45 protein-coding genes, 4 tRNA genes and 1 pseudogene (1 of these 50 running past the window's edge) are annotated in these 57,671 nt (G+C 68.5%); 26 read left to right on the forward strand and 24 right to left on the reverse strand.

Annotated elements, in window-relative coordinates; translation table 11 throughout:
• Nucleotides 1-192: 192 nt before the first annotated feature.
• Nucleotides 193-1,475 (forward strand): annotated as a pseudogene (locus ACZ6S0_RS46480) (IS701 family transposase).
• A gap of 646 nt (nucleotides 1,476-2,121) precedes the next feature.
• Here the strand turns inward: ACZ6S0_RS46480 and ACZ6S0_RS46485 are convergent.
• From ACZ6S0_RS46485 to ACZ6S0_RS46510, 6 genes are all read right to left on the reverse strand, one after another.
• Entirely contained in the window at nucleotides 2,122-2,454 is a 333-nt protein-coding gene (locus ACZ6S0_RS46485; RefSeq protein WP_465926342.1) for a hypothetical protein, read from the reverse strand.
• Nucleotides 2,455-2,508: 54 nt separating this feature from the next.
• On the reverse strand, nucleotides 2,509-2,745 hold the full coding sequence (locus ACZ6S0_RS46490; protein WP_465926344.1) for a hypothetical protein: 237 nt from the start codon (nucleotides 2,743-2,745) through the stop codon (nucleotides 2,509-2,511).
• Between the two features lie 304 nt (nucleotides 2,746-3,049).
• On the reverse strand, nucleotides 3,050-3,553 hold the full coding sequence (locus ACZ6S0_RS46495) for an ATP-binding protein (RefSeq protein ID WP_465926346.1): 504 nt from the start codon (nucleotides 3,551-3,553) through the stop codon (nucleotides 3,050-3,052).
• An 82-nt stretch (nucleotides 3,554-3,635) separates the two neighbouring features.
• Nucleotides 3,636-3,950 carry a hypothetical protein gene (locus ACZ6S0_RS46500; RefSeq protein ID WP_465926348.1) on the reverse strand — a complete coding sequence of 105 codons (315 nt, stop codon included), beginning with the start codon at nucleotides 3,948-3,950 and terminating at the stop codon, nucleotides 3,636-3,638.
• Nucleotides 3,951-4,129: 179 nt separating this feature from the next.
• A complete protein-coding gene (locus ACZ6S0_RS46505) occupies nucleotides 4,130-4,528 on the reverse strand; it encodes a hypothetical protein (protein ID WP_465926350.1) in 399 nt (132 codons plus the stop codon).
• A gap of 99 nt (nucleotides 4,529-4,627) precedes the next feature.
• Nucleotides 4,628-4,948, reverse strand: a complete 321-nt coding sequence (locus ACZ6S0_RS46510; RefSeq protein WP_465926352.1) for a hypothetical protein — start codon at nucleotides 4,946-4,948, stop codon at nucleotides 4,628-4,630.
• 193 nt (nucleotides 4,949-5,141) lie between these two features.
• Between ACZ6S0_RS46510 and ACZ6S0_RS46515 the strand changes: the two genes are divergently transcribed.
• On the forward strand, nucleotides 5,142-6,419 hold the full coding sequence (locus ACZ6S0_RS46515) for a helix-turn-helix domain-containing protein (RefSeq protein ID WP_465926354.1): 1,278 nt from the start codon (nucleotides 5,142-5,144) through the stop codon (nucleotides 6,417-6,419).
• A gap of 770 nt (nucleotides 6,420-7,189) precedes the next feature.
• Here the strand turns inward: ACZ6S0_RS46515 and ACZ6S0_RS46520 are convergent.
• Nucleotides 7,190-7,594, reverse strand: coding sequence for a ketosteroid isomerase family protein (locus tag ACZ6S0_RS46520; protein ID WP_465926356.1), 405 nt, complete (start codon nucleotides 7,592-7,594; stop codon nucleotides 7,190-7,192).
• Nucleotides 7,595-7,896: 302 nt separating this feature from the next.
• On the opposite strand from ACZ6S0_RS46520, the gene ACZ6S0_RS46525 reads away from it, so the two are divergent.
• From ACZ6S0_RS46525 to ACZ6S0_RS46535, 3 genes are all read left to right on the forward strand, one after another.
• Complete coding sequence (locus ACZ6S0_RS46525; protein WP_465926358.1) at nucleotides 7,897-8,151, forward strand: hypothetical protein; 255 nt, start codon at nucleotides 7,897-7,899, stop codon at nucleotides 8,149-8,151.
• Between the two features lie 1,248 nt (nucleotides 8,152-9,399).
• A complete protein-coding gene (locus tag ACZ6S0_RS46530; RefSeq protein ID WP_465926360.1) occupies nucleotides 9,400-17,478 on the forward strand; it encodes an RHS repeat-associated core domain-containing protein in 8,079 nt (2,692 codons plus the stop codon).
• The gene (locus ACZ6S0_RS46535; RefSeq protein ID WP_465926493.1) at nucleotides 17,478-18,305 is read left to right on the forward strand and encodes a colicin immunity domain-containing protein; all 828 of its coding nucleotides are present in this window, start codon (nucleotides 17,478-17,480) and stop codon (nucleotides 18,303-18,305) included. Before ACZ6S0_RS46530 ends, ACZ6S0_RS46535 begins: the two co-directional genes overlap by 1 nt.
• Nucleotides 18,306-18,374: 69 nt before the next feature.
• Here the strand turns inward: ACZ6S0_RS46535 and ACZ6S0_RS46540 are convergent, their stop codons facing one another.
• From ACZ6S0_RS46540 to ACZ6S0_RS46550, 3 genes are all read right to left on the reverse strand, one after another.
• Nucleotides 18,375-19,439 (reverse strand): integrase core domain-containing protein, encoded by a 1,065-nt coding sequence (locus ACZ6S0_RS46540; RefSeq protein WP_465926362.1) that lies wholly within the window; start codon nucleotides 19,437-19,439, stop codon nucleotides 18,375-18,377.
• Nucleotides 19,440-19,681: 242 nt separating this feature from the next.
• Nucleotides 19,682-19,757, reverse strand: a tRNA-Lys gene (locus ACZ6S0_RS46545).
• A 49-nt stretch (nucleotides 19,758-19,806) separates the two neighbouring features.
• A complete protein-coding gene (locus ACZ6S0_RS46550) occupies nucleotides 19,807-20,961 on the reverse strand; it encodes an acyl-CoA dehydrogenase family protein (RefSeq protein ID WP_465926364.1) in 1,155 nt (384 codons plus the stop codon).
• A gap of 434 nt (nucleotides 20,962-21,395) precedes the next feature.
• Here ACZ6S0_RS46550 and ACZ6S0_RS46555 point away from each other — a divergent pair, with 434 nt between their 5' ends.
• Nucleotides 21,396-21,689, forward strand: a complete 294-nt coding sequence (locus ACZ6S0_RS46555) for a PspC domain-containing protein (protein ID WP_465926366.1) — start codon at nucleotides 21,396-21,398, stop codon at nucleotides 21,687-21,689.
• A 53-nt stretch (nucleotides 21,690-21,742) separates the two neighbouring features.
• Here the strand turns inward: ACZ6S0_RS46555 and ACZ6S0_RS46560 are convergent, their stop codons facing one another.
• On the reverse strand, nucleotides 21,743-23,026 hold the full coding sequence (locus ACZ6S0_RS46560; RefSeq protein WP_465926368.1) for an MFS transporter: 1,284 nt from the start codon (nucleotides 23,024-23,026) through the stop codon (nucleotides 21,743-21,745).
• A 109-nt stretch (nucleotides 23,027-23,135) separates the two neighbouring features.
• On the reverse strand, nucleotides 23,136-23,486 hold the full coding sequence (locus tag ACZ6S0_RS46565; protein ID WP_425568524.1) for a metallopeptidase family protein: 351 nt from the start codon (nucleotides 23,484-23,486) through the stop codon (nucleotides 23,136-23,138).
• 180 nt (nucleotides 23,487-23,666) lie between these two features.
• Between ACZ6S0_RS46565 and ACZ6S0_RS46570 the strand changes: the two genes are divergently transcribed.
• The 11 genes from ACZ6S0_RS46570 to ACZ6S0_RS46620 all read left to right on the forward strand — a co-directional run bounded on the left by ACZ6S0_RS46570 (nucleotide 23,667) and on the right by ACZ6S0_RS46620 (nucleotide 33,900).
• The gene (locus tag ACZ6S0_RS46570; RefSeq protein WP_465926371.1) at nucleotides 23,667-25,079 is read left to right on the forward strand and encodes a metallophosphoesterase family protein; all 1,413 of its coding nucleotides are present in this window, start codon (nucleotides 23,667-23,669) and stop codon (nucleotides 25,077-25,079) included.
• A tRNA-Glu gene (locus ACZ6S0_RS46575) sits at nucleotides 25,080-25,152 on the forward strand. It begins immediately after the preceding gene.
• Nucleotides 25,153-25,250: 98 nt separating this feature from the next.
• A tRNA-Asp gene (locus ACZ6S0_RS46580) sits at nucleotides 25,251-25,325 on the forward strand.
• Nucleotides 25,326-25,330: 5 nt separating this feature from the next.
• Nucleotides 25,331-25,404, forward strand: a tRNA-Phe gene (locus ACZ6S0_RS46585).
• 224 nt (nucleotides 25,405-25,628) lie between these two features.
• Entirely contained in the window at nucleotides 25,629-26,423 is a 795-nt protein-coding gene (locus ACZ6S0_RS46590) for a hypothetical protein (RefSeq protein WP_465926373.1), read from the forward strand.
• Nucleotides 26,424-26,732: 309 nt separating this feature from the next.
• On the forward strand, nucleotides 26,733-28,541 hold the full coding sequence (locus tag ACZ6S0_RS46595) for an AfsR/SARP family transcriptional regulator (protein WP_465926375.1): 1,809 nt from the start codon (nucleotides 26,733-26,735) through the stop codon (nucleotides 28,539-28,541).
• Between the two features lie 142 nt (nucleotides 28,542-28,683).
• Nucleotides 28,684-29,223, forward strand: a complete 540-nt coding sequence (locus ACZ6S0_RS46600; RefSeq protein ID WP_465926378.1) for a MauE/DoxX family redox-associated membrane protein — start codon at nucleotides 28,684-28,686, stop codon at nucleotides 29,221-29,223.
• A gap of 19 nt (nucleotides 29,224-29,242) precedes the next feature.
• Complete coding sequence (locus ACZ6S0_RS46605; RefSeq protein WP_465926380.1) at nucleotides 29,243-29,752, forward strand: hypothetical protein; 510 nt, start codon at nucleotides 29,243-29,245, stop codon at nucleotides 29,750-29,752.
• On the forward strand, nucleotides 29,749-31,623 hold the full coding sequence (locus ACZ6S0_RS46610; protein WP_465926382.1) for an ABC transporter ATP-binding protein: 1,875 nt from the start codon (nucleotides 29,749-29,751) through the stop codon (nucleotides 31,621-31,623). Before ACZ6S0_RS46605 ends, ACZ6S0_RS46610 begins: the two co-directional genes overlap by 4 nt.
• A gap of 102 nt (nucleotides 31,624-31,725) precedes the next feature.
• The gene (locus tag ACZ6S0_RS46615; RefSeq protein ID WP_465926384.1) at nucleotides 31,726-33,627 is read left to right on the forward strand and encodes an AfsR/SARP family transcriptional regulator; all 1,902 of its coding nucleotides are present in this window, start codon (nucleotides 31,726-31,728) and stop codon (nucleotides 33,625-33,627) included.
• 78 nt (nucleotides 33,628-33,705) lie between these two features.
• Entirely contained in the window at nucleotides 33,706-33,900 is a 195-nt protein-coding gene (locus tag ACZ6S0_RS46620; protein WP_465926386.1) for a hypothetical protein, read from the forward strand.
• A gap of 166 nt (nucleotides 33,901-34,066) precedes the next feature.
• Here the strand turns inward: ACZ6S0_RS46620 and ACZ6S0_RS46625 are convergent, their stop codons facing one another.
• Nucleotides 34,067-34,588 carry an RICIN domain-containing protein gene (locus ACZ6S0_RS46625; protein WP_465926388.1) on the reverse strand — a complete coding sequence of 174 codons (522 nt, stop codon included), beginning with the start codon at nucleotides 34,586-34,588 and terminating at the stop codon, nucleotides 34,067-34,069.
• Between the two features lie 723 nt (nucleotides 34,589-35,311).
• Between ACZ6S0_RS46625 and ACZ6S0_RS46630 the strand changes: the two genes are divergently transcribed.
• The gene (locus ACZ6S0_RS46630) at nucleotides 35,312-35,851 is read left to right on the forward strand and encodes an RICIN domain-containing protein (RefSeq protein WP_465926390.1); all 540 of its coding nucleotides are present in this window, start codon (nucleotides 35,312-35,314) and stop codon (nucleotides 35,849-35,851) included.
• Between the two features lie 31 nt (nucleotides 35,852-35,882).
• Here ACZ6S0_RS46630 and ACZ6S0_RS46635 read toward each other — a convergent pair whose 3' ends face one another.
• From ACZ6S0_RS46635 to ACZ6S0_RS46645, 3 genes are all read right to left on the reverse strand, one after another.
• Nucleotides 35,883-37,685: an ABC transporter ATP-binding protein/permease gene (locus ACZ6S0_RS46635; RefSeq protein ID WP_465926392.1), complete on the reverse strand. Its 1,803-nt coding sequence runs from the start codon at nucleotides 37,683-37,685 to the stop codon at nucleotides 35,883-35,885.
• Nucleotides 37,686-37,809: 124 nt separating this feature from the next.
• On the reverse strand, nucleotides 37,810-40,395 hold the full coding sequence (locus tag ACZ6S0_RS46640; protein ID WP_465926394.1) for an FtsX-like permease family protein: 2,586 nt from the start codon (nucleotides 40,393-40,395) through the stop codon (nucleotides 37,810-37,812).
• Nucleotides 40,392-43,433 carry an ABC transporter permease gene (locus ACZ6S0_RS46645; protein WP_465926396.1) on the reverse strand — a complete coding sequence of 1,014 codons (3,042 nt, stop codon included), beginning with the start codon at nucleotides 43,431-43,433 and terminating at the stop codon, nucleotides 40,392-40,394. Before ACZ6S0_RS46645 ends, ACZ6S0_RS46640 begins: the two co-directional genes overlap by 4 nt.
• A 163-nt stretch (nucleotides 43,434-43,596) precedes the next feature.
• Here ACZ6S0_RS46645 and ACZ6S0_RS46650 point away from each other — a divergent pair, with 163 nt between their 5' ends.
• Nucleotides 43,597-44,046 (forward strand): helix-turn-helix transcriptional regulator, encoded by a 450-nt coding sequence (locus ACZ6S0_RS46650; RefSeq protein WP_465926399.1) that lies wholly within the window; start codon nucleotides 43,597-43,599, stop codon nucleotides 44,044-44,046.
• A gap of 5 nt (nucleotides 44,047-44,051) precedes the next feature.
• Nucleotides 44,052-44,462, forward strand: coding sequence for a VOC family protein (locus ACZ6S0_RS46655; RefSeq protein WP_465926401.1), 411 nt, complete (start codon nucleotides 44,052-44,054; stop codon nucleotides 44,460-44,462).
• Between the two features lie 20 nt (nucleotides 44,463-44,482).
• Here ACZ6S0_RS46655 and ACZ6S0_RS46660 read toward each other — a convergent pair whose 3' ends face one another.
• Nucleotides 44,483-46,534: a cellulose binding domain-containing protein gene (locus ACZ6S0_RS46660; RefSeq protein WP_465926403.1), complete on the reverse strand. Its 2,052-nt coding sequence runs from the start codon at nucleotides 46,532-46,534 to the stop codon at nucleotides 44,483-44,485.
• 228 nt (nucleotides 46,535-46,762) lie between these two features.
• Between ACZ6S0_RS46660 and ACZ6S0_RS46665 the strand changes: the two genes are divergently transcribed.
• Nucleotides 46,763-47,338: a class I SAM-dependent methyltransferase gene (locus tag ACZ6S0_RS46665; RefSeq protein ID WP_465926405.1), complete on the forward strand. Its 576-nt coding sequence runs from the start codon at nucleotides 46,763-46,765 to the stop codon at nucleotides 47,336-47,338.
• Between the two features lie 15 nt (nucleotides 47,339-47,353).
• Here the strand turns inward: ACZ6S0_RS46665 and ACZ6S0_RS46670 are convergent, their stop codons facing one another.
• Together ACZ6S0_RS46670 and ACZ6S0_RS46675 are read right to left on the reverse strand one after the other, a co-directional pair.
• Nucleotides 47,354-47,860: a hypothetical protein gene (locus tag ACZ6S0_RS46670; RefSeq protein ID WP_465926407.1), complete on the reverse strand. Its 507-nt coding sequence runs from the start codon at nucleotides 47,858-47,860 to the stop codon at nucleotides 47,354-47,356.
• Between the two features lie 128 nt (nucleotides 47,861-47,988).
• Nucleotides 47,989-48,609, reverse strand: a complete 621-nt coding sequence (locus tag ACZ6S0_RS46675; RefSeq protein WP_465926409.1) for an exonuclease — start codon at nucleotides 48,607-48,609, stop codon at nucleotides 47,989-47,991.
• 123 nt (nucleotides 48,610-48,732) lie between these two features.
• Here ACZ6S0_RS46675 and ACZ6S0_RS46680 point away from each other — a divergent pair, with 123 nt between their 5' ends.
• The gene (locus ACZ6S0_RS46680) at nucleotides 48,733-49,902 is read left to right on the forward strand and encodes a helix-turn-helix domain-containing protein (RefSeq protein WP_465926411.1); all 1,170 of its coding nucleotides are present in this window, start codon (nucleotides 48,733-48,735) and stop codon (nucleotides 49,900-49,902) included.
• A gap of 74 nt (nucleotides 49,903-49,976) precedes the next feature.
• A complete protein-coding gene (locus ACZ6S0_RS46685) occupies nucleotides 49,977-50,384 on the forward strand; it encodes a hypothetical protein (protein WP_465926413.1) in 408 nt (135 codons plus the stop codon).
• Between the two features lie 240 nt (nucleotides 50,385-50,624).
• Here ACZ6S0_RS46685 and lpdA read toward each other — a convergent pair whose 3' ends face one another.
• A complete protein-coding gene (lpdA, locus tag ACZ6S0_RS46690; RefSeq protein WP_465926415.1) occupies nucleotides 50,625-52,004 on the reverse strand; it encodes a dihydrolipoyl dehydrogenase in 1,380 nt (459 codons plus the stop codon).
• Nucleotides 52,005-52,173: 169 nt separating this feature from the next.
• On the opposite strand from lpdA, the gene ACZ6S0_RS46695 reads away from it, so the two are divergent.
• Genes ACZ6S0_RS46695 through ACZ6S0_RS46705 form a run of 3 tightly spaced genes read left to right on the forward strand, consistent with a single transcriptional unit; the run spans nucleotide 52,174 to nucleotide 54,486 of the window.
• Complete coding sequence (locus tag ACZ6S0_RS46695; protein ID WP_465926417.1) at nucleotides 52,174-52,824, forward strand: response regulator; 651 nt, start codon at nucleotides 52,174-52,176, stop codon at nucleotides 52,822-52,824.
• A 6-nt stretch (nucleotides 52,825-52,830) separates the two neighbouring features.
• The gene (locus ACZ6S0_RS46700; RefSeq protein WP_465926419.1) at nucleotides 52,831-53,883 is read left to right on the forward strand and encodes a quinone-dependent dihydroorotate dehydrogenase; all 1,053 of its coding nucleotides are present in this window, start codon (nucleotides 52,831-52,833) and stop codon (nucleotides 53,881-53,883) included.
• A gap of 45 nt (nucleotides 53,884-53,928) precedes the next feature.
• A complete protein-coding gene (locus ACZ6S0_RS46705) occupies nucleotides 53,929-54,486 on the forward strand; it encodes a GNAT family N-acetyltransferase (RefSeq protein WP_465926421.1) in 558 nt (185 codons plus the stop codon).
• Between the two features lie 40 nt (nucleotides 54,487-54,526).
• Here ACZ6S0_RS46705 and ACZ6S0_RS46710 read toward each other — a convergent pair whose 3' ends face one another.
• The 4 genes from ACZ6S0_RS46710 to ACZ6S0_RS46725 all read right to left on the reverse strand — a co-directional run.
• A complete protein-coding gene (locus tag ACZ6S0_RS46710; RefSeq protein ID WP_465926423.1) occupies nucleotides 54,527-56,119 on the reverse strand; it encodes a beta-N-acetylhexosaminidase in 1,593 nt (530 codons plus the stop codon).
• Nucleotides 56,116-56,967, reverse strand: a complete 852-nt coding sequence (locus ACZ6S0_RS46715) for an N-acetylmuramoyl-L-alanine amidase (RefSeq protein WP_465926425.1) — start codon at nucleotides 56,965-56,967, stop codon at nucleotides 56,116-56,118. Before ACZ6S0_RS46715 ends, ACZ6S0_RS46710 begins: the two co-directional genes overlap by 4 nt.
• 164 nt (nucleotides 56,968-57,131) lie before the next feature.
• Nucleotides 57,132-57,380: a hypothetical protein gene (locus ACZ6S0_RS46720; RefSeq protein ID WP_103963758.1), complete on the reverse strand. Its 249-nt coding sequence runs from the start codon at nucleotides 57,378-57,380 to the stop codon at nucleotides 57,132-57,134.
• Nucleotides 57,381-57,501: 121 nt separating this feature from the next.
• Nucleotides 57,502-57,671 carry the end of a LacI family DNA-binding transcriptional regulator gene (locus ACZ6S0_RS46725; protein ID WP_465926428.1) on the reverse strand. Its footprint extends 877 nt past the window's final position, so the window shows 170 of its 1,047 coding nt (coding positions 878-1,047); the start codon falls outside the window, past its right edge — the gene reads right to left on this strand; it ends in the stop codon at nucleotides 57,502-57,504.

A 57,671-nucleotide genomic window follows, 5' to 3' on the forward strand; every position in this document is an offset into this window, starting at 1 on the left:
ACGCCCGTGCCCAACCGAAGACCAGCTTCGCCGCCACTTCACCCATCCGAAGCTGGACCAGTTACCCGGCCAAGGTTGCGTGACGGGCCACTAGTACTCCAGTGACGCTTCGCGATCTCGGGCGTTGAGGTGGCATGAAGACGGCCACCACGTGATCATTCGGAGTTTGTGAAGACATCTGAAGATCGCGTGATGGCCGTGGCCGACACTCTAGACCCTGACGGCTGGATGGTCACCTTCAACGACCTGATGAGCCGGATCGCCGGCAGGTTCAGTCGCGTCGAGCCAGGTCGCGCCGCCACCGCCTATGTCCGTGGGCTGCTGTCCGACCTCGAACGCAAGAACTGCTGGAGTCTGGCCGAGCACGCCGGGCTGACCGGCCCGCAGACCATGCAGCGCCTGCTGCGCACCGCGCGCTGGGACGCCGACGCCGTACGCGATGACCTGCGCGGCTACGTCGCCGAGCAGCTCGGCGAGGACGGGGTGCTGATCGTGGATGAGACCGGCTTCATCAAGAAGGGCCGCGACTCGGCCGGGGTGCAGAGGCAATACACCGGCACCGCCGGGCGGATCGAGAACAGCCAGGTCGGCGTGTTCCTGGCCTACGCCACACCGCGAGGGCGGGCGCTGCTGGACCGCAGGCTCTACCTGCCCGAGCACTCCTGGCTGGCCGATCCCGGCCGATGCGCCGCGGCCGGGGTGCCCGAGCAGGCCGCGTTCGCCACCAAGCCCGCCCTGGCGGCCGAGATGATCGCCGATGCGCTGGATGCCGGGCTGTCGGCACGGTGGGTGAGCGGTGACGAGGTTTACGGCCAGGACCCGCGTCTGCGTGCCCTGCTGGAACGGCGCCGCCTCGGCTACGTGCTGGCGATCGCGGGCAACCGGCGAGTGAGCCTCGACGGCGCCGATCACAGTGTGGCCGACATCGCCGCCGGCGTGGCCGATCGGCACTGGCACCGCTACCGCGCCGGCCAGGGCGCCGAGGGCCCGCGCTGGTACGCCTGGGCGTGGGCGCGCATCGACGAAACCACCGCGCGGGATACCGGTGGCTGCTGATCCGCCGCAATCTGACCACCGGCGAGCTCGCCTTCTACCGTTGTGGCGCGCCCACGCCGATGCCGCTGATGACCTTGGTGAAGATCGCGGGTGCCCGGTGGGCGGTGGAGGAGTCTTTCCAAGCGGCCAAGGGTCAGGTCGGGCTGGATCACTACCAGGTGCGCGGCTGGACGGCCTGGCACCGGCACATCACGTTGGCGATGCTCGCCCTGGCCTTCCTGGCCGCCATCGCCGCCACCCAGCGCCCCTGCGACGAGGAGCACACCGCGCTGACCATGCCCGAGATCCGCCGGCTGCTGGCCGTTCTCATCCTGGCCCGCCACCGCACCATCCGGCAGGTTCTGCACTGGTCACAATGGCGCCGCCGGCATCAAGCCACCGCCCGACGCTGCCACTACCAGCACAGATCCCAACCATGATCGCGAAGTGTCACTGGAGTACTAGCCGTCACGAGGCCAGGGAGAGTTGGCCGGAGGCCGGTCAGTCGCGCGACTGACCGGCCTCCGGCAGAGAGGAACTCGTGCGGGTAAGGGAGGGGTGACGCTGCCTGGTGAAGGGCGCATCTGAGTCTTACCCGCACGGGTTGAGCCCGGCAGCGGCACACGCTTGAGGGGGATGCCGCTGCCGGACGTCTGTGGGTGGGGCGGTCCCTCGCATCGCGGCTCTTGGCTTCCGATGGTTTCCGCGATTGTCCCCAAGGCGAAGGGACCGCCCCGGGTGACGATCAGGCGTACGGGGGGAGGCCGTGATCATCACCGTGTGGGTGACCTACCGGGGGTTCTTGAAACCGGCCTGCCACCAGGTTTGAGAAAGCGTTGAGTAGGACCGCGCGTCATCCTCAGCGTTCGCCCGACAATTCATCGGCACTGCAACCCACCTCAGCCCGTTCCGTCAGCGGGTAACGCTGGATGAAAGCGGGCCATGCGCCCGAGCGCGGCGGCGCGGTGCGGCCGGTGGGGATGGCCCGAAGGGGCGCGACCCGGCCATTGATCCGCTATTACCGGGGCGCCGGATAGTGGGCATCCGTACGCGGCACCGGGCATCGGTCGTGTCGCGCTGAGCGGGCTACGCGGTGGTGGGTGAGAGCGCGTTCGGGGGTGTTGCGGCCAGGACGTGGCAGATGCGCTCGGCTGCTGTGGCGAGTTGGGTGACCTCGGTGATGGGCTCGTTCCATGACCACGAAAACAGCCATTGGCCGTGTCGCGGTGCGGCGGAGATGATCTCGGACAGGGCGGTGGCTTTGGGGTTGATCACGCGCAGGCGCGGTAGTCGGTTGTCCTGGGTGAGCAGGCGAGCGTGCAGGCCGAGGCTCTGCAGCGCCTCTTGTAGGTTCTCGAGGTGGGTGGAGGCTTCGGCGGCCACAGCGGCGGGCACCGCGGGGGCGATGGGGTTGGGCATGGCTGACTCCGAACATGGGTGGATGGCTGCTGGGGGAGGGAGAGGGTCTGCTGTTCACGGGGCGGGCGGGGAGGGCGGCTGTGGGTGTTCGGGATGTGGCCGGTCGCGGTGGGCGGCTCGTCGTGCCAGGTAGACGGCCCGCAGGCTGGCCCCGAGGCAGGCGATCAGCAGGCCCACGACCAGGCCTTGAGTGATCGGCTTGGTCACACTGTCGGGGGCCAGCAGGGCGAAGGTGACGTAGCCGGCGGTCGACAGCAGGGCCAGCACACTGATCATCTTTTGGTGCGACACGATAAGGACTCCATTCATGGGGGAAGCGGTATTGCGGGAGGGGCTGCTCGTGCTGCGCGGGGATCAGGGGTCGAACAGCGAGCCTGAGCAGCTCGGGTTTGGGGCTTGCTGGCGGCGCCAGAGCAGGGGGAGTGGCCCCAAAGGCACTCGGCTCGAGGACGAGCAGTGCGACGATTACCCACCTGGAGATGCAGGGGGTGGCGGTGATCCAGCCGGCGCAAGCGGCGGCGGCGATCACGAGAATGGGTATGAGCAGACGGTGATGGGTGCGCAGTGGTTCTCCGGGAGTGAGGCGGAGGGCCGGTTAGGGTGGGGCGCTGAACAGCTCCTGCAGTTGCGCCGGGGTGGGGTGGCGGTCGAGGTGGCACCAGACCAGGCGCAGTCTTCTGGTGGGTGTCTGGTAGCTTCCCCATCGTCCGCGCGACAGGCGTTGCACGGTCGCCAGCCCGCGCCCATGCTCGGAGTACGGATTGGGTGTCTGGGGTGGGATGGTGGGCGGGGTGGTACACGCTGATCCGGGATCGGTTACCGACAGCCGGAGGTAGTCCGGTGCCTGCGACAGGTCGAGCGTGATGACGTCGGTGTCGGTGTCGTCGCTGGTGCTGGAGGCGTCGGAGTGTCTGACGGCGTTGGTGACCAGCTCCGATGCCGCCAGGGTCACGATTTCCCGGGCGGGATGCTCGATGGTGAGCCATCGGCCGATCGCGTCGCGGGCCAGGTACGGAGCCCGGTCGCTGAGCGCGAGCCGGAGGGTGCCGAGTTCGTGAAGTTCGTGAAGATCGACCCGTGTGGGTGGGTAGTAGATCACCGTGTGTGTCTCGCTCGTTCTCGATCGTCAGCGCGCGGGCGTTTTCAGGTGGCGGCGGGTGTGCCGCGTGTGATCTCACAAGTCATGCGGGCTCCCGCAGATCGATGATCTGCTGTGACGTCTTGTTGTGCTGGTGCTCGACCCACCACAGGCGCCGGTCAGCCTCGGCTCGGCCGTCCCACTCAGCAGGGCCGCCCTTCTTGGGAGGGCGCACGTGCGCGGGGCGGGCACGCCCGATCCAGGTGTAACCGGCCGCGTTGCCGTTCGCCCAGATCGTGTAGTCGCCGCCCGCGATGGTCTCGGCGTTCAGGACGATCGGCCGGCTCGTTGCGAGCAGCCGAGCCACGATCACGTCGGCGTTGCACTGTGTGCACTTCTGCGGGCCGGTGGAGGTCACAGCCGATCTCCCGTGCATAGGGTGTGCGGCTCCCCGAATGGACAAAGTGATCGCTTCCGGTGGCGCGGCGGCGGAAGGCCGTACGGGGTGTGGGCCGCGTCGCCGCCGCGCCGGCCAGGTCCCGGGGCAGATCTCCAGCGGATCTCCAGCATCGCCCCGGCCCGTCTCATAGGCCAGCGTCAGAGAATGGTGCCGAGCCTGCGCCAGTCGTTGCCGGGCCTGCGAATCTCGCCCGGGTGCTGCTGGTCGCGGACGCTGTAGGCGTCGTGGTCGTTGACCCTGGCGTACTCCAGTCGCGTCTCCTCGGCCACCTCGTACCGGTCTTCCTCCACGTCGATGTCGTGGAGGTCCTCGTCCGAGGAATCGCCTCCGGGGCCGCGGCCGAGGAGCGCGCCCAGCGTGCGGAAGTCGTCACCGGGCCGGCGGATCTCGACCTGCGGCCGGTCCTCGTCGCGAACGGCGTAGTCGTCGCCGTCCCCGATCGCCGCATACTCGATGCCCGTGCCATCAAGCAGCGTGAACTTGGCCTCATCCACGGCTACCGCCCACAGGTCGGGCTGAATCGATCTGGCTGTCATGAAAGTTCTCCCTTACGGTTTGGTTCTTCGATGGCGCCGGACACGAGGCCCGGCCTGGTGCCCGGCCCGCAGCCTGCCCCACACGGCGGGCCGAGGGCTTCACGGGCGGGGACCGGCCAGGCGCTGGACGATCGCCTGCTGCGTCGCCAGTACGGCCATGAGAGCGATCGGGTCGCCTCTCTGAACCTCCGGCAGCACGCGAGCCCTGGCGGTCTCGAGCGTCAGCACCCAGTGCGGGCGAGCCGTCCCAACACAATGGTCTGACGAGTCGAGCCCGTACCAGATATCCCAACTCTGAAAGGCGGTGCGCAGGACGGAGAGTTGGAGGTCCTTCAGATCGAGGTGGAGCAACGCCCTGGTCTCAGGGTCATGGGTCGCGAGATCAGTGAGAGCGTGCAACTCGGCATTGACGAGGGACATTCGAAGGCTCCAAACGTGGACCGCATGCGTATTGAGGTGCGCCGAAGTGATTCAGTGCGACGTTTACGCCGTTCAGCAGTAGCGTGGCCAGCACAGGGAGTCGCAGTCCATATTTCGCGTTGGACACACGTTCCCCGCCGTTCCCTGGGCTGCGGGGAAAAGTAGGGAAAAAGATCTCGGGCGCACGGAGGCGATGGTGGGCGAAGAGACGTTCGGGCAGGTCCTGCGCCACCTACGCGGCAACCGCACCCTGGGAGCGGTGGCGAATGCGGCGGGTATCTCCACCAGCTACGTCTACAAGCTGGAAAACGGGCAGAGGAAGCCAACCCGTACAGTGATCGAAGCGCTGGAAGCCGCGACCAATGCGCAAGGCGCGCTTATCGAGGCATCTGAGAGAAATGAGAATAGATCAGCTCCAAATGCGGAGATTCTCCCTTCTGTCGCCCGACTGAGTCCAGTGCGTACTCTGGATATAAACGACCAGTACGGGGAAACCGGGGAGGATGCCACGGAACGCCGACGGCTGTTCGGGCTAGCTGCCAGTGTGGGAATCGTCGGCTTCGACGAGATCGTTCGACAGGAACTCGATCACACGACTGATCGACCTCGCAGTGCCGAGGACTGGGATATCGCACGGGCCGATCACCTGCACGCCCTGCGCACACACCCACCCGCCCAGGTCATCAAGGGCCTGTCGATCGACCTCTACGCCCTTCGACAGCAGATGCACACCACGTCCGGTGACGAGCTGACCGAGCTGTACCGAGTGGCGGCCCTGCTGGCCGTCATCCAGGCCAACGCACTGACCCGGGTCAGCGACCACGGGGCTGCCATCCGCTGGTGGAGCACCGCTCGTAAGACCGCTGACGCCTCCAGAGACCTTGAGCTCCGTCTTCTGGTTCGCAGCGAAGAGGCAATTCACGGTCTGTACGGGCAGCGAGAGCCTGAGACCGTCCTACGGCTGATCGAGAATGCTCACCAGATCAGTCGTCGTCCATGGCCTCGGCTCATGACCGCCAGGGCCAAGGCGCTGGCGCTGCTGAATCGTTCAAAGGAAGCGGCCGGTATCCTGCGAGATCTCCATGATCACATGGACAAGGGGATCGCTGGCGATCGCTGGGACTTCTTCAAGCCGGATCAGATCCCGTTCGCCGAAAGCTGGGTAGCCGCCTACTCGCACAACGAGGCAGCGGCAGACGCTGCTCGCGACTGGGTTCTTCAGATCATTCCCGAGCGGTCCTACCAGTACCGCATGAATGCCAAACTCCATGAGGCGATCAGCACGGCTGCGCTTGGCGGAGGGGATGAGGGCGCCAGACTCGCAGCCGAGCTGATCGACTCGCTGCCCGCCGGCTTCCAGACCAACCACATCCTGGAGACGGCGCGCATGGTCCTGCGCGCGGTACCGCTAGAGCAGCGGGACCGGCCGGCAGTAGGAGAGTTGCGCTCGCTGCTGGCCATCGAGGCCTGACTGGCGGGCACGTTATGAAAGACGACCCCCACCATCCGGCGGTTCCCGGTCGAGGTCGATCAGCGTGTCCGGCGGCCGTTCGCGCTCACGATCCCGGGCGACATCGACCACGGCCTCCGTTTGACCGAGATCAGGGCCAGCGTGCTCGCGTGACGGGCGGCCTTACGCTGGGTGCGAGATCCCACGACCCGCGGTGTACGGCATGTTCGATGTCGAAGCACCATCAGCTCCGCATCCTTGGGCACGTCGCGGGGTAGCTGAAGAGCGGGCAAAGACAGCAGACGCCACGTACATCGTGAACAAGATCACGAAACATGATCCCAGGCAAGCAGGATCAGCGACTCAGTCCCCTCGACCCTGCCGCCCGGAGACGTCTCTGCGCTGGAAGTGATTCGAGTTTTTGAGCCCCACAGGGTCCATCACCCACACGTTCCCGCCCACGCCCTTCACGGTGGGCCGGGACGCCGACCGGGAAGAGGCCCGCCGGAGGCAGGGCGAGATTCCGGGGATCGGACGGTGGACGATCGGTTATGTCCTCATACAAGGCTTCGGCGACCCTGGCCTCAATCGTTATCTTGGGTTATTCGATCTTCTCGCAGGTCAGAGCGAGGTGATCTTGTCAGGCATGTAAGGGATGCAGACCAAGTATCGGTGAAAGGGCAGTCCCCTGGTCGGCCCGGAACTCCCAGAGCTGCAGCGGATCCAACCGCGAGGCCCCGAGAGGGAACTGAACTCACCCGGAATAGAGTTCAGGCAACAACTATCAATCATCAAGTTATGAAATCAATCATATTGATGATGGCATAGCCGATGTAGTACGCGCCGTCATCCTGCATGAGCACGAACGTGTCGGCGAAGTGTAGCGACAGTTCACCACTTGGGTTGAACACCCCTGTCGCCACAGCGAGTAGGGAGCCGTCTGCCATGGGTAGCACGTCGATGGGCAGGTAGACGTCGTGCTTGATGCCCTTGTCGCTCCAGGAGTTGATCTCCTGGAGCTTCTGCACGATGCTGTCCACGCCTACGACCTTGTCGGAACCGTCGATCCTGTTTTCTGTATAGATCAGAACCGAGCTCTCCCGGTACATGCTCCCGATATCTTTGAAATTCGTATCGAACGTTGAGTAATAGGACTCGATGAACTGTGTGGCTTCGGATGCATAGTCTTCGCCCACGGTCTTCCTTTCAATTGCGCCTCAGTTGGACCTTCATACCTGGAGGCTGGAGAGTTCTGGCAGCACAGCCGGCTGGACGTCCCCTCGCCCCCTAGCGATGGTAACGATCATCCTTCGACACCCCCACCCCCTTTTGCGATGGAATGGAAGGCGCTCCGGCCAGGGGGCGGGCGCAGCCGGCCAGGTTGAGCGGCGGCTCGCTGCAGCTCTGGGAGCTCCGGGCCGACCAGGGGACTGCCCCTTTCACCAGTACTCCACCCCCCAGGCGGCCACACGCGATCGAAGACCGCTTACCCCCGTAGATGGCCTGGATCGCCGCCGCGACCTTCGGCTCCGGCTCCGGCCACGGCATCGGCTGCATCGACATCGCCGCCTCCATCCACCCCGACAGCCAGGACGAAGATAACGACGACTGCTGCCACACCGTTCATGATCAGGACAGGCACCATCAGATCATGAACCGGAGCCACCAATCCGAGTTAACCAGCAGAGTCCCAGGGGAGGTCAAAACGGCAGCCACTGTGAAGGCGAGCGAACTCGACCGAAAGGCGGCTTGACCAGCGCTTGGACGGGTCTGCGGACAAGCCGGGCGTGTCCTTCCCGCCAACCCCTTCTACCCGGCCCTTCTGATGGGTGTTCTGCAAGTCTGGCTTTACGATCCGGCCTGATGCGCCCGATCGCCGACGACGCAAACCGGCACAGTTCGCCCTCGCTGTCGGCCCGCCGATGTGCCGGACGTGTGCCGAAGAGCATGTGACGAGCATGAACTCGGCCATCTCCGCCTCGCAGAAGAGGGTCGAGAATCGAGAAAGTGCAGGTCAGATGGGGTATAGGGTGGTAGGGCGCCCGGGGCTCGAACCCGGAACCTACGGATTAAAAGTCGGCAGCTTTTATATCAGTCAACATCTAAACGTGTTTTATTGTATCGCTCAACCCGTAAATGTCCACCTTTGCAATGTCCAAGAATATCGCCCGATGGTAAGCCGTGCCGCGGGCCGAAGAGCACGTTTCGAGCATCCGGTCGTAGCGTTCGCGGGGACCCGCTCTCGATTGCGTTGCCTTGACTACTGGGTTTGTCCCATAGATGGCGGTTTGCGATGGGGGCATTAATGCCGTGAGTATCTCGGTGGCGAAGACGCCCCGCGGACACCTCGAGCCAATTGCTATGCCAAACTCTGGGTGCGCACCGTTCGAGTCGGATGCACTGCCCGGACGCTGATCCACGACGAATGCCACCTTCGATCAGTGTTGGGGAGTGAGCCGAGTGCTACGGCGGGCATCGGCCGCACCAGTCTCTCCACCAACGTCCACCTGATCAAGGCAAGCGGATTGTGGTGCCAATGGAAGGCCAGATCGAGCCCCGTCGAGTGCTGAGCGGAGCGGTCAACGAGTGCTACTGGGCGGCCTTGCTCACCCGAAGAAGCGCCAGCTCAGGCCATGTGCACATGCGGTACCCGTTGACATGGCTTGGCTCACGTAACTCAAGTTTCTGGCGGCGCGGGTTGTTGTGTGGGTGCTGGTGACCCCTTGTGCGTGGTTTCATCTGGTACGTCACCTTCCGTGCTTGTTGTATAGCTAGATTCGCTCTTGTTGGCTGATCTTGCGCTGGTTACGATTTGCCCGTTTGGTAACTGCTCCGAGCCGCACGAGTCGGGAAGCTCGCTTCTCGCCGGGTGGGGTGGAGCGACGTCTGGCACCCGGTGTGGTGTGCCTCGTTGTGGTTCGGAGCGTGACGGCGTATGCGCCGGAATTTGGCATGGGCTCGTTCGCGGCGCCGTTTTGTAGGCGTACGCCTGGGGATCTTTTTGGCGCTGTTGCCTGGTGTGACGCAGGTTGCCGTTTTACCTGTGGTCGCGTATGCGGGGGATGCTGCTGCGGCGGTGCAGAATGCGCTGGCTGTGCCGGATACACCGCAGCAGCGGATGGGTGTGGGCCGTGGAGGCTTGCCGCCGGTGGTGGCGGCGGAGTCGACGATGGCTTCTGTTGCGGCGCAGAGTGGGAGCGGCGCCGGCGAGGTCAGGTTGCCGAAGCAGGTCAGTGGTCCGGACCTGGCCTCGCGCGAGCAGGGCATGGTGGCGGTGGAGCGTGACCTGCCGGCGGGGGTGGCGCGGGTCGAGGCGCAGGACGCGTCGGCGGCGGGCGCTCCGGTGGTGAAGGATATGTGGCCGCTCAGCGGCGCGATGGCGGTGTCGGCGACGCCGACGCTGCTTGCGCATGCCGAAGGCGGGACGGCGCCGTACCGGTATGACTTCATGGTGTGCGCGGCCCCGGACGGCGACTCCGCGGTGAGCTACGAGTCCGAATATGATCTGTGGTGTTTTCGGCGGGATCCCGATGGGACGTTGCATGGGCCGGCGGCGTCGTCGGGGCAGCTCGAGCCCGGGGTGAACAGTTGGAAGGTCCCGGCGGGCAAGCTCAAGTGGGGCGTCACCTATGCGTGGAAGGTGACGGTCACCGACGCGGCGGGGACGGCGGACACCTCGGTGTATCGCACGTTCGTTACGGGTGTGCGGCAGCCGTCGATCGGCTCGCAGTTGGCCACCCGGGATCGTAGCGGGCAGGAGTTTCAGGCGGTTTCGGGTAACTACACCACCACGGTGGTGGATGCCTCGGTCGCGACCGCTGGGCCGGCGTTGTCGGTGGTGCGTACGTACAACAGTATGGACGCGCGTCGTGACGGCTTGTTCGGTACCGGCTGGTCGACCCGTTTCGACATGCGCATCGTCGCGGAGTCGGGTGCGAGTCTGCTGGTGACCTATCCCGACGGCCGCAGATTACGGTTCGCGGCAAAGGGAGGCGGTGCATTCCAGCCGCCGCCCGGCATGCACGCCACGCTTGCCGAGGTGCCCGGCGGTGGGTGGAGGTTGATGGACAAGACCTCCACCGTCTACCACTTCAATGTTCAGGGTCGGCTGGTCAGGGTTGTGGACGCCCGCGGGCGGGCCGAGGATCTCACCTATGACGGTGACGGCAAGCTGGCCAAGGTCACCGGTGTGGGTGGCCGGTCGTTGACGTTCACCTGGAGCGGCGCGCATGTCGGCAGTGTGTCCACCGACGCGGTCGACGGTGCGTTGCTGACGTGGACGTACACCTATGACGGAGACAGGCTGGCCACCGCCTGCAGCCCGGGGGAGACGCCGAAGTGCACGACCTACGGTCATAGCACCGGCTCGCAGTATCGGGGCCTGGTCGAGGACGATGAGCCGGTGGGCTATTGGCGGCTGGGCGATCCGTACACCGCGCCTGCTCCCACACCGACGCCCACCGACCCGCGATGCGAGATCAGCCCCATCTTCTGCGGGCCGATCGGGGGGAATGCGGAGATCCGCGACCTGGGGTGGGGCGCGGGGCCGGCTGGTTACAGCGGGGTGTCCCTGCGGGAGCCGGGTGCGTTGGCCGGGTCGACGGACTCCGCGGCCGGATTCACCGGTCAATCCAAGGTGACGCTGCCCGACAGTGTTGTAGCTCGTCTGCAGGACCAGTTGTCGCTGGAGCTGTGGTTCAAGACCACCTCCTCGGGCATCCTGGCCTACACCGCGTCGCAGATGCCTCCTTCGGTCCCCTCCTTGGTCGGCCCTGGCACGACGGTGTTGTATGTCGGCACCGACGGCAAGCTGCGTGGTCAGTTCCGTACCCTCAATGCCGCCGGTTCGCCCATCTTGTCCCCTATCACCTCGCCGACGGCGGTCAACAACGGCCAATGGCATCACGCGGTGCTGGCCGGGTCGGGCAGCTCCCAGACCCTCTATCTGGACGGGATCGCGGTCGGCTCACTGTCCGGCAAGATCGACCACAACTGGATGGCCTACACCTCGCTCGGCCATGGCCTCACCAGCGGTGGCTTGCCGGCCGGCAAGCCGCTGGGGCCGGGCGATCTGGTCACCACCGAGTGGGGATTCGTCGGTAGCATCGATGAGGTCGCCCTCTACGACCGTGCTCTGGGCACGGCGGATGTGGGGGAGCATTACGCGGCCCGGCTCGCCGCCCCGCACCTGCTGTCGAAGATCACTCTGCCGTCGGGCCGGATCTGGGCGGAGAACACCTATGACGGCGGCAAGGACCGGCTGCTGACGCATACCGATGAGCACGGCGGTCTGTGGAAGATCGCCGAGCCGAGCCGGATCGACCCCAAGACCGGCCTTGCGGTCGTCACGGTGACCGATCCGGCCGGCAAGGACCTGCGGCTGGAACGCGACGCGTGGCGCGGCTACCGGATGACCGCCTATACCGACCAGAGCGGGTTCAAGACCACCTTCGAATACGATGCCAACGGCTATCCGCGGTTGGTCAAGGACCCGAACGGCGTGGTCACCCGGACCGGCTACGACGATCGCGGCAATCTGTGGTATTCGGTGCAATGCCGGGTCGGCAGTTCCGGCGGGCAGCCGTATGCGTGCTTCGGGCTTCCGTCCCCGGGCGATCCGCCGGCGTTCAACCACCGCTGGTACAGCTACCAGGTCAATAAGGACGACGAGTTCGACCCGCGTAACGACCGGCTGACCGCGGTCCGCGACGGACGCTCCTCTTCCGGGGCTGACAACACCTACGCCACCACGTTCGAGTACGACCAGTACGGCGATCAGAACAGGCAGACCACCCCGGCCACGCTGGACTTCCCCAACGGCCGCTCAGCCACCATCGCCTACACCGACGGCAGCGAACCGGCCGCAGGCGGCGGTAACACCCCGGCCGGGCTGGTCAAGAGCCGCACCGACCCCAAGGGCAACTCCACCGCCTTCCGCTACACGGCGGCGGGGGATCTGGCCGAGCGCACCGATCCGACCGGTCTGGTGACCGCCTACGAGTATGACGCGCTCGGCCGGGTCATCTCGCAGACCGAGATCTCCGACGCCCACCCGGACGGGGTGAAGACCACCTTCACCTACGACGTCGCCGGCCGTCCCGCCTCGCAGACGGCACCGGGCGTGAAGAACGAGATCACCAACGTCACGCACACCGCCCAGACCAGCTACACCTACGACGCGGACGGCAACACGCTCACCGCGACCGTCACGGACCTGACCGGCGGCGACCAGGCCCGGACCACCACCTACACCTACGACACGCACGGCCGCCAGGAGAGCGCCACCGACGCCGAGGGCGGAGTCGTCCGCACCACGTGGAACACGCGCGGCTTACAGGACACCGTCACCGACCAGCTCGGTTCGGTGTTCGGCTACACCTACACCGAACGCGGCGAGCCGGCCACGAAGACGTTGAAGAACTGGACCGGCAGCCCGGTCAACCCCCAACCGGCCAAGGAAATCGTCCTCGAATCGTTCTCCTACGACCCTGCCGGGCGACTGGCCGCCCACGCCGACGCGATGGGCCGCAAGACCTCCTACAGCTACTACGACCACGACCTGCTCTATCGAGCGATCGCCGATGACGCCAACCTCAACGACTCCACCACGCCCACGGACGTGGTGCTGGAGGAAAACACCTACGACGCGGCGGGCAACCGCACCAAGCAGGTCACCGGTGACGGCATCACCACCACCGACTTCGTCTACGACGCCGCAAGCCGTCTCACCTCGGCCACGCTCGATCCAGCCAAGCTCAAACGCAGGACCGCTTTCGCCTATGACGCCAACGGTCTGACCACGAAGGAGACCCGCACCGGCGGCGATAGCGGCCCTACGGAGATCACCAGCTACTCCTACAACGCCGCCGGGATCAGGACCGGGCAGACGATCGAGAACGGTGACCAGGACCTGACCACTACCCGGACGGTCGACGACCGCGGCCTGACCAGCGCCGTCACCGACCCACGCGGCACCGCTGACGGAGCCACGAAGGCGGACTACACCACCGAGATGCGCTACGACGCGCTCGGCCGCCTGGTCGAGACCAAGGCGCCCAGTGCGCAGGTGGACAAGGCGGGTGTGAACTCGGCCACTACTCGGCCGGTCGTCCGGGCCGGGTACGACACTGTCGGGAACCAGACGCACACCGTCGACGCGGAGGGCCGCACCGTCACCACCGCCTACGACAAGGCGGGTCGTGCGGTGAGGCTGACCATGCCTTCCTACGCCCCGCCCGGCGGCACCGCGGTCACCCCGTCCATTGCAAAGGGTTACGACGCGGCGGGCCGCCAAATCTCCACCACCGACCCGCGCGGCTACACCACCACGACCGACTACGACGCGCTCGGCAACCCTGTCCGCCAGACCGACCCCGGGCCATCCGGGCCGGGCGGAGTGTGGATCAGCGAGTTCAACCGGGCCGGGGAGCAGTTGGCCGGTGTGGATCCCAACGGTGCCCGGATCGAGGCCACCTACGACGACCTCGGCCGCCAGATCACCGAGACCACGATCGAACGCAAACCGGCCCCTGCTGCTCACACGACGAAGCTGACTTACAACGACGCGGGCATGCTCACCGCCACGGTGGATCCCCGGGGTAAGTCCACGACGTACGCGCCGAATGCCGCCGGTGAGGTCGAGCGCACCACCGATCCCGCGCAGAACACCACGACCAGTACCTTCGACCTGGCCGGGCGGCCGGTGCGGGCCATCGACGCCACCTTGAGAGCCAGCGAGACCAGCTACGATCTGGCCGGCCGCCCGATCGGGGTCAAGGACCTCAAGCTCAAGGATCTCAACGACACCGGCACGGTGCTGCGTTCGGCCAGCTACGGCTACGACCTGGCGGGCAACCCGATCAGCCAGACCTCGGCCGAACAGCACACCACCAGGCAGAGCTTCGACGCGCTGAACCGGCTCACCACGCTCACCGAACCTGTCTCCGCGAGCGAGGAGATCGTCACCCGGTTCGGCTACGACGCCAACGGCGCCCGCACCAAGCTGACCGACGGCCGCGGCAACACCACCTGGACCAGCTACAACAGCCTCAGTCTGGCCGAGAAGGTCATCGAACCGGCCACCAGCCAGCACCCGGCCGAGGCCGACCGCACCTGGACCTACAGCTACGACCAGGCCGGCAACAACACCGGCATCCTCCAGCCCGGCGGCGTGCAGATCACCCGCGCCTTCGACCACCTCAACCGTCTGAAGCAGGAGGACGGCAGCGGCGGCGGCGCGGCCACCGCCCAGCGCACCTTCGGCTACGACCCCGCCGGACAGCTCACCACAGCCGGTGACTACACCCTCGAATACAACGACCGCGGCCTGCTCACCAAGCTCACCCAGCCAGCCGGCCAGCCCGTCACCATGGCCTACGACGAGGCCGGCAACCTCGCCCAACGCGTCGACGCCGCAGGGACCGCCACCTTCACCTGGGACAACGCCAACCGCGTCGCCACGGCATCGGACCCGGTCACAGGACGCACCTGGACCTACGGCTACGACAAGGCCAGCCGCGTGGAGAGCCTCACCTCCACCAACCCGGCCAACACCCAGACCTTCGGCTACGACGACATAGGCCGTCCCGCCTCACAAACCCTGAAGAGCAGCACCGGCACCGAACTAGCGAAGATCACCTACGGGTGGGACCTCGACGACAACCTCACCACCAAGACCACCACCGGCCTGGCCGGAGCCGGCACCAACACCTACGCCTACGACCACGCAGGCCGACTCACCTCCTGGACCACCCCCGGCGGCACAGTCACCGCATACGAATGGGACGCCGCCGGCAACCGCACCAAGGCCGGCAACAAGACCTACACCTACGACGAACGCAACCGCCTCACCTCCGGTGACGGCACCGACTACACCTACACTCCGCGCGGCACCACGGCCACCAGCACCAAGGCGGGCACCACCACCCAGCTCACCTTCGACGCCTTCGACCGGCTCATCGCCGACGGCGACAGCCTCTACGCCTACGACGCCTTCGACCGCGTCACCTCCCGCATCACCGGCACCACCAAACAGACCCACCACTACGCCGGCCTCAGCAACGACCTGGCCGCCATCAGCGTCAGCGGCAGCACCCAAGCCAAATACGCGCGCGACCCCTTCGGCGCCCTCCTCGGCCTCCAAGAAGGCACCGACGCTGCGACCGCCACTCTGAGCGACCTCCACGGCGACCTCGTCGCCACCCACACCGGAACCGCCCTCACCAGCTCCACCGCCTACGACCCCTTCGGCGCGGTCACCGCGCAGACCGGAACCAAGGCCAGCCTCGGCTACCAGGGCGAATACACCGACCCGGACACAGGCAAGGTCAACATGCACGCCCGCTGGTACCAGCCCGGCACCGGCACCTTCACCAGTCGCGACACCGCAGATCTCAACCCCAACCCCTCCGTCCAAGCCAACCGCTACACCTACGCCAACGCCTCACCCCTCACCGGCACTGACCCCACCGGCCATTACACCGTCATCGACAACGGCTCCCTCGCCGGCGGCTACACCAGTTCCTCAGCGTCAAGCGGCGGCGGAGGCACGTGCATTGGCAGCTGCTACGGAGGCGGCGGCGCGGTCGAGGTGTGTTCGGCCTGTCTTACCGCAGGGGAGATCGACTGGAACGTTGTCCTCGTCATGACCACGGACGACATGCGCAGACGGGGTCACCTGCCCAACGGAACACCGATCACAGAAGACTTCTGGGGGCTCTTGAAGGAGGACATCGATCAGATCATCGAGGTGGCATATCTCGGAGCAACCGACGATGAAATTGACATCCTCATTCGATACGCCAAGCACCGGTGGAGGCAGCAATGGGAAAAGGACGGAAGACCCACACCCGCGGGTGGGGCTGCTGTGCCGGTCGACGAGCAGATCACCGAATGCCAGAAGGCGCTGACCACCAAGCAGTGCTCCGAGATGCTGGAAGCAGCGGCACTATTGGTTATGGCGGAGAAGTACTACAACGTCTGTGCTGGTCCTAGTGCGAGCGCACGGGCATGGACTAATGGGGACTGCCAACGCCTGGTCGACGCGCTTGGCCTAACCCCTGAGCAGAAGGCGCAGCTAGCGAGTGAGAAAGCTTGGGACGAGTTCAAGAGCTTCTGGACTGGCGTATACGATACCTTTGTAGGGGACTTTAAGGCTTGCTTTAATGGAAGCGCCGTGGGATGCTTGTTCGCTGCGTCCAACTTTATCCCGGGCGGGGCTTTCGTTCGCGCAGGAAAATTTCTTGCCAAATTCCCCAAAGTTCAAAAAGCAGTGGTAGCCGCAGGGAATGCGTGCACGACGAGCAGCTTCGTGCCGGGAACCCTGGTTTTGATGGCAGACGGAAGCCGCAAACCGATTGAAGACGTACGCGTCGGAGACGAAGTCTTGGCTGCCGACCCCACCACCGGGGGAGTGGTGACCAAGAAGGTCACCTCGCTGATCAACAGTTTCGGCATGAAGAACCTGATCGAGATCACCATCACGGTCGAGCGCGAGAGTGCAGTCGATCATCAGTCGATAATTGCAACGGCCCAGCATCCCTTCTGGGTCCCTTCTCTGCAGGAATGGGTTGATGCCACCTATCTCCAGTTAGGAGCCTGGCTTCAGACAGCAGCGGGAACCTGGGTTCAGGTTGACTCGGTCCGACGATGGACTGCATTACAACACGTCTACAATCTCTCCGTCGCCGATACTGAGACCTATCACGTATCTGCTGGTAGTGTAGATGTTCTTGTCCACAACGCTTCGCCTTGCCGTGACGCCTGGGCAAAGTTCGCTAACTTCACAAATCAGGGCACGCTTTCTAAGAAATATGATGCTCACGCTCGCGATTTCGGCATGACTGCAAGTAGGAACAAGGCTAACCTAAAGGAATTCGAAGCTAGGCTAAGAGCGCACATGGTTGCATCTGGAACTAAAGTCTACAGATTTAACTATAGAGGTCAGGGCCAGGCGGTCGGTTTCATAGATCCTGCTTCAGGAAAGATGGTGATGTTGCACACGAACGGAACCTTCTGGAGTGCATATAGACTTGGAAGTAAGCAGTTCGCTGGCATTGTCGATAAAGGGTATCTGTGGTGATGGATGCAGAGCGTGCCGAAAGCGAACGTCGCCAGATGGTCGCTAAGCTTGCTCGGGTGCTACAGGAAGGGGCGCACAGGTTCAGGAAAGAGTGGGTGGATGTCGGTACTAAGGTGGTAGTACCCATCCTGGAGACCTCGCTCAGCGAGGGGGGGCTGCTAGGTCGGGCGTGCGCTGGGGCCCGACAGTTGGGTGTGACCTATGCATGGGTCGCTCCGATTGAGCAGGGTCGTGTAGTCAATCGGATTTTCCAAGTGGATATGTCACCTTCTGCGCTTTCCGTCGCCTTCCCCGATCGTCACGAAAGCGCTATCTTCGCCTTGCCCGATCTGGACAATGCTATCCTGCTTACAGGGGCTGGATACTCCATGCTCGCTGGGAGCTACACGTTCGTTCGAGCCTGTCTGGATTGCGGGATCGACGAAGCTCGCGCGCGATTCTTTCGATATGCTCGCCGACTTGCTGAAACGTATCCGGGCATCATGGATGTGGCGAGCGAATATCGCCCGCACTGGCAATCGTGGCGTTCGCCGCATGAGGTGCATCCCGAGTCGAATACTGCGCTACAGCTCAACTTGATGCGGTCGTTTAGCCAAGGACAAATAGAGATTTCGCTGTTCGTTTCAGAATGGCTGTCGGCGCGACGGCAAGCGCTGGATGAGGGCGAACGACTTCATCCTCGATTCGACGAACTCATGAACGACGTCTTCTACGCCATCGATGACTATGCCTTGGATCCGGGGCTTCGCGACGAGAATGATATCTCTGATGAAGAGCTTCGAGACTGCGTAGAAAAAGCTTTGCGACATCTTAAGCTGCTTGGTTAGTTTTTGGCTGTCCCTGTACTACATTCGTAGATTCGGTGGAAGCGTGTGGGTGCCGAATACCGTGTCACCTCATGCGACCTGGGAGTATTCGTGTAGTAGGCCACTGAGCCGGTCTCTTCGAGTGACCGTGATGTCGGCATCGATAGGTTCGGGCAGCGCCCGCAATGGGCTGGCTTGATCCAGCGCCCGGTGCGGCCGGTGCTCATTGAAATGGGCCTCGTACTGAGCGAGGACGGTGCGCAGGTGCGCGGTGTTGATGACGAGGATCCGGTCGAGGATCTCGCGGCGTACGCTGCCCACCCAGCGCTCCATGATCGCGTTCATCCGGGGAGCCTGTGGAGCAGTGAGCACCACGCGGATGCCCTCCGTTTTGAACACCTCATCGAACAGAGCGGTGAATATGCTGTCCCGGTCTCTGATCAAGAATCGGAAGTCGCCGGTTCGATCGCCCAGGTCGAGCATGAGGTTGCGGGCCTGCTGGGCAACCCAGACGGCGGTCGGATTCGCCGTGACCCCCAGCACGTGGACACGGCGAGTGGCGTGCTCGACGACTGCGAAACAGTACAGTCGGGCGAGTGTGATCGTCTCCACCTGAAAGAAGTCAGCGGCCAGGATTCCAGACGCCTGGGCCTTCAGGAACTGAGTCCAGGACGGGTCGCTGCGCTGGGGAGCCGGATCGATTCCGGCCTTCTTCAGAATCGCCCATACGGTGGCAGGGGAGACCTTGCGACCCAGGCCGGCGATCTCTGCGGCGATGCGCCGGTATCCCCAGATCGGATTCTCAGCGGCCAGGCGCAGCACCAAGGCTCGGATGGTGGGCCGGGTCGGTGGTCGCCCCGGCTTGCGCTTGGGATGGGTCCACCGTCGCTTCACCAACTCGGCATGCCACCGCAGGAGCGTCCGCGGTGTGACGAACAGGTGGTGTCGGCGGCGTCGGGGCAGTAGCCGCGCCAGCGCGGAAAGGATCGCTCGGTCGGCCCACGATGGCCGGGGAGCGGCGACCTGGCGACGAAGGACCGCGAGCTGGTGGCGCAGTACGAGGATCTCGATGTCTTTCGACGTCTGTGATCGAGCGAGCAGCGCGATCCAGCCGAACACCCGCAAGACGATCATGTACAGCAGCCGTAGAGCCATGCTGCAATCCTGGCGGAGCCGAGCCGCCGAGCACGGCAAAACTCCAGATCAGGCTGTGTGACATGATTTTCGGCACCCACACGATACCCGGCAGCGCAAACCGGCTCATTTCGATCTCGCTGTCGGCCCGCCGATGTGCCGGACGCGTGCCGAAGAGCATGTGACGAGCATGAACTCGGCCATCTTCACCTCGCAGAAGGCGGTCGAGAATCGAGAAAGTGCAGGTCAGATGGGGTGTAGGGTGGTAGGGCGCCCGGGGCTCGAACCCGGAACCTACGGATTAAAAGTCCGCAGCTCTGCCAATTGAGCTAACGCCCCCAGCAACAGCAAGGGTACAGAGGTTACCGTCCTGTCCGCGACGCCTCTGTCACCGGTAAGCCGCCAGCCCCGTCAGCGCCTCTCCCAGCACCAGTGTGTGGATCTCCTGGGTGCCCTCGTACGTGAGGACGCTTTCCAGGTTGTTCATGTGTCTGATCACAGGGTACTCCAGCGTGATCCCGTTGCCGCCCAGGATGCTGCGGGCCTGGCGGGCGATGTCCAGGGCGGCGCGTACGTTGGCCAGCTTCCCGAAGCTGATCTGCCGGGGCTCCAGTTTGCCGGCGTCCTTGAGCTCGCCGAGGTGGAGGGCCGTGAGGCCGGATTGGGCCAGGCCGACGTACATCCAGGCGAGCTTCTCCTGCGTCAGTTGGAAAGCGCCGATCGGCTTGTCGAACTGGACGCGGGTCTTCGCGTAGTCCACCGCCGCCTCGACGCAGGCGCGGGCGGCGCCGACGACGCCCCAGAGGATGCCGAAGCGGGCCTCCGACAGGCAGGACAGCGGTCCGCGCAGCCCGACGACGCCGGGGAGGGCGGCCGAGGCGGGCAGGCGTACGTCGTCAAAATAGAGGGAGGAGGTGACCGAGGCCCGCAGGGACAGCTTCTTGTGGATCTCGGGGGCGGAGAATCCTGGAGTGGCGGTCGGTACGACGAAACCGCGGACGCCCTCGTCCGTCTGCGCCCAGACGATGGCCACGTCGGCGATCGAGCCGTTCGTGATCCACATCTTGGAGCCGTTCAGGATCCAGTCGGATCCGTCCTTCTTGGCATAGGTACGCATGCCCGCCGGGTCGGAGCCGTGATCGGGCTCGGTCAGGCCGAAGCAGCCGATGGCCTCACCCGCGGCCATCCGGGGCAGCCACTCCTCCTTCTGCTCGTCCGAGCCGTAACGCCAGATGGGGAACATGGCCAGCGACCCCTGCACCGACACGAACGAACGCAGCCCCGAGTCGCCCGCCTCCAACTCGCGGCAGGCCACGCCGTACGAGACGGCGTCCGTGCCGGCGCAGCCGTATCCCTGCAGGTGCATTCCCAGGAGCCCGAGCGAGCCGAGGGCGGGCGCGAGTTCGCGCGCCGGGAAGGTGGCCTCCTCGAACCAGTCCCCGACGTACGGCAGGACGCGGTCGGCGACGAAGGACCTGACCGTGTCGCGGATCAGTCGCTGGTCGGCGTTCAGCCGGTCGTCCAGGCGCAACAGGTCGTCCATCACGGGTCCTCTCCTCAGATCCTCAGACAAGCGACGTGGACACGTTAGACGTGGACAAGCCCAGGGACAAAGTAGTCGACGAGCTTGTGGACAAGATCGTGGACTGACTCTTGGGTGCTCAGGCTTGCGACTTCAGGCTAAAGGATGTCGAGGCCGAGCATCTTCCGGACGCCTGGGCAACTTCCGGGGTGCCGGGCGACGGTGCCGGGCGACCTCCGCGGGCTGAGCGACTTCCGGGGGTGAGCAGCCTCAGGGCTCAGGGCTGAGCGACCTCGGCCGTGTGCCCCGAGCAGGAACGCACCCCACCCGCCCCACGCTCCCCGAACGTCGGCGCACCGCCCCACAAGCGCGCACTCACCGCACAGGGGGCTACCAGGGTTAGGCCAGGGGGAATCCTGATGTGCGGACGCGCGCCCGCCGGGCAGTCTTGGGCTATGAGCGAATACAACGTCAAGAAGCTGCGCCGGACCCACAAGGGCAGGATCATCGCGGGCGTCTGCTCCGGCGTCGGCGAGTACGTGGGGATCGACGCCAACATGGTACGGATCGCGCTGGCGATCGCCACGCTGTTCGGCGGCGTCGGCGTCGGCATCTACGCGATCGGCTGGCTCCTCATGCCCGACGAGGAGCACGAGACGTCGATCGTCCAGGACCTGATCAGCAAGCAGCAGGAGAACAAGGCGACGTCGTCGGACTGGAGCAGCGAGCAGCAGCCGCACCAGAAGTGACGTGATCAGGCGGTGACGTGATCAGGCGGTGACGTGATCAGGCGGTGACGTGATCAGGCGGTGGCCTCGGCACCCACCTGGGCGGTCTTGTCGCGGGCCTCGGTCCACATCAGGGAGAGCACTGCCGCGCCGATCACCCCGGCGGCCCCCGCCAGCGCGACGACCGGCTCCGGGCCGAGTCGCTCCGCCGCGAAACCGCCGACCAGGATGCCGACCCCCTGTACGGCCATCAGCCCCGACTGCACGAGGCCGAACGCCTGGGCGCGACGTTCGGCCGGTACGTACTGGACGAAGGCGGCATTGGCCGCGAGCTGGTACGCCCCGCCGACCCCCGACAGGACCCACGCCGCGAGCACCACGGCCAACGGCGGCCGTAGCGCGGTCACGATCAGGGGCGCGCAGCTCAGGACGGCCATCCACCCCATGAGCCGCAGCCGCCGCGGTGGCGAGACGAACCTGCTGTACAGGAACGCCCCCACCACCGTCCCGGCCGGCATGGCGGCCATCAGCAGGCCGGTGATGACGGGCACCGGCAGCCCGTCCGTGGCGAGCCTGGCCGCGTAAGGCGCCGCGATGCCCTCCGGCAGGATGTAGAAGCCGCAGAGCCACGCGAAGAGCACGAGCGTCCGCAGATGCCGCGAACCGAACACCAGCCGGGCCCCGGACGCCGTCATGCTCCACATGGACAGCTTGCCGTCGTGCTGGTGGGCGGCGGGACGGCGGCGTACGCCCGAGATCAGGATCAGCGCCGATGCGAGGAACGTCGCGGCGTCGAGGGCGAGCGCGCGGTAAGGGCCCATGGTCGCGATGAGCGCTCCGCCCGCGGCGAAACCGAGCATCTGGACGGCCTGGTTCGTCATGTTCTGCAGAGCAGAGCCCAGGACGTACGCGTCGCCTTCGAGCACCTCCGGCAGCAGCGCCGCCCGCGCGGCCGAGAACGGGGCGCCGAGCAGCACCACCAGGAACACCAGCGCGCACAGCGACCAGAACGGCATGCCGGGCACGGCCATCACGCCCACCAGCACGGCGCGTACGAGGTCGCAGGCCAGCATGACGCCCCTGCGGGCGAACCGGTCCGCCAGCCCGGCCAGCAGCGGCCCGCCGACGATCGAGGGCAGGTAGGTCAGCGCGTAGACCGCCGCCGTGGCCAGCGCGGACCCCGTGCGGTCGAAGACGAGCACGGCGAGCGCCACCTGGGCGAGCTGGTCGCCGAGGAGCGACAGGCCCTGGGCGTACCAGAGCGACCGGAACTCTCCGACGGCGATGACTTCCCGATATGTGACTTGTGGTGCTTCTCCGGCACGGCGATGCCGTCCCGGCGGCCGTCGTGCCCGCATGGCCCCCATTGGACTCCGCTGTGCCTGACTCAGGGTGCTCGCTATGTCACCTAAGGTGCCCGACCGACGAGTTGACCGCAACCCAAAGCAGCCAACCAAAAGCAAAGGGTTACCAGCCCAATTCGTGAAGCCTGGCGTCGTCGATGCCGAAGTGATGCCCGACTTCATGCACGACCGTGATGCGCACCTCGTCGACCACGTCCTCCTCGGTGTCGCAAATCTGACATATCGGATTGCGGTAGATCTCGATCCGGTCGGGCAGAACAGCGGAGTACCAGTCGCCGCGTTCGGTGAGGGGGACACCGGTGTACAGGCCGAGCAGGTGGGGCTCCGGCGGGTCATCGACGACCGTGACGACGACGTTACTCATGGCGCGGGTGAGGTCTGGGGGGATGGTGTCCAATGCCTCGGCCACGAGTTCCTCGAACTTCTCCCGCGTTACCTCGATCACACTTGCCATTCTGCCCCGTCCGTCAGGTAGGCAAGAAACTGTATGAAGTTCGCGCACAGGTCAAAGGCACTCCTTCGATCACGCGGCTCGAGGACGGTGGCGGTTCTCCTCGTGGCCGCAATCGGTGCTTGGCTGGGTATCTTCCTCAGCGGCACCGTCCACGCACAGGTGGGTCCGGTGGAGACCGGAATGTCCCTCCGCCCCGCCTGGGACGGCGAGACGGTCGTCGACGCCAGCCCGCTCGGCACGCTCACCTTCCGCACCCACGACGCGCCGCTCAGGCTGCGCATCACGCTGGAGAACATCGACCAGGAACGCGCCAAAGCCCTCCTCGAGGACCCGCGCCTGGCCGACCGCCTGCCCGGCGTGATCGAGACCGACCTGCTGGACGGCGTGCGCGCGCTCATCATCCGCTCGCTGCTCTGCGCGGGGGCGGGGGCGCTGCTCGCCGTCCTGATGGTCTTCAGGCGGCCGAGAGTGGCCCTGGCGGGCCTTCTGGCGGCCTCCGTGGCCCTGGCCGCCACGGGAGCCCTGGCGGCCCTCACGTTCCGTCCGAGATCACTCGTCGAGCCGCGCTACTCCGGACTGGTGGCCGCCGCGCCGTCCCTGGTCGGCAGCGCGGAGGCGATCGTGACGAAGTTCGAGTCGTACCGGTCGCAGCTCACCAAGCTCGTGACCAACGTCTCGAAGCTCTACGAAACGGTCTCGACCCTCCCTCTGTACGACGCCGACCCCAAGACCATCCGCGTCCTGCACGTCTCCGACATCCACATCAACCCCATCGCCTGGAACGTCATCCGCTCACTCAAGGACCAGTTCGCCGTCGACCTGATCATCGACACCGGTGACATCTCCGACCACGGCACCAAGGCCGAGAACAAGTTCGTCGACGAGATCAGCGGCCTCAAGGTCCCGTACGTGTACGTCCGCGGCAACCACGACTCGATGACCACCCAGAAGGCGGTGGAGAGGCAGAAGAACGCCATCGTCCTGGACGACAGGTCGCAGAAGGTGGCCGGGCTGACCATCTACGGGCTCGGGGACCCGCGCTTCACCCCCGACAAGTCCGTGCCCGTCAACTCGACCCCGCAGGCGCTCGGCCAGTTCGCCCGCGCCCACCTCGCCGGGGTGGGCGAACCGGACCTGATCGCCGTACACGACCCCGACGTCGGGCGCGGCTTCTCCGGCGTGGCCCCCATGATCCTGGCGGGCCACACGCACGACAGGAGGACGAGCATGCTGCCGACGGGCACCCGCATGCTCGTCCAGGGCTCGACGGGCGGGGCCGGCCTGCGCGCGCTCGAACACGCCCAGCCCACCCCCGTCCAGGCGTCCGTCCTGTACTTCGACAAGGAGACCCGGCGCCTGCGGGCCTGGGACGACATCACGCTCGGCGGGCTCGGGGAGCAGTCGGTGTACATCCAGCGTCACGTGGAGCCCAACCCGCAACGTATGATTTCCCCGGAGCCAACGAACGGCCCGTCTCCAACGGGATCGATCACTGGCACCGGGTCACCGACCGCCGGTTCGTCGCTTTGGCATCAGGGGCAATCGTCCCCTATGCTTCAGAGGTCTCCGACGGAAGGCGACAGGGAATCCTGAGCCCCCATCGTCTAGCGGCCCAGGACACCGCCCTTTCAAGGCGGCGGCACGGGTTCGAATCCCGTTGGGGGCACTGCGAGCGCCTGGCGCACCGCAAATCGGCTGGCCAAAGGTCACCGAAGAGCTGGTAAGCTAAGCGAGCGCAAACAGCAAGAACAGCAAGAAACGCAAGGTCCTGTAGAGCAGTTTGGAGTGCTCGCCACCCTGTCAAGGTGGAGGTCGCGGGTTCAAGTCCCGTCAGGACCGCTCTAGGTCAGGTAGCTCAGTTGGTACGAGCGTCCGCCTGAAAAGCGGAAGGTCGGCGGTTCGACCCCGCCCCTGACCACCTCACACGACCGGCAGGAACGCCTCGAACGGATCATCGTTCGAGGCTTTTTGATCTCTTCTGACAGCAACAGTGACAGCAACGTTGCCGCCTCCGGTGCTGGGCCCGTCCATGGCAGGCTGATGCTCGTGTGGTTACTTCCTTGGCCTCTGGCGAAAGATCCGGATCATGGCACGGTGTTGCCCAGGACGCTTCGGACAGTTCGTGCCGTCGACACTGCAACAATGATCGAATTGCTGCGTGAGACCTCAGGCTCAGTCAAGCCGCAGGCCATCGAGCTTCTGGTTGCTCACCTCGCTCCTGGTGGAACTCACTATGTGATTCCTTGGCCACGTAGGTCGTGGGATGTGCCCGTTGAAGGCTGCATCTCTGCGGCCATGGTGCTCAGAATGAACGACGGTGCGCTCATCAAGAGCGGTCTTAACAGGCCTGTACCGATGCTGCGGTTCCAGCAGCTTTCCAAGACGCTGTCACGATGGGAGGAGCATCGGACAGCGCGGCGCGCCAGGGGCATAAGGCGGGACTTCCATGTGTGGTCCCGTGATCACCGGCACGACCACAGTTGCAAGCACCCGCACTGCGTCGAAGAACGTGAAGGCCACTGCTCCTGCTTCACCTTTCTGGAAGACATGCGGACAGCGCGTGACCGGCCGGCTGGGTTGGAACGCGGGTCGGCGCAGGAGGCCATCAGAGTATTGATGGCCAGGGGGTTCATTGAGCTGCGAGCGACCAGTCACTTCGTGAAGCGCGCGTTGGCTGCGGGGGAAACGGACATCGCACTGACGCATCTGGAGCACATGCGCATGATCGCGGACGTGTGCCACAACCTTCCGCAGGATTTCTTCCCCAAGAGGCGCAAGAGCCATGAGCGGCACGCTATCGAGAGCCTCCGATTCCAATTGCGGGAACTTGATCCCGACGATCGTGCTGCTCAGTGGGTCGTGCGGCAGCTAGAAGATCAGGGGTTCGACTATATTCGTGTTCTCCGAGATCGGACCAAACAGAAGCACACTCGATAACGGTGTCACCGAGCGTGCTGACCCAGCCGCGAAAGCGGTTGGCTGGGCGGGCATCGGGTGCCGCGACCTGCTCACCAGCCCTCACCGCTGCTGCATCTGTTCCTGCCGTTCGGCCGACTCGGCAGGCGTCAACACGCGCCGGTACGCCAACGGTGTCACCCAAAGTGCCAGGGCGCCTCGGACGGCTCATCGTTCGGGGCCCTTTTCGTCTATGGTCACAGGGCATCGCCCCGTACCTCGGTCGGACGGCGTTCGAGCGTTCGGCCGGAGTGAAAGGCGGGACTGTTGCGGTTTCGACTGCTTGGCCCGATGCGGATCCAGCCCGGTGACACACCCCTGCGGATCGCGGCGCCCAAGCAGCGCACCCTCCTCGCCATGCTGCTCGCGCATGCCCGGCACACGGTGCCGGTCAACTCGTTGGTGGCCGAGGTGTGGGACCAGCGACCTCCCGCCTCGGCGGTGGCGAACCTGCGTACCTATCTCATGCGGTTGCGTCACCTGCTCGCCACCTGCGGCGACCACCCGGACGGAGAGCGGCTGGTCACCTCGGACGGTGGTTACCTGCTCCGCGTCGAGCCCGCCGAGCTGGACCTCTTCCACTTCGAGACGTTGTCCGGGCACGGTCGCCGTGCGCTGGAGCAGGGCGACCTCGAAAGGGCGCACGACGAGTACGCCGAAGCCCTCGCGCTGTGGCGCGGCGCGGCGGTCGAGGATGTGCCGCTCGGCCCGGCCCTGAGAGAGGTCGTCGCCCACCTGACCGACCGCTACCTGAACACCGCCGAGGAGTTCACCGGGGTTCAGCTCGCGCTCGGCAGGCACGCCGTGGCGGCCGAGCGGCTGCGCGCGTTGACGGTGCGCCATCCGCTGAGGGAGGGGTTGCACGGCAGGCTCATGGTCGCGTTGTACCGGTGCGGCGACGTGGCCGGCGCACTGGCCGCGTTCGGGGCGGCCCGCCGGGTACTGGCCGCCGAACTCGGCGTGGCGCCCGGTCCCGAACTGCGCCGGTTGCACCAGGCGATCCTGCGCAGGGAACCGGACGTGGAGCTGCCGGGCGGACCGGCGGCCGTGCGGCTGCGGAACGACCACCGGCGGCCGAACCAGTTGCCGCGCGAGCCGGTGGTGTTCGTGGGCCGGTCGGCGGAGCTGGCCCAGGCGGTCGACGTGCTGGACCGCGAGGTGACGGCGGGGTCCGGCGCACAGGTGCTCGCGTTGCACGGCCCGGCTGGAGCGGGGAAGTCGGCTCTGGCGCTGCGGGCGGCGTACCTGGCCGCCGATCACTACGCCGGCGGCCGGCTCTACGCCGACCTGCAGGGTTCCGCCCCGGACCGGCCGCCGCTGCGGCCCGTGGAGGTGCTCGGGCGGTTTCTCCGGGCGCTGGGGGTGCCGCACGACGACGTACCGGCCACGCAGGCCGAGGCGGCGGCCGTCTACCAGTCGCTGCTGGCCGGCCGGAGAGTCCTCGTCCTCCTCGACAACGCCGTCGACGCGGCCCAGGTGACGGACCTGATTCCGGGCGGCGACGGATGCGCGTCGCTGGTCACGAGCCGGATCATGCTGTCCACCCTGGACGCCGTCCAGATCTCCGTCGGGATGCTCGGCTCGCAGGACTCGGTACGGATGCTGACGTTGCTGGCGGGCGAGTCCCGGGTGAGCGCCGAGCCCGAGGCGGCGGCCGACCTCGCGCACCTGTGCGGTCACCAGCCGCTGGCGTTGCGCATCGCGGGCGCCCGCCTCGCCGGCCGGCCCGACTGGTCGCTCGGACGCTTCGCCGGACGGCTGCGGGACCGGCGGCGGCTCGACGAACTGCAGACCGCCGGCCTGAGCGTCCGCTCCGGCTTCGAGGTGAGCCTCGCGTCGCTGGCGGAGAGCGCGAGCCCGGTCGGGGAGGTGGCCAGGCGCGCCTTCCTGCTGATCGGCGCGTTCGACCTGCCCGAGATCGGCATCGAGCACGCTGCCGGGCTCCTCGGTGTCGAGACGAAGGTCGCCGAGGCCGCGCTCGACGAGTTGCTGAAGGCACGCCTGCTCGAACCGATCGGCGCCGACCGTTTCCGCATGGACGATCTGCTGCGGCTCTTCGCAGCGGAGCTGGCCGAGCTGGCGGAGCCGGGCCCGATGTAGCGCCGGTGTACCGGCACTGTAGGCGCTCTCTCTAGCGTCCTGAGCCAACACGGCGGCGCGTACTTCCTGAGGGTCCGCTGACGGCTCCGACGGGGTTCGGCGTCGCCGCGGGGCCCGGCGGGAATGGGAACGGACTGGCCAGATGATGCTCTATCTGCTGACGACCTGCCGGGTGCTGCTCGTCGGGGTCTTCGTGCTGGCGCTCGCGAGCAAGGTCCGCGGGCGTGCCGCCTTCGACGCGTTCGCCGCCTCGATCAGGGCGCTCGGGCTGCTCCCGGGGGCCGGATCGGCGGTGGCGGCGTACGCGCTGGTGGGGGCGGAGGCGGCGGTGGTGCTCCTGCTGTTGTTCCCGTCCACCACGGTCGTGGGGCTGACTGCGGCGGTCGCGACCCTGGCCGCCATGACCGCCGGTATCCTCGCCGCCCTGCGCAGGGGGCGGCGCGGGCCGTGCCGGTGCTTCGGAGCCTCCGACACGCCGCTCGGCCGGGTGCACGTGGTGCGCAATCTGCTGCTGATCACAGGTGCGGCCGCCGGGCTCGCGGCCGGACTCGCCGGTGCGGGCACGGGGTCTCCCGCCCACCCCGCCGGCCTCGCCCTGGCGGCGGTCGTGGCCGCCGTGGGCATCTTGGTCGTCGTACGACTGGACGACCTCGTGAGCCTGTTCGCCGCCCCGTCCCGATGACCGGAAGTGAGATCGTCCGATGCCCTTTCTGATCGCCGCCATCGTGCTGGTCGGTGTGCTCTGCCTGTTCGACCTGATGCTCACCTTCGCGGTGCTGCGCCGCCTGCGCGAGCACAGCGCTGAGCTGGAGCGTCTGGGCAGCGAGCCGAGGACGCTGCCCTATGATCCCTCGTTCCTGATCGGACGTACGCTGCCGGGCGAAGCCACGCGTGCCGTGCCCAGCCCGCGGCTCGTGGGGTTCTTCGACGCCGACTGCGGCACGTGTCACGAGCACGCCCCGAAGTTCGCGGCCGAGGCCCGCCCCGGCACGGCCCTGGCGTTCGTCACCGGTACGGGCCGGCAGGTCCAGAACCTGGTCGACGTGGTCGGCGAGGCGTCCGCCGTCGTCGTGGCGGAGGAGGCGGCCGCCGTGGCGGCCGACCTCGGCATCCGGGCGTTCCCGCTGTTCCTGCGGCTCGACGCGGAGGGCAGGATCGTACGGGCGGACCTGGACGTGGAACGCCTGGCCGAAACGGCCCCGACGGTATGAGCCCGGCGTCCGCCGCCGACGACGCGCCGGGCGACGACCTGCCCAGGAGACCGCTGCACCACGCCGCCGCGGTGGCGCTGCTGTCCTGGCGGGCCGGCCCCGGCCTGGTGACGTGCCAGCTCGCGGTCACGGTCGTCACCGGCCTGCTGCCGACCGGCACGGTGTGGGGGACCAAGCTCCTCGTCGACGGGCTCACCGCCGGTGACCCGGATCAGGCACTGCGCGCGGCCGGCGGCCTCGCCCTGCTCGGCCTCGCCTCGGGAGTCCTGCCGCATCTCACCGGCTACCTGCGGGCGGAGCTGGATCGGCGGCTGGACCGGCTGCTCCAGGACGACCTCTATACCGCGGTCACCGGCTTCCAGGGTCTGTCACGCTTCGAGAACCCGGTGTTCCTCGACCGGCTGCGCATGGCGGCGGAGGCGACCGGCGGCGCGCTGACGCCGGTGACCTCGGGGCTGTTCGACGCCGGACGCAACGTGATCACGCTGGTCGGTCTGCTGGTCAGCCTGACGCTGCTGAGCCCGGCCATGGCGGGGCTCGTGACGGTGGCCGCCGTCCCCGTCCTGATCGCGCGGATGGCCATGGTCAGGCGGCGCGTGGGAGTGCTGGCCGGGCTCTCCGCCACGGCGCGGCGGCAGATCCTCTACTCGTCGCTCATCACCGACGTCCGGGCGGCGAAGGAGGTCCGGCTGTTCGGGCTCGGCGGCTTCCTGAAGAGCCGGGTGCTCGGCGAGCTGGCCAGGTCGCAGGCCGGTGAACGACGGCTGGACCGGCGTGAGGCGGTCATCCAGTCGCTGCTCGCCCTGCTCTCCACGGCCGTCGCCGGGGCGGGGCTGCTGTGGGCGGTGTTCTCCGCCCTGAGCGGAGGGCTGAGCCTCGGTGACGTGACGGCGTTCGTCGCCGCCGTGGCGGGGACGCAGACCGCGCTGACGGGGCTGGTGGAGACCGTGGCGGGAGCCCATCAGGCGCTGTTGCTCTTCGGCTACCACGCGGAGGTGACGTCGATGCCCGACGACCTGCCGCCGCCTCGCGAGAGCGCCGAGCTGCCCGCGATGCGGCACGGCATCGAGCTGCGCGACGTGTGGTTCCGATACGACGACAGCCATCCATGGGTGCTGCGCGGAGTCGACCTCACCATCCCGTACGGCGCCTCGGTGGCGCTGGTGGGGCTCAACGGGGCCGGCAAGAGCACGCTGATCAAACTGCTCTGCCGCTTCTACGATCCGACGCGCGGCGCGATCTACTGGGACGGCGCGGACCTCCGCGACGTGCCGTCCGGCGAACTGCGCCGCAGGATGGGCGTGCTCTTCCAGGACTACATGTGTTACGACCTCACCGCGGCGGAGAACATCGCGATGGGGGAGATCGACGCCCTGCCCGACCGGGCCAGGATCGAGGCGGCGGCCCGCCTGGCCGGTGCGCACGACATCGTCCGCGCGCTGCCGCGAGGCTACGACACGCTGCTCAGCCGGATCTTCTTCGGACTGGAGGACGAGAACGACCCGCAGGCCGGGGTGGTGCTCTCGGGCGGCCAGTGGCAGCGCCTCGCTCTGGCCCGCGCGCTCTTCCGTGAGGGGCGTGACCTGCTCATCCTCGACGAACCGAGCGCGGGCCTGGACGCCCAGGCCGAGCACGAGATCCACAGCCGGCTGGTCGAGCACCGCGCAGGACGTACCAGCCTGCTCGTGTCGCACCGGCTCGGCGCGGTCCGGGCCGCGGACCTGATCGTGGTCCTGCGCGACGGCGAGATCGTGGAGCAGGGCACGCACGACGATCTGATGGCGGCCGGCGGCGAATACGCCGAGCTGTTCGAACTGCAGGCGAAGGACTACCTGGCCGAGGCCGAGCCTGCCCGGACCCTGCTCCGCTGAACATGGCGAGCACGTGCGCCGTGGCGACGTCGTCGTGCTCGAACCCCCGGACGGCCCCGGACGGCTCTGTAGGTGACCTCGAGCCGGCGACGGAAGTGACTTGTGAGGTTCCAACTTCTCGGTCCCCTGTGCGTCCAGCCCAGAGGGACGCCCATCCGGATCTCGGCGCCCAAGCAACGCACCGCTCTGGCCATGCTGCTCGCGCACGCCGGGCGCGCCGTGCCGATCCGGTCTCTGGTGGCGGAGGTGTGGGACGGGCGGCCTCCCCGCTCGGCGGTGCCGAACCTGCACACGTACGTCATGCGTCTCCGTCACCTGCTGTCCGCCGCCGATGATCGAGCCGGCGGCCGGCTGGTCACCTCCGAAGGGGGTTACCTCCTGCTGGTCGAGCCCTCCGAGCTGGACCTGCTCCTGTTCGACGGGCTGCTCGCGCACGCCAGGGAGGCGCTCTCCCGAAGGGACCTCCGCGCGGCGGAGGACGCCTACGACCGGGCTCTCGGGACCTGGCGGGGAACACCCGCGGCGGACGTCCCCTTGGGCCCGGTGCTCAGGAATGTGGTCGCCGAGCTGACCGACCGCTATCTGAGCACCGTGGAGGAGCACATCGACGTCCGGCTCGCGCTCGGCTCGCACCGGGTGGAGGCCGGCCGGCTGCGCGACCTGACCGCACGACATCCGCTGCGGGAGCGCCTGCACGGCCAGTTGATGGTGGCGCTCCACCGGTGCGGGGACGTCACGGGCGCGCTGGAGGCGTTCGCGACGGCCCGTCGGGTCCTGGCGGACCGGCTCGGGCTCGACCCCGGCGCGGAGCTGCGCCGACTACACCGGTCGATCCTGAACGGGGACACGGCTCCGGGGCACCCGGGCGTCCACGCCTACACCGGCGTCGTCACGCTCGCCGGCGGGGACGGGCATCGGCGTCCGCGCCGCCTGCCTCCTGAGCCCGCGGCGTTCGTCGGCCGGCGGTCCGAGTTCGCGCGAGCGAGCGACGTGCTGTACGCGAGCGCGCCGCCGGGCGCCGGAGTCCGGGTGATCGCGCTGCACGGCGCGGGCGGGGTCGGCAAGTCGGCATTGGCGCTGCGGCTGGCACACAGCGCGGCCGGCCGTTACACCGACGGCCGGCTCTACGTCGATCTGCGCGGATCGAGTCCCGACGCCTCGCCGCTGCGGCCCGCCGAAGTGCTCGGGAGCTTCCTGCGCGCCCTGGGCGTCGCCGGGCGTGAGGTGCCCGCGACGACGGCGGAGGCGGCCGCCGCCTACCGGTCGCTGCTGGCCGACCGGCGGATGCTGGTGATCCTCGACAACGCGGCCGGCGCCGAGCAGGTGATGCCGTTGATACCGGCGAGTGACGGCTGCGCCGTGTTGATCACCAGTCGTACCATGCCGGCGACCGTGGACGCGGTGCCGATCGCGGTCGGCCTGCTCGACGAGGCGGACGCGGTGCGCCTGCTGTCGCTGCTGGTGGGGGAGTCCCGGGTACGTGCCGAGCCCGAGGCGGCGGCGGACGTGGCCCGCTGGTGCGGCTACCATCCGCTGGCGTTGCACATCGCGGGCACCCGGCTGACAGCACGTCCGGACTGGACCTTGCGCAGGTTCGGCGAGCGGCTGCGCGACCGGCGACGGCGTCTGGACGCGTTGCGGGCACCCGGTCAGTGCGTCCGGTCCTGCTTCAAGGTCAGCTACGAACTGCTGACCGACCGCGCGGACCCGGTCAGGGCTGTGGCCGCCCGCGCCTTCCTGCTGCTGGGCGCGCTCGACCTGCCCGAGGTCGACCCCGGGCGCGTCGCCGCGCTGCTCGGCGTCGACCCGAGCCTGGCCGAGGCGGCACTGGACGAACTGGTCGAATTTCGCCTGCTGGAGCCGGTCGGCCCCCGCTTCCGCATGCACGACCTGGTCAGGCTGGTGGCGGCGGAGCTGTCAGCCGCCCATGACGGGCAGGAGGGGCGAACCCGCGCCGTACGGCGGGCCCTGCCGCTGACGGCGGCCGGCGGCAGGGGACTGTAGCGCCGATATACGGGCGGTCGTATGCCCTGCCGATAGCTTCTTGATCAAGATGTACCTCCACGAAAGGAGCGAACCGCCATGAGGGGCACACTGGAAAGGCTCGGCGACCGGGTTCTCGAGAAGCTGGTGCCGAAGGCGACCGCGAAGGCCGACTCCTCCTACTACGTGACCTGCTCCTGCTCGCAGATGGTGCGGAAGAGGAAGCTGTGTCACGTCGTCGGCGGCACGAGCGGGTGCACCGGCTGCATCTACACCGACGTCTGGTTCTGCTAGGGCTCCGGATCCAGCTCGTGGGCGGGTGGGCCTCCCTGGGAAACCGGGAATGTCCCACCCGCCCGTACGATCTCATCGGATCAGGTGCAGACCGGTGTCCGATCCCGGTCCATATCCGTCACCGCTGCCGCTCCTTGAAGCGGTGGTCAAGCAGGGTTCGTCTGCCCTATCCAACAGGCTTCTGCATCCAGTTCTGATCGTCCTTCATTCTGCTGCGCCACTGGATGGCCGGCGCGCCCCTTCTCTCACTGTCGTTGCCAATAGCCATGTGCATGTTGGTGTAGTTGTTCCGAATGCTCCAGCCATTCCCGGAGCCCCTGCCTTCCCTTACCCAATGCTGCTCCCGTTGCCCCTTTTCCCCATTGCATTTCCACTGGATGACGGGCTTACCTTCGACCCGGCTGCCGCCGCCAATGGCGAGGCACTTGTCGCTCTTGTAGTTCCTGAGTTGCCCATTTTGCCAATACCAACGCTGTTCGAGTCTGCCGTTGCAGTTCCACTGGATGGCGCGTGCGCCATTGGCCGTGCTGCCGTGCTCGATGGCCAGGCACAGGTTGTGCTCGCCATTGGAGGGACGCAGTTCGAACAAGGCTGCGGCGTTGGCCGGGGCCGCGCCGGCAAGCGACGTCGCGATGGCGGCCGAACCGGCCGCCATCACGATCGAGGCCTTTCGGAGAATGTTGTTCACAAGTCGCCCTTTCGATGGGTGGTCTGGCTTCTGGGAGGCTGTCGTCCAGGAGATTCGTTCACCGATGCTGCGTTGATGTCGACGGCGAGGGGTGAGCAGACGAGTCACCCCGGCGGCGGGCCACATGCCATCCGCAGTCGATGTCGGTGACCTCGCGCGGGGCCAGTACGGCGGAGTCTTCGCCTCGGATGTTTCGCGCGTCAAAGCAGACCAGCTTTACTTCCCACTGTCCAATATCACTACGAGCCGGTCATCGATAATGAATCGGATATCACGCCTGATCTTGGCCTGGCATGCCCGGGCCCAACGCCGTGGGGATGAGAATGATCACGACCTCATCCGGGCCATTGACGGCAGTTTGTCCGGGTATCGCCGGCGGCGCGGGTGCGGGCCAGGAACTGGTGCCGGCCGCCCGCACGACGTCAGGTGATGAAACTATTGGTTAATCGCCAATTAATTATGAGTGTCCGGGGGGAAACGCGCGCCGTTGATCGCGGGAACGTGCCAGCGTGACACGGTTGTGGCCGGCGCGACCCGGGTTCGACCCTGGTGATGTTCTCCGCCCGGAGGTCCCTGTACCGTGGCGTCCGCCGTCCGTTGTGATCACTTGAGTCCGTCCGCGCATGAAGCATGCGCTGATGTGCTGGGCCGTTTCACCTGTTTCGCATGCCTCGAAGCAGGTGCCGACAAGAAACAGACGGCCTCATCTACAGGGAGAAACCCGTGTACCGAGCTTTCCGTAAAATCATGTCCTGCGTGGTCGCCGCCACGCTTGTCGCGGCTTCGTCGCCGGGTGCCGCATCGGCCAAGTCCAACTCGCTGCCCGAGCTCTGGGTGCGAGCCTTCAACGGCAAGACCGGTGATCGCGCCACAACAGGGCTGTGTTTGTCCCCCGCTGACTGGCGGGCAGGTTCGCAGGCAGTGATCACATACTGCCCCAACGACACTTACAGTACTTACCTCGTTTGGCAGCGGGACGACGGCCTGCTGTACAACCCCGACTCCGGGAAGTGTCTCGCCATTGCTCACGGCAGCACGACCCCCGGGGCGCCTGCGATCATGTGGCCCTGCAGTCGTCAGGCCCCCGAACAGAAATGGGACGCGTACTCTGCCGGTGCCGGACAAGGCTGGGGAATTCGGAACAGAAAGAGCAAGCAGTGGCTGGCCGTCGCCGGTGGCAGCTTCAAAGCAGGCGCCAAGGTGATCCAGTGGAAGGACGGCCATAAACTGGAGCAGCACTGGCAGCTCCACCGCATCCGTTAGAAACCGATCATCTGATGAGACTGGTCGGGAGCTATCCGGGCGCGGCGTCGATGCCCCAGCGGCCCGCGCCGAGTAGGTGCAGGTGGTGGGTGTGGAAGGCGCTGAGGGTGCTGCGGTGGCCGACGCTGACGAGCATGCACTGTGGCAGGCGTTCGCGGATGAGCCGGTAGAGCGCGTGTTCGAGGCCCTCGTCCACGGCGGAGGTCGTCTCGTCGAGGAAGGCCAGGCTGGGGCGGGTCAGCAGGATCCTGGCGAACCCGAGCCGCTGCTGCTCGCCCGGCGACAACGTGCGGGTCCAGTGGGTCTCGTCGTCGAGGCGTTCCTCCAGGTGGCCGAGTTGGACGCAGCGCAGCGCCTCGCGGGCGCGCTCCTCGCTGATCAGGTCGCCGGGTTCGGGGTAGGCCAGCGCGGTACGCAGGCTCCCCAGAGGCACGTACGGCTGCTGCGACAGGAACAGCGTGTGCGCCCCCACGGGACGGCGGACGATGCCGTGGGCGTGCGGCCACAGGCTGGCCAGGCTGCGGAGCAACGTGGTCTTGCCGCTTCCTGAAGGTCCCCTGACGAGGAGCGCCTGCCCCGGGCTCAGGCTCAGGGTCAGGCCCTCGATCAGCGGCTGGCTGTTGGGCCGCCACACCCGCAGGTCCTCGATCTCCAGTGCGTCGGCCCGGTGGATGACGGCCGGGCCCGACAGGGCGCGCGACTCCTGGTTGGCGTCCATCAGGGCCGTGAGCCGTTCCAGGGTCGCCCGGTAGGAGGCGAAGTCCCCGTAGGAGTTCCTGAAGAAGGACAGCGCGTCGTGCACCTGGCCGAAGGCGTCGGCGGTCTGGGTGACGTCGCCGAGTGAGATCGTTCTGTGGAAGAAGCGCGGCGCCTGGATGATGTACGGGAACACCACCGACGCCTGCGACACCGCGCCGTTGAACACCTGGAGTCTCAGCGACCGTTTGGCACAGGTCCAGGCGTTGCCGATGACGGAGGAGAACCTGGCGGTCAGCGTCGTCCGTTCCACTCCCTCGCCGCCGTAGAACGCGACGTTCTCGGAGTTGTCCATCAGCCGCATCAGGGCATAGCGATACGAGGCGGCCAGCTTCTCCTGGAGGAAGTTGAGCCGGATCAGCGGGCGGCCGATCCGGAAGGCCACGAACGACGCGACGATCACGTAGGCGTAGGCGAGGAAGACCATCGCCCTGGGCACCTGGTACCCGAAGATCGTCATCGCCCCCGACAGCGACCAGAGGACGGCGGTGAACGACATCAGCCGCAGCGCGGCGGCGATCGCGTTGAGCGAGAGGCTGTAGGACTGCTGGGCGAACATCGAGATGTCCTGCTCGATGCGCTGATCGGGGTTGTCGACCGGGGCCGTGACGAACCTGCCCCGGTGGTAGGCGCGTCCGTTCAGCCAGTCGGCGAGCGCGTGGTCGTTCAGCCAGGTACGCCAGTGGATGGTCAGCCGCTGGGCGATGAGATAGGCGAACTGGCTGCTGGAGACGTAGATCGCCGCCAGCACCCCGATGACGAGGACGTGGAACCAGAACGTGTTCGCGTTCATCGCCTGCAGCGACGTGAACAGGCCGTTGGACGCGTACGACAGCAGCACCTCGAGGCGCACCCCGAGCACGGTCAGCCAGAGCAGGAGCAGCAGGGTCACGAGCGGCCGCCAACCGGCCCAGGTGCGGCCGGGCCGGAAGTAGGGGAACGCCAGCCGCCGGAACTGCCGCCCCCAGCGCGTGTAGCGCGTCAGCAGCAGGACCGCCACGGCGCCGCCGAGGACGATGCCGCCGGAGCCCTCCGCGGTCGAGGCGAATGACGTGAGCCATTCGTGCCGCCAGTCCATGACCATGAAAATCCCAAAAGTCCTATATGTGCCCCTTTGGGAAGGTTAACGGATCGGGTGGCGTGCCCCCGCGTTCCGTACAAGTCCTTGACCTGCGCTTTCCCTGCGGGCCGCTACGGCGCGTTCACGGCAGGTCACCCACGCGGAGGACGGCGCCGAGGTTGCGGCGGCGGCCGACGGCGGTGTGCGCGTACGCGCCGAACACGGCGCAGACGGCCAGCCCGCCCGCCAGCGCCAGGGGCGTGAGCAGGCCGGGGGCGTAGCCGCCGACGGGCAGGCCACCGGCGTACGAGGCCATGTCCACGCCGGGGCCGAGCGCCCCCGGCAGCACCAGGCCGAGCCCGAGGCCCACCAGCGCCGTGACGAGGACCATGGGCAGCAGCTCCAGCACGGTCAACCGCCTGGCCTGCCGGTCGGACAGGCCCAGCGTACGCAGGAGCGACACCGCCCTGACCCGGTCGGGCGCCCCGATGACCAGCGACAGGACGATCGCGGCCAGCGCGTACGCCCCCAGCGCCACCGTCACCACGAGCAGCGACGAGGAGACCGTGCCGGTGAGCGGGTCGGCCTGGATGGCGGCCAGCGCCTGCTCCTGTGTCTCCACGGTGGCCGACGGGACCAGCCGCGCCAGCTCGGCGGGCGCGGCGTCGCCCCTGATCAGCAGGGTGTTCGCGGCAGGCCATGGCAGCACCTCACGCGGCACCAGGAGGAACTGCCCGTCGGAGTAGAACCCGGGCACCGAGTCGATCACGCCCTGGGCGGTCAGCGTCACCGGCGACAGCCACCTCATCTCGAAGGTCCCCCGGCCGCCCAGCCCTGGGGAGAGCAGCGCGGACCGGCTTCCTGACAGCGTGGGCAGGTCGATGGGCGCGTCACCGGCGACCTGCCGCCACCGCGCGAGGTCCACGGCGACGGCGTACGGCCGCTCCCCGGTGTCACCCAACTGCACCCGGCCCGTGTAGGCGAGCGCCACCTGCTCGACCCCGGGGGCCCGGCGTACGCGCTCGACGACCTCGGGTGGGATGTCCCCGATCGAGGTCAGCTTGATCGGCGCGCCCACCTTCTGCCAGGACGCCGACCGCTGCGTGGTGGCGATCCCGTCGTGGATCACCGAGGCGAACACCGACACGCTCAGCGCGGGCAGCAGGATCAGCACCGGCAGAGCGCTGGCGGAGCGCGCCCTGGCCGCCCTGGTCAGCCCCAGGAACGGCACGGCGCCCCGCCCCCGCGCGGCCAGCCGGACGAGCAGCCGCAGCGGGTACGGGTAGCACCGCAAGGTGATCAGCGCGGCGGCGAGCGCCAGCGCGACCGGGATCAGCAACAGGAACGGATCCTGCTGCGCGGACCCGGCCGTCCCGCGGGCCCGCAGCAGGTACGCGCCCACCGGCGCGAGCACGACGACCAGCGCCTCCACCGTCACCCGCCGCGCGGACGGCCGCACCGCCACCACGTCGTCGCGGTGCTCGTGCAGCGGCGTGCGGTGCGCGAGCACCACCCGGGCCACGGCGAAGGCCACGGCGGCGCCGGCCACGACCGCCGGCCCGAGGTGTACGATCGGCAGCACGGGCCCCGGCACGAGGTACGACAGCGCGTACCCGGCCAGGGCCGCGGGCCACACCGCGAGCGCGGTCAGCGCGGCCCCCGCGCCCGCCACCTGCCACAGCGACCCGCCGCGCGCCCGCGCGAGCGTCAGGGTGTGCCCCATCCGGTCGGTCAGCAGCCGTACGCCCAGCGCGATCACGCCCAGCGCGACCGCGAGCAGCCCGCCGAGCACCAGGTAGACGATGGTCCGCACGGCGGACAGGGCGACTCCGAAGTCGCCGAGCAGTTGGGGGAGCCCGGTGACCAGGCGGTGGTTGATGGTGCTCGTTCCCTGGACCGCCAGTTGCCGCTGGAGCTCGGCGACCGCCGCCTCGACGTCGGGCGCGGCGAGCGCGTTCGCGGCCCGCCCGTCGAGGGGGAGCACCCAGCGGTAGGTCAGGTGGTATTTCCTGCTGTCGAGCACGCTCAGCCCGTCGTCGGACATCAGCGTCGTGGTGTGGAACTGCTCCGGCGCGGTCATCGGCACCACCCAGGTGACGTGCAGGATGTCGGCGTCATGGCTCCAGGAGCGGTCGCCCGGGTCCTTGGCCGCGAAGACGCCGACGATCTTCACCGCGACCTGGGCGCTCTCGCCGATCACCTTGGTCTGGCCGATCCGCAGGCCCATCATGCGTACGGCCTCGTCCACGACGCCCACCTCGACCACCGGGATCGTGGTGCCCTGGTGGAGCATGGTGGACGACTTGCCGGGCGCGCGGCCCTGTACCCAGTTCACCCGCCGGTCGGCGTCGGACAGCCAGCCGAGGTTGAGGTAGTGGAGGGGGTCGCCGGTCTCGGTGACGGGGGTGCGGACGGTCTTGGCGCTGACGTGACCGGCGGGCCTGACCAGGGGCCGCAGCGCCGCGGGGAGGAGTTCGCGCCAGCGGGGGTCGTGGGATTCGAGCTGGGCGCGTTCGTGCAGGTCGCCGTCGGGTGTGGCCGGTTCGCCCGTCACGGTCAGATCGGCCTGTACGGCGGGGGCGGTGGTCAGCGTCTCGCGCAGCGCCGCGTCGAACGCCCCCTGCATGGTCCTGGGCAGCCCGGCGAGCAGCAGGCAGGCGACCGCCGTCAGCGCGGCGAGCAGTGCCGCGGTCCCCGCGTGCTCACGTACGCCCAGCGGGATCCTCATCGCTCCTCCACGCTCTGCCCGCGCCGCAGGTGCCGGGCCAGCCCGGCGACGATCGTGAACAGCACTCCCGCCACCAGCGCCAGCAGCGCGGCCGTGGCCGCCCACGGGAGGTGGAGCAGCACGCCGGGCGTGACCGCCGACGCCTGCCCGGTCAGGACGATGCGCGGGACCACCAGGTTCCCGACGACCACGGCGAGCGCGGTGCCGGCCACCGGCGACAACCCGATCACGAACGCCTGCTCCGTCACCAGCATTCCGAACATCTGACGGGGACTGGTCCCGAGCGCCCGCAGGACGGCGAACTCGGCGCTCCGCTCCCGCGCCGCGACCACGGCGTTCACCAGGAACCCGAGCACCGCGAACCCGAGCGCCGCGGCGAACCCCAGGATCAGCGCCCCCTGCAGTCCGCTGGCCAGCGGGTCGTCCCGCAGCTCGGCGGTCAGCTCACGCCGGTCGAGCGCGGTCACGTCCCACTGGGGGTTGTCGCGGAGGATCTCCCGCGCCGGTACGGTGTCGGCGGCGGCCAGCCACCACTCCGTGGCGGGGCGGGGCGACCGCGCAGCGGCCAGCTCGTACGCCTGCATCGTCCCCCAGTCGGCGAGCACGGCCTGCTGCCCGGGAGCGCTCGTCGGCATGCTCGTCACGATGCCGACCACCTCGACCTGCTGGACCCGTCCGGCCAGGCGGGCCGGCCCGCTCTGCCCGACGCCCAGCTCGAGCGCGGCGGCCAGGCCAGGGGTGAGCACCACGGGCAGCGGCTCCGGCTCCCTGGACGGGGCGAAGGCGATCACACCCGGTGCCGCGCCGACGGCCTGGGACACCGGCACGTCGCGGCCGTCCGCGCTCAGCCCGGTCAGGCGAACGGCGCCGCCCGGCCCGGCAGGTTCGCCCGTGATGAGGCCGCGCAGGGCGAGCGGGTACGTGATCTCGCCGGAGCGTCCGGCGAGTGCGGTCAGATCGAGGTCGATCCGGTTCGCGCCCTCCCGCAGGTCGCCCAGCGGCAGCTCCTGCCACACGCCCAGCGCGTCGGACAGCACCAGCCGCGCCGTCGCGGCGGCGTCCGCCTCGACCCGCACGGTGAGGGCGCGCGGCTGACCGGGGAGGTCCAGCCTGCCCGCCTGGCGCCCGGCGAGGGCCAGGGACATCTGCGCGACCGTCTGCGCGGACAGGTCGGGGCGCAGGTCGAACAGCTCGCCGAGCTTCGCGGCGTCGAGCCCGAGCAGCAGCGCGCTCTCGCCGCTCACCTCGACCTGGCCGCGGAAGGCGGGGGAGGCCGCGGTGACGCCGGGCAGCGCGGTGAACGCCGTGCCGCGCCCGAGCGACCCCAGCTCCGCCCCCTCGGCCGGCCCCGACAGCCGCAGGTCGGCCCCCGCCTGGTGGTTCGCCTGGTCGAGCTGGGACGCCTGCCAGGTGGCGGTGGTGGCCATGGACAGGACGCCCATCGCGATCGCCAGGGTCAGCAGCAGCGCGGGACCGGCGTACTTGAGCGGGCGCCTGCTGACCTGCCAGGCCCCCAGCGCGGGGGCGAGCGTGCGCCTGCGCGAGGTCAGCCGTTCGGCCAGCCGTGACACCCGAGGCACCAGCCGCAGCCCCAGCAGGCCGCCCGCGAGCAGGGCCAGCGCCGGGCCGGAGATGATCAGCGGGTCGACGCCGAGCCCGCCCGCCGCCGTCACGGTGACAGGAGCGCCGTAGCGTCGCAACTGCCAGATCGCCAGCGCGGCCACCGCCAGCAGCGCCAGGTCCGCGCCCGCCCGTTCGACCAGCCCCCGCACGCCGCGGCCGCGCGCCGACTGCTCCTCCACGTACGTACGCCGCGCGCCCGCCAGGCTCGGCAGCGCCAGCAGCACGGCCGCGGCCAGCGCCACGCCGAACGACACGAGGAACGCGCCGAGGTCGGGCGACGGCGTGAGGCGCACCCCCGAGGCCCTGATCCACGGCAACCGGTGGACCAGCGCGAGCAGCGGCGGGCCGAGCAACGGCGCGACGACCGCGCACGGGAGCGCCACCAGCAGCGCCTCACCGGCCGCCAGCGCGGCCAGGCGCACCGTGCCCGCGCCGCGCGAGCGCAGCAGCGCCACCTCCATGCGGCGGTGGTCGGCCAGCAGCCGCGCGGTGAGCGTCAGCGCGTACGCGGCGAGCAGCAGCAGTTGCAGCACCGGGATCAGCATGGTCGAGCGGGTCACCAGGGACGCGGTGGCGAGCTGGGTGAGGATCTCGGGCAGGCGGCTGGCGGCCACGCAGTTCGCGCAGCCGGCCGCCGTCAGCCGGTCGCCCGTCCGGTCGATCGCCTCCGCCAGCGGGCGCAGCCGTTCGGGGGCCAGCGTGGTGAGGTCGGGCTCGGCGGTCCAGATGGCCCTGACGCCGGTGGCGAAGCGCGCGACGAACGTCTCCCTCGGCACCATCAGCGGCCCGTACGTGGTGTACTCGCCGCGTTCCGCGCCCCTGCTCAGGAGGTCCTCGCCCGCCCAGCGCTCGCCCACGGGGTCGTCGAGCTGGAAGACGCCCACGACGCGCACCGTGACCGGCCGCCGGTCGAGCCGCCCCTTCGTGACGAACTCCCGGCCGGTCCCGAACCCGGTGGCCACGGCCGCCGACCGGGAGATCGCCGCCTCGACGACCGGCCCGCCGGCGCGCGGCCACCTGCCCGACACCAGCCGGGCGTGCTCGCCGAGCCCGTCGTGGCTGCCGAACCTGAGCAACTCGGGCAGCTCCTCGCCGTCCTGTCCCGGCATGACGTACGAGTCGGAACGGAGGCTGGTGGTGACGGGTGGTGGGGCGGTGTAGACCCGGGCCAGCTCGTCGCGTACGGCCCGGTCGTAGCGGGGCAGGGTCTCGGCGGTGACCAGGGCGCTGACCGTGGTGGTCCGCTCCCGGTACGAGGCCGTCTCCATCGCCCTGCGGACGCCGGCGTCGTCGATGGAGGTGGCGTACATCGTCAGCGTCACCAGCGTGACGGTCGCCAGCAGGATCGACCCGAACGCGGCCAGGAGGAGCAGCGGCTCGCTGAGCGCCCTTTTGACGACCAACGGCCCCCGCATGCCTCCCCCTTCGCCCGCTCAGTAGACCTTCGGCGCAGGGCCGGACCGAGAGCAAGAGCGATCTCTTCAACGGTGACGCACCTGATACGCCCGTGTGATGCGGAAACCGTGACAGAAGTGCGCGCTGGGCGTACCACCCCCAGGTGCGACGTACCATGCGCATGTGACGAGCAGACCCGCCGCGGCGCAGCACCTGCGCGACCTCGCGCTCCTGCGTCGCGTCCGCGACCGGATCGACCGGGAGTACGCGCAGCCGCTCGACGTCGAGGCGCTCGCCCGTGGCGTGAACATGTCGGCCGGGCACCTCAGCCGCCAGTTCCGGCTCGCCTACGGTGAGTCGCCGTACGGCTACCTGATGACGCGGCGCATCGAGCGCGCGATGGCGCTGCTGCGCCGTGGCGACCTCAGCGTCACCGAGGTCTGCTTCGCGGTCGGCTGCTCGTCGCTGGGCAGCTTCAGCACGCGCTTCACCGAACTGGTCGGCGTGCCGCCCAGCGTCTACCGGAGCCGGGCGGCGCGCGCTACGGCGGGGATGCCGTCGTGCGTGGCGAGGCAGGTGACGCGACCGGTCAGGAATCGAGAAGCCAGGTCTGCGCAGCCGCAACTAGCCTGACCTGTATGAACGTCTCCATTCACGCCAGCTTCCTGCCCCATGACGACCCTGACGCGACGCTGACCTTCTACCGCGACGTGCTCGGCTTCGAGGTCCGCAACGACGTCGGCTACGACGGGATGCGCTGGATCACGGTCGGCCCCGCCGACCAGCCCGACACGTCCATCGTCCTGCAGCCGCCGACCGCCGACCCCGGCATCACCGACGACGAGCGCCGCACCATCACCGAGATGATGGCCAAGGGCACCTACGCCGGCATCGTGCTGGCCACCGCCGACCTCGACGGCCTCTTCTCGCGGCTGCGCGACGGCGACGCCGAGGTGGTCCAGGAGCCCGCCGAGCAGCCGTACGGGGTTCGCGACTGCGCGGTACGCGATCCCGCGGGCAACATGATCCGCATCCAGGAGGCGCGCTGAGCCGTCCCACCCGGCCTCGTCTATGCCGATGAACAGACCGTGCCGTTCAGGGTGAAGACGGACGGGAGCACGTTCGGGCCGGTGTAGTTGCCGACGAAACCGACCGTGGCCGACGCGCCCGTGGCCAGCGAGCCGTTCCCGGCCTCGTTGACGACCTTGACGGTCGAGCCCTCCTGCGTCCAGACCGCGTTCCATCCGCTGCCCAGGCTCTGCCACGGCCTCGGCCAGGTGAAGGACAACGTCCAGCCGTTCAGCGGGGCGCCGTTGTTGGTGATGTCCAGGGCGCCGACGTAGCCGCTGGCCCAGTCGGACTGGACGGTCAGCCGTACGTCGCACGAACTGGCCGCCGGGGTGCCGGTGGTGAACGTCAGCGGCGACGACGGCCACGACTGGGCGCCGCCGCCGTCACGGGCGATCACGTTGACCGTGTAGCGGGTGCCGGGCCGCAGGTTGCGTACGGTGAACGTGGTGCCGGTGGTCTCGCCGAGCTGCTCGGTGACGGCGCCGTTCTGGCGGAGCACCTCGTACTTGGCGATCGGGCGGGCGCCGGGGGCGGCGGCGGGCCAGGTGATGGTGGCGGCCCGGTCGGTCACGGCGGTGACGGAGGGCTGTCCTGGGACGCCCGGACGGCCGGTCTCGGTCGCCTCTGAACGGACGACGAGCGTGGTCAGCGACAGCGGCGGCAGCGTACGGGCGGTCGCGCTGCCGGTGGCGGACGTGGTGATGGAGGTCGCGCCGTTCGTGTGGGTCAGGACGGTCGGCGCGCCCGAGGCCGGGCTGAAGCCCACGTAGTCGATCTCCACCGGGTACGACGTGTCGGACGAGGTGTTGACCAGCAGCACGGCCAGGTCGCCGTCGGGGCGGCGGGCCGCGTGCGCGCTCACCTTCGCCTGGCCGGTCGCGGCCCGGACGAACCGGTCGCCCGGCCGGGCGAACCTGCTCACCATCTGCAGCGCGTAGTACGGCGCGAAGGGCGTGTTGAGTGCCGGTTCGCACACGGTGCCGTCGGAGGTGCACGCGGCGCTCGACAGCAGGCCGAAGTCGCCGTAGTCGGTGTGCCCCTCGACCTCGGTGACGGCCCCGATGCCGTTGTGCACGTTCCACCAGTCCACCGTGAACACCCCGTTGGCCAGCAGCGTGGCGTAGGCGTCCGCGGCGGCCAGGGCGCCGGGCTGGGTGTTGGTGCCGTTGCTGCTGGAGCCCGTGTTGAACTCGGTCATCGCGATGCCGATCCGCTCGGCGCCGGGCCCGGCGTGCTCGGCGAGCTGCTCGCGGGTGAGCTGGATCATGTCGGGGACGTGCCCGGCCCGGTCCAGGGCGCCCGGGTACCAGTGCAGGATCACGAAGTCGATCTTCGGCCCGGCGATGGACAGCACGACCTCGTTCCAGGAGCCGCTGTCGCCCTCGGCGACGATGGCGTCGGGCCAGTTGGCGGGGGTGGTCAGCACCGCGCCGATCTTGATGGTGGGATCGACCGCCTTCATCGCGTCGGCGTAGGCCACGACGTGGCGGGCGTACTCGGCGGGGCTCTTGTCGGCGTGGTCGTCCGCCTCCCAGGCGGCGCCGTAGTGGCCGTTGCCGTAGTTCTCGTTGCCGATCTCCCAGTACGTGATGCCGTAGCCCTTGACCACGTTGGCGTGGCGCACCCAGGCGGCGGCCTCCTGGGCGGTGCCGGTGCCGTAGTTGGCGGTCACCATGGCCTGCGCCCCCGTACGTCGTACGCCGCGCATGAAGGTGTCGAAGTCGGTGTTCGGGGCCACGTAGCCGCCCGGGGCGGTGTGGTCGGCCCAGTGGTAGATGTCGGAGTAGGAGCCGCCGGGGTAGCGCAGCAGCTTCGTACCGGCGTCTTTGAGGAGGTCGGCGGTCTGGTCGGTGCCCAGGTTCGGGTCCCAGATCGCGTGGTTGGCGCCGAGCCCCGTCTCCGGGACGGTGGCGAGCCCGGCTCGGGCGTTGACGGTCACCGTGACAGGGTCGGCGTCGGCGTGCGCGGCGGGGGCCTGCACGGTGGGGGCGTTGAGGGCGGCCAGCGTCAGCAGGACGGTCAACGCGGCTCGTAAGCGGGTTCTCGGCATCGGCGCACCTCGTACTGGGGGGCGGGTGGTCACTCGACGCCTCCTCCTGACCAGGAAGCACCATGATCATGAGGTGTGGGGGCGATGCCGTCAACCACGGCTGAAACTTTCACGCCACGGGGCGTTCTTCGCCAACCTTGCCAAACCGGGCTGCGTGGGCCGGGCGCATGCGGCACCCTTGCTCAGATACGCGGGCCGGAAAAGGGGCGGCCCGAAGGGGGACTGAGCATGGCGTTCGACCACAACGACCACTACCACCGGCGGCTCCTGCGTCTGGTGCCGCCGGGCGCGAAGACGGCGCTGGACGTCGGCTGCGGGACCGGACGGTTCGCGCGCCGCCTGGCCGCCCTCGGGCTGGAGGTGGACGCGGTGGACCCGGCCGAGGAGGTGATCGAGGCCGCCGCCCCTGCGCAGGGCGTCCGCTACCACCACGCCGACATCACGCGGATGGAACTGGGCGCGGGCCGCTACTCCTACATCTCGTGCCTGGCGAGCCTCCACCACGTGCCGTTCGACACCGTCACCAGGCTCAGGGACGCGCTGGCCCCCGGCGGCGTGCTGGCCGTGCTCGGGTGCTACCCGGAGACGACGGCCGCGGACTACGCCTGGAGCCTGGTCGCCGTACCGGTCAACGCGGTGGCCAGGGTCGCCACGGCGGGCCGGGGCACCCCGAGCCCCGCCCCGGTCCAGCGGCCGGAGCTGCCGCTGGACGAGATCCGGAGGCAGGCGGCCGTCCTGCTGCCCGGGGCCACCGTCAGCAGGCTGCTCTTCTGGCGCTACCTGCTCGCCTACCGCCGCCCCTGACCCCGTCGCGTGCGCTCACCTTGACGAACGGCCCCTCGGGGCCACGCTCGCCAGCAGCAGGAGCAGGGCGCTCTGGGCGAGCATGCCGGGCGCGAGCGGCGGGGCCGCGCCGACCGTCTTCGTCAGCGCGTACCACCACTGGGTGAGCGGCGAGAGCGAGTCCCAGCCGGGCTCCATCGCGCCGCCCATGCCGCGGTTGACCGCCATGTGCATGAAGACCCCGTACGCCGAGGCGAGCAGGACGACCACCGCCAGCACCCGCGCCACGGTGAGTGCGCGCCCCGAGTCGCGCAGGCCGAGCAGCGCCAACGCGACCACGAGCAGCGCCAGGGCCGCCCACGGGACGAGCTGGACGGGAGACTGCCAGTGGCGCTCGAAGGCGAGTTCGAGGGCGGCGCCCACGATGCCGGTCGCGACCAGCGCCAGCAGGCCGAGCCGCAACGCGGCGGCGCCCGCCGGGCGACGCCTGCGCGCCGGGCGCGCGGCCGTCCGAGCCGTCTGCTGAGAGGAAGTAGAGATCATGTAAGGGACCACCGTCCGGATGCGAGGGCCTTGGTCGACTCCAACGTCTCCGGGATTCCTCAATGGATTCTTCGCGAATTCTGAAGATCTGCTGAGAAGTCGGACAGGAGCCTCGCAGCCGACCCTGCTCAGGCAGACGGGGGCTCGCGCCTCGACCCGGCGTCATCGGAGGAGGGCTCACGCCTCGGCCCGGCGTCGCCGGACGAGGGCTCGCGCCTCAGCACCGCGTCGAACACCTGCGCCAGCTCGGCCGCGTCCTCTCCCGCGTGATGCGTGTGCGGCACGCCCTCCAGGCCCAGCCGCCGCTTGATCTTCCCCTTGTGCGTCTGGGACCACTCGCTCCCGGTCAGCCCCATCCAGTAACTCCGCAGGTCCACCCCTGATCCGGTGGCCCCGAACGGGCTCTTGCCGGTGTACCGGAAGAAGTACACGAACATGCCGTCCCACACCGCCGGCGCGGCCAGGAACACCGGCCGCCCGATCTTCCGCAGCCCGTTCACCCAGCGGGCCGCCGCCGCCATCGCGACCTCGGGGGCCGGCGCCTCGCGCAACAGCCGGTCGCGGTCGAGCCCCGAGACGGCCAGCGCCTCGGGCACGAACTCGTCGGAGATCGGCCGTAACTCGGTGTAGAAGGACAGGTGCTCCCGCCCGGCCACCGCCATGCCCAGGGAGATCATGCTGTACGGGCCGGGAATGGGCCCGTCGGCCTCGACGTCGACGGCGACGTACAACTCGGGTAGTGCGGACACGGCCGAAAGAATAGCCGCACGACTCAGGACGTGGGCCCGGTGGACCGGACGGAGACGCGTGCGCCGTGACGTACGTGCGCCTGTTCCCTCCGGGCGGCACGTTCTTGCAGCAGGATAGGAAGCATGTTGGGCGAACGCCTCCAGTCCATCCGCAAGCGATGTGGCCTGAGCCAGCGTGAGTTGGCCGCACTGTCCGGCGTCGCCCTGTCCCTGATCCGGAAGGTGGAGCAAGGCGAGCGCAAGAGTGTGCGTATCGAGACGCTACGGAAGTGGGCCGGAGCCCTTGGGGTGACCACCAGCACGCTGCTGGAGGCTGACAGAGCCTCTCGGCCGGAGAACGGACACCCGAACCTGGTGCCGCTACGAGAAGCGCTCCAGGCCGGCGCCACCGACCTTGAAGACGCCCCGACTGCAACGGGTTTGCGGTCGGCTGTGGCTGGGGCCGTGCGGCTCTACCACGAAGATCAATACGCCGAACTGCTCACTGTGTTGCCCGTGCTCGTGAAGGAAGCGCAAACACTGGTTGAGCAGGGCGGTCCGGGAGCGCTGGCCATCCGCGCGAGGGTCTTACAACTGGTCGGCTCGCTGGCAACACAGACCCGGGTGTTCGACGTCGCGGAGACGGCCCTCGAAGGGGCTGTGTCCGACGCGATCGAGACAGGCGACCGCATTGAAGCGGCGTCGGCCGTCATCACACTCTGTTGGCTGCTTTTGCGGGAACGTCGTCTCGATGAGGCGCGTGTCCGCGCGGTCGACTGGGCGGACGAGATCGAGCCCCGTATGTCGAGAGCAACCAATACCGAGCTGTCGGCATGGGGTTGGCTGCTGCTGAGGGGCAGCGCAGCGGCGATCCGGGACAACCGGCCAGATGAGGCTGACGAAATGATGCGCCTTGCGCTGTCCGGAGCCGTTCGCATGGGGCGCGAGCATGGCAGCTACCACGAATACTTCACGACATTCGGCCCTGCCACGGTCCAAATGAAACGGGTGGAGAACGCCATCATCGAGTCCCAGCCGGAGCGGGCCCTACAACTTGCACAGGAGGTACCGCCCGGGTTGAGACCGACCAGCGACAACCGGAATCGCCACCTGTTGGACGTCGCCAACGCCCGCGTCATGCTGCGTGAATACGACAAGGCCCTAGATATCTTGTCCCAGCTCTCGCGCGAGGCCCCAGAGTGGCTGCCAAATCAGCGCTACGCCAAAGGTATGCTCAAAACGATCATCGGCAGGCGTCGGACCCTGACACCGGAGACGCGGGCGCTCGCCGACGCGATCGGTCTTGAGCCGTAGCTGTGGCACTTTCTGGCCAAGGTCAAATAAAAGTGCCACAGACACTCTGACCTGGGCTTCCCTACGGTTGGGCCATGGCGGACACACAGTCAGCAGAACCAGATGTCAGTCTCCTCTGCCGGCCGATAACGGAGGAGGCGGCAGCAGCCCAAGATGCGGCTCTTGGCCATGTGCTCACGCATTTGAAGGCGCGAGGCATCAACGCCCAACTGATCAAGCGGCAATCCCCAACCCAATGCGCGATACAGCTCTACGCAACCAGCGAAACCCTCTGGCATCCCCCACAACTCGTCATCTACGCGAACGCCGGACGGAAGGTCGCGTCTGTCACCATCGGAGGATGCTCGGGCAGTTTCGTGGTTGAGCTGCCAAGCTGGAGCCTCGATGACGGTCCGGGGCCCAAGCGGATCGAAATCGTTCCGGCCGATCGGCCCAACCGGGTTGCTCGCCTTGTAGCTGATAATGCAGCGGCTCACTCATGACCGCTGTCCGACCGGTCAGGCGTGCCGTACCAATCGGAGGAGTTTCGCGATCTGGACGACGCGAAAGAGCGCGCGGAACGCCTTCGTGCCGAGTGGCAGAAACTCCTGTCCGACTCATACGAAGGGCAGTTCGGACGGGTGTCATAGGCTGCCCCCGACCAGACAGGCACCGCCGTAGCCGCGTCCTGACCGCAGAGCCCCGGAGAATGCCTGTCCACCTCGAACCTTTGCCTCCACCGATCACATGTTGATCATGTGGCCGGAGAGGCCGTGGATCGCCTCCTTGACCGCCTCGCCCAGCGTCGGGTGCGCGTGCACGTTGCGCGCGACCTCGTGCACCGTCAGGTCCCACTGCTGTGCCAGCGTCAGCTCGGGCAGCAGCTCGGTGACCTCGGGCCCGATCAGGTGCGCCCCGAGCAGCTCGCCGTGCGTGTCGTCACTGATGACCTTGACGAATCCGGCCGTGTCGCCCAGGCCGTGCGCCTTGCCGTTCGCCGTGAACGGGAACTTCGCCACCTTCACGTCGTAGCCCAGCTCGCGCGCCTGCGCCTCGGTGTAGCCGAAGCTGGCCACCTGCGGCTGGCAGTACGTGGCCCGCGGGATCATCACGTAGTCGAGCTCCATGGTCTCCGCGTCGGCGATCGTCTCGGCCGCGATGATGCCCATGGACTCGGCGGCGTGCGCCAGCATCAGCTTGGCCGTGACGTCGCCGATGGCGTAGATGTGCGGCACGTTCGTACGGCACCGCCCGTCGACCGCGATGGCGCCCCGCTCGGTCAGCGCCACGCCCGTCTTCTCCAGCCCGTAGCCGTCGACGCGCGGCTGGAACCCGATGGCCTGCAGCACCTTGTCGGCCTCGATCACCTGCGTCTGGTCGCCGCGGGTGACGGTGACCTTGACCGAGGCGCCGGTGTCGTCGATGCCGTCCACGCGGGTCGAGGTCATCACCTCGATGCCGAGCCGCTTGTAACGCTTGGCCAGCTCGGCCGACACCTCCTCGTCCTCCAGCGGCACGATGCGGTCGAGGAACTCCACGATCGTCACCTTGACGCCGTAGTTGTGCAACACGTACGCGAACTCCACGCCGATCGCCCCCGCGCCCGCGATGACGATGCTGCCCGGCAGCGCGTCGGAGAGGATCTGCTCCTCGTACGTCACCACCCGCTCCGACAACTGGGTGCCGGGGATCAGCCTGGTGGTGGCCCCGGCGGCGATGATGCAGTTGGAGAACGTGATCGTCTCGCCGTTCACCTGGAGCGTGTTGGCGTCGAGGAACGTGCCCCGGCCGTCGTACTCGGTGATGGCGTTCTTCTTCATCAGGTAGTGAACGCCCTTGACCCGCCCGTCGGCCACCTTGCGGCTGCGCTGGAAGGCCGCGCCGTAGTCGAAGGTGACCTCGCCGCTGATGCCGAAGGTCTTTGCCTCGTTGTGGAAGATGTGGGCGAGTTCGGCGTTGCGGAGCAGCGCCTTGGACGGGATGCAGCCCACGTTCAGGCAGACGCCACCCCAGTACTTCTCCTCGACGACCGCGGTGCGCAGTCCGAGCTGGGCGGCGCGGACCGCGGCCGTGTATCCTCCAGGACCCGCGCCGAGAACGACGACGTCATAGTGAGTGCTCATGAGTCGGACCATACCGCTCGCCCGCGGCTGCCCCCGACCTCAGGACCTCCCCCTGTCAGAGCCGGGCCGCCGGCTTGTCAGAGCCCGGGTGAGCTGATCTGCGGGAACGACGCCGCGCCCGACCGCCCGCGTGCCCACCGCCCCGGATCTCTCGGCCAAGATGGAGGGCGTGATCCGCATACTCCTGGCAGACGACGAGGCCATGATCAGGGCGGGGGTCCGGGCGATCCTCCAGTCCGACCCCGAGCTGGACGTCGTGGCCGAGGCGGGCGACGGCAGGCAGGCGGTCGACCTGGCCATCAGCCACCGCCCCGACGTCGCGCTCCTCGACATCCGCATGCCCAGGCTCGACGGGCTGGCCGCCGCCGCCGAGCTGCGCAGGGCCGCGCCGGGCACGGCGGTGGTGATGCTGACGACGTTCGGCGAGGACGACTACATCGCCAAGGCGCTCGATGTCGGGGCCGCCGGGTTCCTGCTCAAGTCGGGCGACCCCCGCGAGCTGATCGCCGGGATCCACGCGGTCGCCGACGGGGCCGCGTACCTGTCGCCCAAGGTCGCCCAGCGGGTCATCAGCCGGTTCGCGGACGGCCGGATGGCCAGGGGCGCGGCGGCGCGTGACCGCATCGAGGCGCTCACCGAACGCGAGCGCGAGGTGCTCGCCCTGCTCGGGGCCGGGATGTCCAACGCGGAGATCGCGCGTGAGCTGCACATCGTGGAGGGCACGGTCAAGGCGTACGTGAGCGCGATACTCACCCGGCTCGACGTACGCAACCGCGTCCAGGCTGCGATCATCGCCTACGAGGCCGGCTTGGTAGCCTGACCCGTGATGTATCGCCTCGTGTTCACGCAGGTCTTGCGGCGTTTCGACGCCGAGGCCGTGCACCGTCTCACCGTGAGCGCCCTCGCGCTCCTCGCCCGGCTGCCGCTGGTCAAGCGGCTGCTGCACCAGGCGTTCGCGCCGCACGACCCGGCCCTGCGCGTGAGTGCGTTCGGCGTGCACTTCCCCGGGCCGCTCGGGCTGGCCGCCGGTTTCGACAAGGACGCGGCCTGCGCCGAGGCCATCGCCGCGCTCGGGTTCGGCCATGTCGAGGTCGGCACCATCACGGCCCACGGGCAGCCGGGCAACCCGCGTCCACGCCTGTTCCGGCTGGTGCGCGAGCACGCGGTGATCAACCGGATGGGCTTCAACAACGCGGGCGCCCTGGCCGCGGCCCGCCGGCTGCGGCGTCCGAGGGGCGTCCCCGTGGTGGTCGGGGTGAACATCGGCAAGACCAAGGTCGTCCCCGAGGCCGAGGCGGCGGCCGACTACGTGGCCAGCGCCAGGGCCCTGGCCCCGCTGGCCGACTACCTCGTGGTCAACGTCAGCTCGCCCAACACGCCGGGGCTGCGCAACCTGCAGGCGGTCTCGCTGCTGCGTCCGCTGCTCGTCGCGGTCAAGGAGGTGGCCGACGGCACGCCCCGGCGCACGCCGCTGCTGGTCAAGATCGCCCCCGACCTGGCCGACGAGGACGTCGACGCGGTCGCCGAGCTGGCGCTGGAGCTCGGCCTCGACGGCATCATCGCCACCAACACCACGATCAGGCACGGCGGCGAGACCGGCGGACTGTCCGGCCGTCCGCTCAAGGCGCGCTCGCTGGAGGTGCTCAGGCGCCTGCGCGCCAAGGTCGGCGACCGCCTCACGCTGGTGTCGGCGGGCGGCGTGGAAGACGTGGACGACGTCTGGGAACGCATTCTCGCCGGCGCCACCCTGGTGCAGGGCTACACGGGCTGGATCTACGGCGGCCCGCTGTGGGCCGCGCACATCCACCGCCAGCTCCTGCGCCGCGTACGCCGCCACGGCCTCAAGTCCGTCACCGAGGCCATCGGCCGTACGGCCTGAGCGGTTGAGGGCGCGATGCCCCGATCCGTCTCCTAAGGTAAGACGGTGATCGAAGAAGTGACGCTCGCCGGTGGCGTCGTGCTCCGTCTGGCGACCGAGCGGGACGCCGAGGCGATCCAGGCCGCCTGCGTACGCAACCGCGACCATCTGAGGCGCTGGGAGCCCCGCAGGGCCGAGGAGTTCTACACCCTGGCGGGCCAGTCCGAGCGGCTCAAGAGCGCGCTGGGGGAGTACGCCGAGGGCCGGACCGTGCCGTGGGTGCTGACCGACGGCGAGCGGGTCGTGGGCCGCATGACACTCAACCAGGTCGTCCGCGGGCCGTGGCTCAGCGCCAACCTCGGCTACTGGATCGACGCCGAGTACACCGGCCGCGGCCTGACCACCGAGGCCGCGCGCGAGGTGTGCCGGATCGCCGACCAGGAGCTGGGGCTGCACCGGATCGCGGCGGGCACGCTGCTCGACAACACGGCCTCCCAGCGCGTCCTGGGGAAGGTCGGCTTCGAGCCGTACGGCGTCGCCCTCCGCTACCTCGAGATCGACGGCCGCTGGCAGGACCACCGGCTGTTCCAGCGCATACTGAACGACCGCCCGGCCACCCTCTGAGTCGCCAGGACGGCCGCAAAGGTCCGGGCGGCCGTCCGGCTCAGACGCTGGGCCGGGTCGACTCCGCGTCGTGCGTCATGGCGTCGATGCGGGCCATCACGTCCATGACCCGCGTCGCGCTCGGCCGGTGCGGACGCCGCCGCTGCCACGGGTGCGGCCCGCCCGCGGGCCGATACTCGACCCCGAGCGCGTCCAGCCGCCCCAGGTGCTCGGCCAGCCGGTCGCCGAAGTCTTCGGACGCCGAGCCCGCCCAGGCCACCTCCGCCAGCGCGCACGCGCGCGGCCACAGACGGTAGTCCACGGTACGGGCGTCGGGCACGCGCTCGGTCCAGAGCTGCCCCTGCACCCCGATGACGTGGGCCCGCTCCTCCTCCGTCCACTCGCCGGGCGCCGGACGGAACGCGGCGACGTCCTCGACGGTCGTGGCGTCGCCGATGGCCATCGGCTCGTCGGCGGAGGAGGACTCGGCGTAGTCGAAGTACAGCGGGAACACCGGCGTGGCCACCACGTCGTGCCCCGCGGCGGCGGCCCGGCGGCCCACGTTCATGCCCCGCCAGGGCATGACGATCGTGTCCTGGCGCAGCGCGCCGCTGACGAACGCCTCGTCCCACACCACCGCCCGCGTGCCGCGCTCGGCCAGCGCGTCCGCCAGCCGCCGCAGGAACCACGCCTGCAGCTCGCCGGAGGTGTCCAGACCCAGCGACTCGCGGTAGGCGACGATCTCGGGGGAGGCCGCCCAGTGGTCGAGCACGACCTCGTCGCCGCCGAGGTGCACGTACGGGGTCTCGCCCAGCGCCCCGAGCAGCTCGTCGAAGATCGTGGTCAGGAACTCCACGGTGGGCGGCAGCGGCGAAAGGATCGCCGACGAGATGCCCCACCGGTCCAGCACGTCGTACGGCTCCCCGGTGGCCCCCAGCGACGGGTACGCCGCCAGGATCGCCGAGGCGTGCCCCGGCACGTCGATCTCGGGGACGATCGTGACGCAGCGGGCACGGGCGTAGGCGCCCATCTCGGCCAGGTCGTCGAGCGTGTAGTAGCCGCCGTGCGGGACGTCGTCGTACGCCTCCGGCTCGCGGTGGTAGTTGGTGGCCGAGCGCGGTCGGTGCGAGGAGACCTCGTGCAGCAACGGGTAGGCCCGGCTCTCCACCCGCCAGCCCTGGTCGTCGACCAGGTGCAGGTGCAGCCGGTTGAGCTTGTGCGTCGCCATGAGGTCGATCAGGCGGAGGATCTCCCGCTTGGGGAAGAAGTGCCGCGCCACGTCGAGGTGCAGCCCGCGCCAGGCGAACCGCGGCGCGTCCTCGATCCGCACCCCCGGGACCGGCCACGACGCGCCGGGGGAGAACCGGTAGGAGGCCGGGGGCAGGAGCTGGTGCAGCGACTGGGCGGCGTAGAAGGCGCCCGCCCGGCCGCCCGCCGCGATCTCCACGCCGCGTGATCCCACCGTCAGCCGGTACGCCTCCTCGCCCAGCCCCGGATCGCGCCGCACGTCGATCTCGCCCGAGTCACCGGGCAGCGGGTCGAAGCGGGACAGCGCCACGCGTACGGCGTCGACCAGGTCGCCGGACACCGTCGTGCCCTGCGTCAGGGTGTAGGAGGAGGACAGATCGCGAAGCAGCTCTGGACGAGGAATCATGCTTGGAGATAGTGCTGCAATCCGTTCGCCAGCGCCACAGCGATCCGCTGCCGGAACTTCGGGTCACGGAACTTGGCCGCCTCCGCGGCGTTGCGCATGTTCCCGGCCTCGACGAAGATCTTCGGCACCGTCGACAGGTTGAGCCCGCCCAGGTCACTGCGGTAGTTGAGCGCCTTGTCGCCGATGTAGGTCGAGTACGCCAGCCCGGTGCCCGCGCGGAACGCGTCGCGTACGGCCAGGCCGAGCCTCTTCGAGGCGCCCACGACCTTGTCCACCGGCCCGTCGATCTTCTTGGGCATGATGACGTGGAAGCCGTGGTCGCCCGGCGCGGAGCCGTCGGCGTGCACGGAGATCGCGGCGTCGGCCTCGGCCTTGTTGCCGATCGCGGCCCGCTCGGTGATGCAGGGGCCGACGCCGTCGTTCGAGTCGCGGGTCAGCTTGACCGTGGCGCCCCGGCCTTCGAGGATCTTGACCAGGCGCTTCGAGACGTCCCAGGTGAAGGCCGCCTCGCTGTAGCCGTCGTTCGTGGCGGTGCCCGTGGTGTCGCACGCCTTCCACTGGGTCAGCACGTTGACCTTGCGGTTGACCGCTTTCGGGTCGCGGTAGTTGCCGCCGTTGTGGCCGGGGTCGACGACGACCACCCGGCCGTCGAGCGGCTTGGCCTCGGGCGGCGCCTCCTTCGCCGCCTGCTTCCCCGCCTTCTTCGCCGGGGCGGGGGAGGTGGAGGACGGCCCCGCCGCCGTCGCGGGAACGGCCTGACCTGCCGCGGCGCCACCGGATCCGGCGTCGCCACACGCGGAGGCGATCAGGCCGCAGGCGGCGAGGACTGTGGCTGGGAGAGCACGCATGCCGTCCAAGTTACGGCAAACCAGGAGTACAAGCCCGGCTTATGCCGAGCAAGGCGCAAGTCAAGCGCCGTACGTCCTCGCCAGAGGGGGGCGGGTGCCCACCGCGCCGCGCGGGTCGCGAGTGCCGGATGAGCGCCACGCCGCTGGGCGGGTGTCGCGCGTTCTCACCAGACGCGCTCGCCGACCTCCTGCCGCTCGAGCAGGGCGGCCAGCTCCCGCGCGTCCTCGGCGTCGAGCCCGAGGACGACGCGGGGGCGGCCCCACGGATGGTCCAGCGAATGGGCCACGTAGCTGGCGACGGACTCGGCGCCGCCGTCGGTGCCCCGTCCCCTGCCCGCCCGCCAGTGCCCCCAGGCACGCTCAAGCTCGGCCGCGGCGCGCTGGGCGCAGGACACCAGTTCCGGATCACGCATGACTGTTCCCCCTGGATCAGATCGTGACCGGACCGAATCCGGCCACAATTAGCATGACCCTGACGAGTAAACCGCCGTGTGGCCGCGCCTCCACACGGCTTGACCCAGCTTTGGGGCTCTTTTAGGCCGCTCCCGTGCTCCGTCGCACGATCAGCTCCGGTCTGATCTCGCGCAGGCGCGAGAGCTTGCCCGGGTCGCCGATCCGGTCGCTCAGCAGCGCGGCGGCCGATCTGCCCATGGTGCGGCGGGGCTGGTCGACCGAGGTGAGCGAGATGTGGTGAGAGGCCGACA

The organism is Nonomuraea sp. NPDC051298, from assembly GCF_055586305.1.

Coding starts and splice junctions, on each gene's coding strand:
- ACZ6S0_RS46485 (WP_465926342.1), bottom strand. CDS start 2,454: ATGCCCAACCCCATCGCCCCCGCGGTGCCCGCCGCTGTGGCCGCCGAA.
- ACZ6S0_RS46505 (WP_465926350.1), bottom strand. CDS start 4,528: ATGACAGCCAGATCGATTCAGCCCGACCTGTGGGCGGTAGCCGTGGAT.
- ACZ6S0_RS46510 (WP_465926352.1), bottom strand. CDS start 4,948: ATGTCCCTCGTCAATGCCGAGTTGCACGCTCTCACTGATCTCGCGACC.
- ACZ6S0_RS46515 (WP_465926354.1), top strand. CDS start 5,142: ATGGTGGGCGAAGAGACGTTCGGGCAGGTCCTGCGCCACCTACGCGGC.
- ACZ6S0_RS46525 (WP_465926358.1), top strand. CDS start 7,897: ATGGCCTGGATCGCCGCCGCGACCTTCGGCTCCGGCTCCGGCCACGGC.
- ACZ6S0_RS46535 (WP_465926493.1), top strand. CDS start 17,478: ATGGATGCAGAGCGTGCCGAAAGCGAACGTCGCCAGATGGTCGCTAAG.
- ACZ6S0_RS46540 (WP_465926362.1), bottom strand. CDS start 19,439: ATGGCTCTACGGCTGCTGTACATGATCGTCTTGCGGGTGTTCGGCTGG.
- ACZ6S0_RS46550 (WP_465926364.1), bottom strand. CDS start 20,961: ATGGACGACCTGTTGCGCCTGGACGACCGGCTGAACGCCGACCAGCGA.
- ACZ6S0_RS46555 (WP_465926366.1), top strand. CDS start 21,396: ATGAGCGAATACAACGTCAAGAAGCTGCGCCGGACCCACAAGGGCAGG.
- ACZ6S0_RS46560 (WP_465926368.1), bottom strand. CDS start 23,026: ATGCGGGCACGACGGCCGCCGGGACGGCATCGCCGTGCCGGAGAAGCA.
- ACZ6S0_RS46565 (WP_425568524.1), bottom strand. CDS start 23,486: ATGGCAAGTGTGATCGAGGTAACGCGGGAGAAGTTCGAGGAACTCGTG.
- ACZ6S0_RS46570 (WP_465926371.1), top strand. CDS start 23,667: ATGTCCCTCCGCCCCGCCTGGGACGGCGAGACGGTCGTCGACGCCAGC.
- ACZ6S0_RS46590 (WP_465926373.1), top strand. CDS start 25,629: ATGATCGAATTGCTGCGTGAGACCTCAGGCTCAGTCAAGCCGCAGGCC.
- ACZ6S0_RS46595 (WP_465926375.1), top strand. CDS start 26,733: ATGCGGATCCAGCCCGGTGACACACCCCTGCGGATCGCGGCGCCCAAG.
- ACZ6S0_RS46600 (WP_465926378.1), top strand. CDS start 28,684: ATGATGCTCTATCTGCTGACGACCTGCCGGGTGCTGCTCGTCGGGGTC.
- ACZ6S0_RS46605 (WP_465926380.1), top strand. CDS start 29,243: ATGCCCTTTCTGATCGCCGCCATCGTGCTGGTCGGTGTGCTCTGCCTG.
- ACZ6S0_RS46610 (WP_465926382.1), top strand. CDS start 29,749: ATGAGCCCGGCGTCCGCCGCCGACGACGCGCCGGGCGACGACCTGCCC.
- ACZ6S0_RS46620 (WP_465926386.1), top strand. CDS start 33,706: ATGAGGGGCACACTGGAAAGGCTCGGCGACCGGGTTCTCGAGAAGCTG.
- ACZ6S0_RS46635 (WP_465926392.1), bottom strand. CDS start 37,685: ATGGACTGGCGGCACGAATGGCTCACGTCATTCGCCTCGACCGCGGAG.
- ACZ6S0_RS46640 (WP_465926394.1), bottom strand. CDS start 40,395: ATGAGGATCCCGCTGGGCGTACGTGAGCACGCGGGGACCGCGGCACTG.
- ACZ6S0_RS46645 (WP_465926396.1), bottom strand. CDS start 43,433: ATGCGGGGGCCGTTGGTCGTCAAAAGGGCGCTCAGCGAGCCGCTGCTC.
- ACZ6S0_RS46655 (WP_465926401.1), top strand. CDS start 44,052: ATGAACGTCTCCATTCACGCCAGCTTCCTGCCCCATGACGACCCTGAC.
- ACZ6S0_RS46660 (WP_465926403.1), bottom strand. CDS start 46,534: ATGCCGAGAACCCGCTTACGAGCCGCGTTGACCGTCCTGCTGACGCTG.
- ACZ6S0_RS46665 (WP_465926405.1), top strand. CDS start 46,763: ATGGCGTTCGACCACAACGACCACTACCACCGGCGGCTCCTGCGTCTG.
- ACZ6S0_RS46670 (WP_465926407.1), bottom strand. CDS start 47,860: ATGATCTCTACTTCCTCTCAGCAGACGGCTCGGACGGCCGCGCGCCCG.
- ACZ6S0_RS46680 (WP_465926411.1), top strand. CDS start 48,733: ATGTTGGGCGAACGCCTCCAGTCCATCCGCAAGCGATGTGGCCTGAGC.
- ACZ6S0_RS46685 (WP_465926413.1), top strand. CDS start 49,977: ATGGCGGACACACAGTCAGCAGAACCAGATGTCAGTCTCCTCTGCCGG.
- lpdA (WP_465926415.1), bottom strand. CDS start 52,004: ATGAGCACTCACTATGACGTCGTCGTTCTCGGCGCGGGTCCTGGAGGA.
- ACZ6S0_RS46700 (WP_465926419.1), top strand. CDS start 52,831: ATGTATCGCCTCGTGTTCACGCAGGTCTTGCGGCGTTTCGACGCCGAG.
- ACZ6S0_RS46710 (WP_465926423.1), bottom strand. CDS start 56,119: ATGATTCCTCGTCCAGAGCTGCTTCGCGATCTGTCCTCCTCCTACACC.
- ACZ6S0_RS46715 (WP_465926425.1), bottom strand. CDS start 56,967: ATGCGTGCTCTCCCAGCCACAGTCCTCGCCGCCTGCGGCCTGATCGCC.
- ACZ6S0_RS46720 (WP_103963758.1), bottom strand. CDS start 57,380: ATGCGTGATCCGGAACTGGTGTCCTGCGCCCAGCGCGCCGCGGCCGAG.